Source organism: Deltaproteobacteria bacterium, from assembly GCA_029858205.1.
Taxonomy (GTDB): Bacteria; Desulfobacterota; GWC2-55-46; order GWC2-55-46; family DRQE01; genus JAOUFM01.
Map to the genome: position 1 here is coordinate 172,676 of JAOUFM010000001.1, position 56,730 is coordinate 229,405.

General features: G+C 51.7%; 62 protein-coding genes (2 of these 62 only partly in view). 35 read left to right on the plus strand and 27 right to left on the minus strand.

Annotated elements, in window-relative coordinates:
* Both OEV59_00860 and polA read right to left on the minus strand, forming a co-directional pair.
* On the minus strand, window positions 1-552 hold the 5' portion of the coding sequence (locus OEV59_00860) for a response regulator (GenBank protein MDH4226292.1). 45 nt of this gene lie to the left of the window's left edge; the window shows 552 of its 597 coding nt (coding positions 1-552); its start codon is at window positions 550-552; the stop codon falls past the left edge of the window.
* 186 nt (window positions 553-738) lie between these two features.
* On the minus strand, window positions 739-3,324 hold the full coding sequence (gene polA, locus OEV59_00865) for a DNA polymerase I (GenBank protein MDH4226293.1): 2,586 nt from the start codon (window positions 3,322-3,324) through the stop codon (window positions 739-741).
* A gap of 58 nt (window positions 3,325-3,382) precedes the next feature.
* Here polA and OEV59_00870 point away from each other — a divergent pair, with 58 nt between their 5' ends.
* Window positions 3,383-3,898, plus strand: coding sequence for a hypothetical protein (locus tag OEV59_00870; protein MDH4226294.1), 516 nt, complete (start codon window positions 3,383-3,385; stop codon window positions 3,896-3,898).
* A 9-nt stretch (window positions 3,899-3,907) separates the two neighbouring features.
* Here the strand turns inward: OEV59_00870 and OEV59_00875 are convergent, their stop codons facing one another.
* The 10 genes from OEV59_00875 to OEV59_00920 form a co-directional block, all read right to left on the minus strand.
* A complete protein-coding gene (locus OEV59_00875; protein ID MDH4226295.1) occupies window positions 3,908-5,935 on the minus strand; it encodes a tetratricopeptide repeat protein in 2,028 nt (675 codons plus the stop codon).
* A 34-nt stretch (window positions 5,936-5,969) separates the two neighbouring features.
* Entirely contained in the window at window positions 5,970-6,374 is a 405-nt protein-coding gene (locus OEV59_00880) for a YraN family protein (GenBank protein MDH4226296.1), read from the minus strand.
* Between the two features lie 10 nt (window positions 6,375-6,384).
* Window positions 6,385-7,008, minus strand: a complete 624-nt coding sequence (locus OEV59_00885; GenBank protein ID MDH4226297.1) for a ribonuclease HII — start codon at window positions 7,006-7,008, stop codon at window positions 6,385-6,387.
* 115 nt (window positions 7,009-7,123) lie between these two features.
* Window positions 7,124-7,471, minus strand: a complete 348-nt coding sequence (gene rplS, locus OEV59_00890; protein ID MDH4226298.1) for a 50S ribosomal protein L19 — start codon at window positions 7,469-7,471, stop codon at window positions 7,124-7,126.
* 55 nt (window positions 7,472-7,526) lie between these two features.
* Window positions 7,527-8,255 carry a tRNA (guanosine(37)-N1)-methyltransferase TrmD gene (gene trmD, locus OEV59_00895; GenBank protein MDH4226299.1) on the minus strand — a complete coding sequence of 243 codons (729 nt, stop codon included), beginning with the start codon at window positions 8,253-8,255 and terminating at the stop codon, window positions 7,527-7,529.
* Entirely contained in the window at window positions 8,252-8,830 is a 579-nt protein-coding gene (gene rimM / locus OEV59_00900) for a ribosome maturation factor RimM (protein MDH4226300.1), read from the minus strand. The genes trmD and rimM overlap by 4 nt, the downstream gene beginning before the upstream one ends.
* A complete protein-coding gene (locus OEV59_00905; protein ID MDH4226301.1) occupies window positions 8,823-9,053 on the minus strand; it encodes a KH domain-containing protein in 231 nt (76 codons plus the stop codon). Before OEV59_00905 ends, rimM begins: the two co-directional genes overlap by 8 nt.
* A 149-nt stretch (window positions 9,054-9,202) precedes the next feature.
* The gene (rpsP, locus tag OEV59_00910) at window positions 9,203-9,466 is read right to left on the minus strand and encodes a 30S ribosomal protein S16 (protein MDH4226302.1); all 264 of its coding nucleotides are present in this window, start codon (window positions 9,464-9,466) and stop codon (window positions 9,203-9,205) included.
* Window positions 9,467-9,516: 50 nt separating this feature from the next.
* Complete coding sequence (gene ffh / locus OEV59_00915; protein MDH4226303.1) at window positions 9,517-10,851, minus strand: signal recognition particle protein; 1,335 nt, start codon at window positions 10,849-10,851, stop codon at window positions 9,517-9,519.
* Between the two features lie 108 nt (window positions 10,852-10,959).
* Window positions 10,960-11,748 (minus strand): sugar phosphate isomerase/epimerase, encoded by a 789-nt coding sequence (locus OEV59_00920; GenBank protein ID MDH4226304.1) that lies wholly within the window; start codon window positions 11,746-11,748, stop codon window positions 10,960-10,962.
* A gap of 138 nt (window positions 11,749-11,886) precedes the next feature.
* Between OEV59_00920 and OEV59_00925 the strand changes: the two genes are divergently transcribed.
* The 23 genes from OEV59_00925 (at window position 11,887) to OEV59_01035 (ending at window position 32,260) form a co-directional block, all read left to right on the plus strand.
* Window positions 11,887-12,630: a GntR family transcriptional regulator gene (locus OEV59_00925; GenBank protein ID MDH4226305.1), complete on the plus strand. Its 744-nt coding sequence runs from the start codon at window positions 11,887-11,889 to the stop codon at window positions 12,628-12,630.
* The gene (locus tag OEV59_00930; protein MDH4226306.1) at window positions 12,572-12,838 is read left to right on the plus strand and encodes a hypothetical protein; all 267 of its coding nucleotides are present in this window, start codon (window positions 12,572-12,574) and stop codon (window positions 12,836-12,838) included. Before OEV59_00925 ends, OEV59_00930 begins: the two co-directional genes overlap by 59 nt.
* A gap of 54 nt (window positions 12,839-12,892) precedes the next feature.
* Complete coding sequence (locus OEV59_00935; protein MDH4226307.1) at window positions 12,893-13,846, plus strand: RluA family pseudouridine synthase; 954 nt, start codon at window positions 12,893-12,895, stop codon at window positions 13,844-13,846.
* A complete protein-coding gene (pgeF, locus tag OEV59_00940) occupies window positions 13,840-14,613 on the plus strand; it encodes a peptidoglycan editing factor PgeF (protein ID MDH4226308.1) in 774 nt (257 codons plus the stop codon). The genes OEV59_00935 and pgeF overlap by 7 nt, the downstream gene beginning before the upstream one ends.
* Before the next feature lie 4 nt (window positions 14,614-14,617).
* Entirely contained in the window at window positions 14,618-15,217 is a 600-nt protein-coding gene (gene coaE, locus OEV59_00945; protein ID MDH4226309.1) for a dephospho-CoA kinase, read from the plus strand.
* 355 nt (window positions 15,218-15,572) lie between these two features.
* Window positions 15,573-16,823 carry a transcription termination factor Rho gene (gene rho, locus OEV59_00950; protein ID MDH4226310.1) on the plus strand — a complete coding sequence of 417 codons (1,251 nt, stop codon included), beginning with the start codon at window positions 15,573-15,575 and terminating at the stop codon, window positions 16,821-16,823.
* Window positions 16,824-16,859: 36 nt separating this feature from the next.
* Window positions 16,860-17,486, plus strand: a complete 627-nt coding sequence (locus OEV59_00955) for a hypothetical protein (protein MDH4226311.1) — start codon at window positions 16,860-16,862, stop codon at window positions 17,484-17,486.
* Between the two features lie 93 nt (window positions 17,487-17,579).
* Entirely contained in the window at window positions 17,580-18,356 is a 777-nt protein-coding gene (locus tag OEV59_00960; protein ID MDH4226312.1) for a hypothetical protein, read from the plus strand.
* Between the two features lie 478 nt (window positions 18,357-18,834).
* Window positions 18,835-19,173 carry a pyrimidine dimer DNA glycosylase/endonuclease V gene (locus OEV59_00965; GenBank protein MDH4226313.1) on the plus strand — a complete coding sequence of 113 codons (339 nt, stop codon included), beginning with the start codon at window positions 18,835-18,837 and terminating at the stop codon, window positions 19,171-19,173.
* A 52-nt stretch (window positions 19,174-19,225) separates the two neighbouring features.
* On the plus strand, window positions 19,226-20,356 hold the full coding sequence (locus OEV59_00970) for a glycosyltransferase (protein ID MDH4226314.1): 1,131 nt from the start codon (window positions 19,226-19,228) through the stop codon (window positions 20,354-20,356).
* 153 nt (window positions 20,357-20,509) lie between these two features.
* Window positions 20,510-21,418, plus strand: coding sequence for a hypothetical protein (locus OEV59_00975; protein MDH4226315.1), 909 nt, complete (start codon window positions 20,510-20,512; stop codon window positions 21,416-21,418).
* 1,429 nt (window positions 21,419-22,847) lie between these two features.
* Window positions 22,848-23,054, plus strand: coding sequence for a 50S ribosomal protein L31 (gene rpmE, locus OEV59_00980; protein ID MDH4226316.1), 207 nt, complete (start codon window positions 22,848-22,850; stop codon window positions 23,052-23,054).
* 24 nt (window positions 23,055-23,078) lie between these two features.
* A complete protein-coding gene (gene thyX, locus OEV59_00985) occupies window positions 23,079-23,768 on the plus strand; it encodes an FAD-dependent thymidylate synthase (GenBank protein ID MDH4226317.1) in 690 nt (229 codons plus the stop codon).
* Window positions 23,769-23,799: 31 nt separating this feature from the next.
* Window positions 23,800-24,870 (plus strand): peptide chain release factor 1, encoded by a 1,071-nt coding sequence (gene prfA, locus OEV59_00990; GenBank protein ID MDH4226318.1) that lies wholly within the window; start codon window positions 23,800-23,802, stop codon window positions 24,868-24,870.
* 10 nt (window positions 24,871-24,880) lie between these two features.
* A complete protein-coding gene (gene murA / locus OEV59_00995) occupies window positions 24,881-26,137 on the plus strand; it encodes a UDP-N-acetylglucosamine 1-carboxyvinyltransferase (protein MDH4226319.1) in 1,257 nt (418 codons plus the stop codon).
* On the plus strand, window positions 26,130-26,789 hold the full coding sequence (gene hisG, locus OEV59_01000) for an ATP phosphoribosyltransferase (GenBank protein MDH4226320.1): 660 nt from the start codon (window positions 26,130-26,132) through the stop codon (window positions 26,787-26,789). Before murA ends, hisG begins: the two co-directional genes overlap by 8 nt.
* 4 nt (window positions 26,790-26,793) lie before the next feature.
* Window positions 26,794-28,098: a histidinol dehydrogenase gene (hisD, locus tag OEV59_01005; protein ID MDH4226321.1), complete on the plus strand. Its 1,305-nt coding sequence runs from the start codon at window positions 26,794-26,796 to the stop codon at window positions 28,096-28,098.
* Window positions 28,099-28,103: 5 nt separating this feature from the next.
* Window positions 28,104-28,736 carry an imidazoleglycerol-phosphate dehydratase HisB gene (gene hisB, locus OEV59_01010; GenBank protein MDH4226322.1) on the plus strand — a complete coding sequence of 211 codons (633 nt, stop codon included), beginning with the start codon at window positions 28,104-28,106 and terminating at the stop codon, window positions 28,734-28,736.
* Window positions 28,733-29,338 carry an imidazole glycerol phosphate synthase subunit HisH gene (gene hisH, locus OEV59_01015; protein ID MDH4226323.1) on the plus strand — a complete coding sequence of 202 codons (606 nt, stop codon included), beginning with the start codon at window positions 28,733-28,735 and terminating at the stop codon, window positions 29,336-29,338. Before hisB ends, hisH begins: the two co-directional genes overlap by 4 nt.
* A 40-nt stretch (window positions 29,339-29,378) precedes the next feature.
* The gene (gene hisA / locus OEV59_01020) at window positions 29,379-30,101 is read left to right on the plus strand and encodes a 1-(5-phosphoribosyl)-5-[(5-phosphoribosylamino)methylideneamino]imidazole-4-carboxamide isomerase (GenBank protein MDH4226324.1); all 723 of its coding nucleotides are present in this window, start codon (window positions 29,379-29,381) and stop codon (window positions 30,099-30,101) included.
* 2 nt (window positions 30,102-30,103) lie between these two features.
* Complete coding sequence (gene hisF, locus OEV59_01025) at window positions 30,104-30,877, plus strand: imidazole glycerol phosphate synthase subunit HisF (protein ID MDH4226325.1); 774 nt, start codon at window positions 30,104-30,106, stop codon at window positions 30,875-30,877.
* A gap of 1 nt (window position 30,878) precedes the next feature.
* Entirely contained in the window at window positions 30,879-31,616 is a 738-nt protein-coding gene (locus tag OEV59_01030; protein ID MDH4226326.1) for a DUF2127 domain-containing protein, read from the plus strand.
* A gap of 68 nt (window positions 31,617-31,684) precedes the next feature.
* The gene (locus tag OEV59_01035; GenBank protein MDH4226327.1) at window positions 31,685-32,260 is read left to right on the plus strand and encodes a Fe-Mn family superoxide dismutase; all 576 of its coding nucleotides are present in this window, start codon (window positions 31,685-31,687) and stop codon (window positions 32,258-32,260) included.
* Between the two features lie 69 nt (window positions 32,261-32,329).
* Here the strand turns inward: OEV59_01035 and OEV59_01040 are convergent, their stop codons facing one another.
* From OEV59_01040 to pdhA, 3 genes are read right to left on the minus strand one after another with little or no spacing between them, the layout of a single operon-like run.
* Window positions 32,330-33,481, minus strand: a complete 1,152-nt coding sequence (locus OEV59_01040; GenBank protein ID MDH4226328.1) for a 2-oxo acid dehydrogenase subunit E2 — start codon at window positions 33,479-33,481, stop codon at window positions 32,330-32,332.
* 12 nt (window positions 33,482-33,493) lie between these two features.
* Complete coding sequence (locus tag OEV59_01045; GenBank protein MDH4226329.1) at window positions 33,494-34,456, minus strand: alpha-ketoacid dehydrogenase subunit beta; 963 nt, start codon at window positions 34,454-34,456, stop codon at window positions 33,494-33,496.
* Window positions 34,444-35,511 (minus strand): pyruvate dehydrogenase (acetyl-transferring) E1 component subunit alpha, encoded by a 1,068-nt coding sequence (gene pdhA / locus OEV59_01050; GenBank protein MDH4226330.1) that lies wholly within the window; start codon window positions 35,509-35,511, stop codon window positions 34,444-34,446. The genes OEV59_01045 and pdhA overlap by 13 nt, the downstream gene beginning before the upstream one ends.
* A gap of 121 nt (window positions 35,512-35,632) precedes the next feature.
* Between pdhA and hisIE the strand changes: the two genes are divergently transcribed.
* The 3 genes from hisIE to OEV59_01065 all read left to right on the plus strand — a co-directional run bounded on the left by hisIE (window position 35,633) and on the right by OEV59_01065 (window position 36,948).
* A complete protein-coding gene (hisIE, locus tag OEV59_01055) occupies window positions 35,633-36,334 on the plus strand; it encodes a bifunctional phosphoribosyl-AMP cyclohydrolase/phosphoribosyl-ATP diphosphatase HisIE (GenBank protein MDH4226331.1) in 702 nt (233 codons plus the stop codon).
* A 26-nt stretch (window positions 36,335-36,360) separates the two neighbouring features.
* Window positions 36,361-36,696, plus strand: coding sequence for a histidine triad nucleotide-binding protein (locus OEV59_01060; GenBank protein ID MDH4226332.1), 336 nt, complete (start codon window positions 36,361-36,363; stop codon window positions 36,694-36,696).
* Between the two features lie 84 nt (window positions 36,697-36,780).
* A complete protein-coding gene (locus OEV59_01065) occupies window positions 36,781-36,948 on the plus strand; it encodes a hypothetical protein (protein MDH4226333.1) in 168 nt (55 codons plus the stop codon).
* 234 nt (window positions 36,949-37,182) lie between these two features.
* On the opposite strand, the gene ilvA is transcribed toward OEV59_01065, so the two are convergent.
* Window positions 37,183-38,166: a threonine ammonia-lyase gene (ilvA, locus tag OEV59_01070; GenBank protein MDH4226334.1), complete on the minus strand. Its 984-nt coding sequence runs from the start codon at window positions 38,164-38,166 to the stop codon at window positions 37,183-37,185.
* A gap of 305 nt (window positions 38,167-38,471) precedes the next feature.
* Complete coding sequence (gene rlmB, locus OEV59_01075) at window positions 38,472-39,209, minus strand: 23S rRNA (guanosine(2251)-2'-O)-methyltransferase RlmB (GenBank protein MDH4226335.1); 738 nt, start codon at window positions 39,207-39,209, stop codon at window positions 38,472-38,474.
* A gap of 134 nt (window positions 39,210-39,343) precedes the next feature.
* On the opposite strand from rlmB, the gene OEV59_01080 reads away from it, so the two are divergent.
* The 4 genes from OEV59_01080 (at window position 39,344) to thiD (ending at window position 41,310) form a co-directional block, all read left to right on the plus strand.
* Window positions 39,344-39,625, plus strand: coding sequence for a DUF507 family protein (locus OEV59_01080; GenBank protein ID MDH4226336.1), 282 nt, complete (start codon window positions 39,344-39,346; stop codon window positions 39,623-39,625).
* A complete protein-coding gene (locus OEV59_01085) occupies window positions 39,622-39,894 on the plus strand; it encodes a DUF507 family protein (protein MDH4226337.1) in 273 nt (90 codons plus the stop codon). The genes OEV59_01080 and OEV59_01085 overlap by 4 nt, the downstream gene beginning before the upstream one ends.
* 62 nt (window positions 39,895-39,956) lie before the next feature.
* Window positions 39,957-40,565, plus strand: coding sequence for a DUF445 family protein (locus OEV59_01090; GenBank protein ID MDH4226338.1), 609 nt, complete (start codon window positions 39,957-39,959; stop codon window positions 40,563-40,565).
* A 7-nt stretch (window positions 40,566-40,572) separates the two neighbouring features.
* On the plus strand, window positions 40,573-41,310 hold the full coding sequence (gene thiD / locus OEV59_01095) for a bifunctional hydroxymethylpyrimidine kinase/phosphomethylpyrimidine kinase (GenBank protein MDH4226339.1): 738 nt from the start codon (window positions 40,573-40,575) through the stop codon (window positions 41,308-41,310).
* A 3-nt stretch (window positions 41,311-41,313) separates the two neighbouring features.
* Here thiD and radC read toward each other — a convergent pair whose 3' ends face one another.
* The 4 genes from radC to OEV59_01115 form a co-directional block, all read right to left on the minus strand.
* Window positions 41,314-42,024: a DNA repair protein RadC gene (gene radC, locus OEV59_01100; GenBank protein ID MDH4226340.1), complete on the minus strand. Its 711-nt coding sequence runs from the start codon at window positions 42,022-42,024 to the stop codon at window positions 41,314-41,316.
* Between the two features lie 37 nt (window positions 42,025-42,061).
* Window positions 42,062-42,832 (minus strand): slipin family protein, encoded by a 771-nt coding sequence (locus tag OEV59_01105; protein ID MDH4226341.1) that lies wholly within the window; start codon window positions 42,830-42,832, stop codon window positions 42,062-42,064.
* Between the two features lie 38 nt (window positions 42,833-42,870).
* Complete coding sequence (locus OEV59_01110; protein MDH4226342.1) at window positions 42,871-44,235, minus strand: nodulation protein NfeD; 1,365 nt, start codon at window positions 44,233-44,235, stop codon at window positions 42,871-42,873.
* 63 nt (window positions 44,236-44,298) lie between these two features.
* A complete protein-coding gene (locus tag OEV59_01115) occupies window positions 44,299-45,036 on the minus strand; it encodes a hypothetical protein (GenBank protein MDH4226343.1) in 738 nt (245 codons plus the stop codon).
* Window positions 45,037-45,108: 72 nt separating this feature from the next.
* Here OEV59_01115 and OEV59_01120 point away from each other — a divergent pair, with 72 nt between their 5' ends.
* From OEV59_01120 to OEV59_01130, 3 genes are all read left to right on the plus strand, one after another.
* A complete protein-coding gene (locus OEV59_01120) occupies window positions 45,109-45,984 on the plus strand; it encodes a zinc dependent phospholipase C family protein (GenBank protein ID MDH4226344.1) in 876 nt (291 codons plus the stop codon).
* A gap of 240 nt (window positions 45,985-46,224) precedes the next feature.
* Entirely contained in the window at window positions 46,225-46,725 is a 501-nt protein-coding gene (locus OEV59_01125; protein MDH4226345.1) for a hypothetical protein, read from the plus strand.
* Between the two features lie 4 nt (window positions 46,726-46,729).
* Window positions 46,730-47,239, plus strand: coding sequence for a hypothetical protein (locus OEV59_01130; GenBank protein ID MDH4226346.1), 510 nt, complete (start codon window positions 46,730-46,732; stop codon window positions 47,237-47,239).
* A 49-nt stretch (window positions 47,240-47,288) separates the two neighbouring features.
* Here OEV59_01130 and OEV59_01135 read toward each other — a convergent pair whose 3' ends face one another.
* The 6 genes from OEV59_01135 to OEV59_01160 form a co-directional block, all read right to left on the minus strand.
* On the minus strand, window positions 47,289-48,683 hold the full coding sequence (locus OEV59_01135; protein ID MDH4226347.1) for a DnaJ domain-containing protein: 1,395 nt from the start codon (window positions 48,681-48,683) through the stop codon (window positions 47,289-47,291).
* 247 nt (window positions 48,684-48,930) lie between these two features.
* Window positions 48,931-50,121, minus strand: coding sequence for a bifunctional phosphopantothenoylcysteine decarboxylase/phosphopantothenate--cysteine ligase CoaBC (coaBC, locus tag OEV59_01140; GenBank protein MDH4226348.1), 1,191 nt, complete (start codon window positions 50,119-50,121; stop codon window positions 48,931-48,933).
* A 6-nt stretch (window positions 50,122-50,127) separates the two neighbouring features.
* Window positions 50,128-50,814: an MBL fold metallo-hydrolase gene (locus OEV59_01145; GenBank protein ID MDH4226349.1), complete on the minus strand. Its 687-nt coding sequence runs from the start codon at window positions 50,812-50,814 to the stop codon at window positions 50,128-50,130.
* A gap of 446 nt (window positions 50,815-51,260) precedes the next feature.
* Complete coding sequence (locus OEV59_01150; GenBank protein MDH4226350.1) at window positions 51,261-51,725, minus strand: hypothetical protein; 465 nt, start codon at window positions 51,723-51,725, stop codon at window positions 51,261-51,263.
* Between the two features lie 668 nt (window positions 51,726-52,393).
* Window positions 52,394-53,359 (minus strand): hypothetical protein, encoded by a 966-nt coding sequence (locus OEV59_01155; GenBank protein ID MDH4226351.1) that lies wholly within the window; start codon window positions 53,357-53,359, stop codon window positions 52,394-52,396.
* A 424-nt stretch (window positions 53,360-53,783) separates the two neighbouring features.
* Window positions 53,784-56,294: a mannose-1-phosphate guanyltransferase gene (locus tag OEV59_01160; protein MDH4226352.1), complete on the minus strand. Its 2,511-nt coding sequence runs from the start codon at window positions 56,292-56,294 to the stop codon at window positions 53,784-53,786.
* Window positions 56,295-56,522: 228 nt separating this feature from the next.
* On the opposite strand from OEV59_01160, the gene OEV59_01165 reads away from it, so the two are divergent.
* Window positions 56,523-56,730: the beginning of an ArsB/NhaD family transporter gene (locus tag OEV59_01165; GenBank protein ID MDH4226353.1), read on the plus strand. The gene runs 1,073 nt beyond the window's last position; only the first 208 of its 1,281 coding nucleotides appear in the window; it begins with the start codon at window positions 56,523-56,525; its stop codon lies beyond the right edge, outside the window.

The following is a 56,730-nucleotide window of genomic DNA, read 5'->3' on the forward strand; positions in this document are numbered from 1 at the left end:
GGAGTTGAACGCGTCTATTGTTAAGGGCTTCAAAAGGCACTCATCTGCCCCCGCCTCCTTTACCCTCTCGGCCTCGGCTGCGCCGAATGCCGTTACCGCAAGTATCTTGAGCATTCCCTTGGCAAGGCCGCCGCTTCTGATGCGCCTGCAGACCTCGATGCCGTCGATGCGCGGCATCCTTATGTCCAGCACAAGGAGCGTGGGCTTAAAAGACCCGAGCTTCACAAGGGCCTCGTACCCGTCGGAGGCTGTCTCTACCAGGCATGAAGAACCAAACCTGTGCTCGATTGCCTTAACAAAAAGCGTAAGTATCTCTGTGTCGTCATCGGCTATGAGAATGCGCGACTGCTCTGGAAAGAGAGACTCCTTTATCTGGAAGCGGTACTTATTTACGAACGTCTTGAAATCATCGCGCCTGATGCGATAGTGCCCGCCTGGCGTTCTAAAGGCATTAAGTTTGCCGGCGCTTATCCACTTCTTTACGGCATTTATGGTTACGCTGCTCATATCGGCAACTTCGCCTGTTGTATAAGGCCTATCGTCGTTATTCATATCTGGCTCCTTGGATTGTTGCGTCTTTTTGACATCCTTAGACAAATCATCCATCCTTAGGAAGCGTCTTTGAAATAGTCAAGCAAAACAGCTTGTTGAAGAACAATATAACTACTATATATAATATAACTATATTACTCATTGCCGTAAACTGTCAAGGACATTCTAATCTCAAAACATCGCTCTCTACCCTGCCTTTTGCCAACTTGCAGCGCTGCCTACATTGACCGTAAGCGGCACCTTGAGACTAATCACTCCCTCCATTTCCTTTCTTACCAATTTTACAATTTCATCAACCTCGTTATCCGCCGCCTCCACTATCAATTCATCATGTATCTGGAGTAAAAGCCGCGCCTTGGGAAAGTTTAGAGAAAGCCCGTCATGCACCTTCAGCATAGCTGCCTTTATTACATCTGCTGCAGAGCCCTGCACAGGCGTATTCACTGCCATCCTCTCGCCAAAGCGCCTCGTCTGCTCATTCGAGGAATTAAGCTCCGGGATATAGCGCACCCTTCCAAAAAGGGTCTTTGTAAAACCGCTCTCTGTGGCTTCCTTTATCGTCGAATCCATGAAGGCCTTCACTCCTTTATGGCGCTCAAAGTACATGTCTATGTACCCCTTTGCCTCGCCAACGGAGATGCCAAGCTCCACGGAAAGCCCGTGCGCCCCCATGCCGTATATGATGCCGAAGTTTATGGCCTTGGCCCTTCTCCTCATCTCCGAGGTCACAATTCCGGGCATTATGCCAAAGACCTCGCTCGCTGTCCGCGCGTGTATGTCTTCGCCCTTGTTGAATGCGTCTATCAGCACAGCGTCATCACTAAGATGCGCAACAAGCCTAAGCTCGATTTGCGAATAATCCGCGCACACGAGCTTAAAGCCCTTTTTCGCGACAAAGGCGCCGCGTATCTTTGCCGCGTACTCGCCCTTTACGGGAATGTTCTGCAGATTCGGGTTCGAGCTCGAGAGCCGCCCGGTTGCCGTAACGGTCTGGTTAAGGGTTGTGTGCACGCGCGAGGTCTTTTTATCGGCAAGCTCAACAAGGCTGTCCACGTACGTGCTCTTAAGCTTCGCTATCTGGCGAAACGCTATTATCCCTGCCGGCACCTTGTGAAGTGTTGAGAGGGCCGTGAGCACGGCCTCGTCGGTAGAGAACCCGGTCTTGGTCTTTTTAACGGGCTTTAGCCCGAGCTTGCCAAAAAGCACCTCGGAGAGCTGCTTTGGCGAGTTTACATTGAACTCGCACCCTGCCGCATCGTATATCTCCTTTTCAAGACGCTTTAGCTCGCTATCCATCTCCAAAGACAAAGCGCCAAGCGACTTAACGTCAACCTCTATGCCTGCTTCTTCCATATCGGCAAGCACGAATGAAAGCGGCAACTCTATGTCCACAAACAGAGCGTCCATGCCTGTTTCCCGAAGCTTCCCGGAAAGTATCGGCGTAAGCTTCGCTACTATTGACGCCCTTGCCGACGCTGCCCCGGGCTCAAGAAGACCGCCCTCGCCGGTAGCAGGTAATGTCTCGCCAAGGTATGCATACGACACGTCCTCTATGGAATGGGACTTTGCCGAAGAATTTAAAAGATACGATGCAACCGACGTATCCATGACAATGCCGGAAGGCTCGATACCCCGCCGCCTGCAAAACTTGTAAAGCGCCTTTGCATCGTCAGTGGACTTCTCTATGCCTTTGGCCTTTAATACATCTGCAAGAGCGGCAGCAACCGTATCAGCCCCACCGGCCTTTAGAGAGTCGATATAAAAGGCCTCGTTCGAAAATAACGCCACCCCGGCCTCGCCGTCATTTAGAAGAACCACGGACAATGTGGCAGAGCCTGCAAGCTTCTTAGATAACTCCTTTATCCCCTCTTCGCTGTCAACGGGCGTAAACCCTGTAACCACAGCCTCAGGGCGAGGTATGAGGTCCTTTACGAGCTTTGTAAACCCGAGTTCGTTTAAAAGATTCTCAAGTTCTTCGTAATCCGGCTCTGCCTGCTTAAAGCCCGAGACCTCTCCCTCTACAGGCACATCACGCCTTAGAGTAACAAGCTCGCGCGAGAGCCTGACAATGTCCTCGCCTTCTTTTAGTTTCTCTATCAGCTTTTCCGGCTTAACATTTGAAATATTTGAATAAATATCGTCAACGGAGCCGTATTCATTGACAAGCTTTGCAGCAGTCTTCGGGCCTATGCCCTTTATGCCTGGGACATTATCCGAGGTGTCTCCGGCAAAAGCCATAAGGTCAACCACGCGCAGAGGAGGAACCCCTAACTTTTCCATAACCCCTGCCTCGCCGTACTCCTTGTCCTTTGTATAGTCGTATATACAAACATCGTCATTAACAAGCTGCATCATGTCCTTATCCCCTGTGACTATGCAGACCTTTATACCACCCTCGGCAAGGGCCCTTGCGGTAAGGGTTGCTATAACATCGTCGGCCTCGAAACCCTGCATCTCGAGCACAGGCAGCCCCATGACCCTGGCAATCTTCTTTATATACGGTATCTGGGAGGAAAGGTCGTCTGGCATCGGAGGCCGCTCTATCTTGTACTTATCAAAGAGCTCGTGCCTAAATGACGGCCCCTTGACATCGAAGGTCACGGCAATAAGGTCCGGAGCCTTGTCCTTTATAATCTTACGAAGCGTCTGGGCAAAGCCGTATACAGCATTCGTGGGCTCGCCCTTTGCATTGGTAAGCCTCGGTATGGCGTGAAAGGCCCTGTACACGCACGAGGTACCGTCTATTATGAAGAAAGTCTTTTTATCTACCATTATCCCTCTTTACGCCAAAACATTTGACACGGCCTCGTCTTGAACGTATACTCAATTTATGGTCAAACTAAAGGCCCTGATACTCGCCCTGCTCGTAATGAGCCCTGCTCTCGCCTTTGCGGACATGTTAAACGACGCATCCGCATTTGTCGAGGACTTTTATAACGAGGAAACCTCCCTTATAAAAGGCCTGCCCGCAGAAAAGGACGCTCTTGAAAGAATACGACTAAAGAAGGAAGAAGCCGTAGCGGAGCTTAAAAAACTCAGACTAAGCGGCGTCACCGGGAAAAAGCTCTACAAAAAGGCCTCGGATACCGTGTCCGGGTACGCCGCCTCCGAGACCGAGCGCGTAAAGAAACTCCTAAGCGATGCAAAGACAGGACGCGGCGAAGAGGCTTCGAAAAAGCTCTTGGCGCTAAAGGACGAACTCATGGGCAAGCTCAAGAAATCCTACGAACAGGACGAGCAAAGCGCTGAAAAACGAAAGACCACCGAGCCTCCCCCCGTACCGTCTGTAGACACGTCACCTCACGAAAAGCGGCCCGGCACTCCACAAAATATCTGGACGAGATAAGGCGAAGCGTCAAAGCCCCTTTACCACGGCATCAAGCATGCGCCGTGCTCCGGTATCCGAAGGATCCAGCTTTAAAACCTTTTCAAACTCGGCCACGGCCTCCTTCTTCTTGCCCATACGCAGATACGCAACGCCTAGATTATAGTAAAGGTCAGGGGTTCTGTAGTCGAGTTTTTCTAGTTCAACGAACTGCTCCACGGCCAAGGAAAACTCTCCTGTGGCAAGGTATAAATTGGCAAGTGCGACCCTCGCGCTAAGATTGCCGGAATCAAGGCGTATGGCCGCCCTGAACTCCTTTGCGGCCTTATCCAAATATCCCTGCTCCATGTATACCTCGCCGAGGCCGTAAAACGCCTTCGCATGGTCTGGCTTTATCCTCAAAGCCTCCTTCAAGTACAGCTCAGCTTCGCCGTAGCGCCCGAGAGAACCATAGAGGCGTCCGAGGTTGGTATACGGCTCATAAAACCTGGTGCTGCGCCTTATGGACTCCTTATAATTAGCCTCGGCCTCATCGTAACGCTTTAAGGCTACATACGTAAGCCCTATATTATTATAAAGCTCGACTATCTCCGGATCCTTGGCAATGGCGCTTTTATATTGCACTAACGCATCCTCATAGCGCCCGGCCAGTTGATAAGCAACGGCAAGGTTATTATACCCCCTTGCCTTATCAGGGCTCTTTTTAACGACATCCTGCCAAAGCGTTATTTCGTCTTTCCATACGCCATTTCTTACATACGCGGCAGCAGCATACGGCAACACCGCTATAACGGACACGATAAACACCGTTCTTAACGGGCTAAGCCCGAGCACACGGCAAAACACGCGGTAAAATACCGCGCTCACTGCTATCGAGACGCCGGCAAGCGGCAGATACATACGGTGCTCGTAAATAACGTCGCGTATGGGTATAACGCTCGACTCAACGGAGAGAGTAACAAAAAACCACGCCGCGCCGAACCCGAGAAGCACTCCGGCATATCCGCCTCTACTTTTCGATTTGAAATAAGCGAATACTGCAGCCGCGGCAACGAACATAAGAAAGAGCAACGACAACACCACAGGCGCTGAGAAAAACCGCGTGGCAATCGGATAATCATAGTCGAGGTTCTGGTTTATCGGGAACACCAGCAGTCGCATGTACGTCACTACCACCCGAAATTGAGTAACGAGATAATCGTGGCGCGAGATGTCCTTTGTCTCCGCAGGTACGTTCGCGAGCCCGCCGATTATATCGCCGACAGTAGGAGCCGCGGCTCCGGGCAAAACAGAAATAGCATCGACGCTCCTTACGAACGAAAGCGGTATAAGCGCAGCCGCAAAAAAGAACGGCAAAAACGCAAGAAGCTTATTCGCTCTCAGCATCTCTCTTGCCGGAAAGAACGCAAGCTCCAGAAACACGAGCATGAACGGCAGGGTAAAGCTTACCTCCTTCACATTGACGGCAAGAATGGCAAAAATAACGGCAACGACATAATAGACGCGCCCGCTGCCAAAAGGCCCTATGGCAGCGCCTCGAGTAACGGCGTATTTAAGGTAACACACTGCAGCGCCGAGGTAAAAAAGCGTTGCGAGCGAGGCAAAGCGCTGCGCGATATAGGTAACGGCCTGGGTGTTAAGTGGCTGGACGGCAAAGAACAGCGCGGCCGTAAGGGCGATGCAATACTCCCTTGCCCTGCTCCTGTTTGGGGCTCCGGAGAGCGTGGGGGTATCGAACAGAAGCAGCGCTAACCGCCATACGAGAATGCCGTTTATAACGTGGATTAAAATATTTACGACGTGATAACCGAAGACATTATTGCCGCCAATAGCGTAGTTCATGGCAAAGCTAAGGTTGCCTATGTAGCGCAGCCCCGACGGAGGCCAGAAGTTATATAGAGAGCGGATTGTATTGTTTTCGTAAATGGTATGCTTATCATCGAAATGAAAGTCATACCCCAGGGTGCGCAGATAGACCAGCAGCACCGCCACCAAAACGGCAGCAGCCGCCACCAGAAAGCCATTTCTTCCTTCTATCCACTTACTGTCTTCGCCCATTTAACCTCCCATACCTGTCACTTTTTTCGCGCGCTTACTCGGAAACGTCGAAGGCGCCCTCTATATGCTCTATCGCCGTATCCTCGCCGCTCCTTACTATAGCCAGCACATCGAACCTAACGGTCCCGCCGTAGCCTGAACGCGCCATGTACTGTTTTGCGGCGGTCGTGAAACGCGATATCTTACCCCTGCCAACAGCATCCTTCGGAGAGCCGAACTTAAACGATTTTCTCGTCTTGACCTCGACGAACACGAGTACCGTGCCGTGCATACAAACTATGTCTATCTCGCCGTGTCTTGTCCTGAAGTTTCTCTCGAGTATCTTAAAGCCCTTTTTCGAAAGATACTCTACAGCCATGTCCTCGCCTGCCTGGCCAAGCGGTTTTACGCCGCCGTCCCCGCATTTTCCCAAAAGACCTTTGAGGATTTTTTTCAACATCAGGCCGCCCCTACGCCCGCCCGCTTCCAGGATAACCGAAACTTCTTCTGTGTATCGGAGAAGGGCCGAACTTCAAGAGCGCGTCAACGTGCTCGCGCGTGGGATACCCTTTGTGCGAGGCGAAGTTGTACTCCGGATACAGCCCGTCGTATGCAAGCATTATACTGTCGCGTGCGGTCTTGGCGATTATTGATGCCGCAGCTATGGAAACGCTAAGCGCGTCTCCGGAGACAACCGTCCTCTGCTTAAACGGCAAGTTCGCGATGCGCTTATTGCCGTCAACCAGCACCATAAAATCGTCCTTGGCGCAGCGCGCCGCATTAAAGGCCTCGCCAACGGCCCTCTCCATCGCCCTTAGCGACGCGTTCAAGATATTTATCTCGTCTATCTCCTCTGGCCAGGCTAGACCCAGCCCAAGGGCCAGGGCCCGTTCGTGTATCAGTGGAACAAGTGCGGTGCGCCGCTTCTCGGAAAGTTTTTTTGAATCCCTTATGCCTATGTCAAGAGGAAGGTGTGCGGAAAATATCACGGCAGCGGCCGTAACCGGCCCTGCAAGCGGGCCCCTGCCGGCCTCATCAACACCGCAAACGAGCCTGAAACCTGCCCCAAAGGCCTCTTTCTCGAACGCATCCATCGCAAGGACCACAGCGCGTATTATAACAACAAAAAACCCCGAAGCGCAAGCGGCTTGGAAGCCTGCCTTTGCAACGGGGTTCTCGAATATCTCGTATGTAACCTTGCGGCTAAGCTCAGCGCTCCGCTACCGCGACCTTGGCGGCCTTGCCCTGGAGCCCGCGCATGTAGTAGAGCCTTGCCCTTCTTGCCCTGCCCTTGGTCTTTAGCTTTATCGAATCGAGCGACGGAGAATGAAGCGGGAACACCCTCTCGACCCCTACGCCGTAGGATATCTTTCTGACGGTGAAGCTTGCTCCTACGCCGCCGCCTCTTTTCCTGATTACAACGCCCTCGAATGCCTGCACCCTCTCCTTCTCGCCCTCTTTTATCCTGACGTTGACGACAACGGTATCTCCGGGAGCGAACTCCGGAAGCCCTGTCTTTAGATATTCTCTTTCTATATTCGCTATTACCCCTGACATTTCAACTTCCTCCTCTTTGATTGTGTTTCACTGATAAACTTCTTTTCAAACCCGCCTACCCTACGTACCCAAGCGTTTTAAGAAACTCTATATCCTCTTTCCCTAGCGCCGCGTCCTTTAGAAGCTCCGGCCTTCGCTCAAACGTTGCCCGAAGGCTTTCCCTTCTTCTCCACTTCCCTATCTCTTTATGGTTGCCGGATATAAGCGCCTCCGGAACCTTTGCTCCCTCGAACTCTTCCGGCCTCGTGTAGTGCGGATGCTCGAGAAGCCCCTGCTCAAAGGATTCGCTCTCTGCGGATTCACCATTTCCAAGAACCCCGGGAACGAACCTCGATACAGCCTCTATTATAACGAGCGCGGCAGCCTCGCCGCCTGTTAAAACATAATCGCCTACCGAAAGTTCCGTATCAACGTAAGAGGAGACCCTTTCGTCAACGCCCTCGTATCTTCCGGCTATTATCACAAGCCCATTTTGGGCTGCCAACTCGCGCGCCGCTCTGCTATCCAACTTCTTGCCGCGCGCCGAGGTGAGTACTGCCTTCGCCCCGGGATTCGCCGCCCTCGCCGCCCTTATTGCCCTGATAAGCGGCTCCGGCTTCATCACCATCCCGCTGCCGCCGCCGTAAGGAGCGTCATCGGTCGTTTTATGCTTATCTTCGGCAAAGTCGCGGATGTTTACCACATCCACGGCTATTACGCCCTTTTCAACCGCCTTGCCGATTATGCTCTGCTCAAAAGGTGAAGTAAAAAACCCCGGCAAGATGGTCAGCACCGAGAACTTCATTTTACAGCCCCGGCTACGTCCTTTTTAACGCCGCCTTCTTCTTCAGCCTCATCTGCTATAAGGCCTTCGAGCAGGTGCACGGTAATCTTTTTCTCTTCCAGGTCTACATCCAGCACGACATTCTCGATTGCCGGAATGAGCACCTCTCCAAGCGGGCCCTTTACTTCGTAAACGTCGTTGGCTCCGGTCGAAAAGATATTACAGACCTTCCCGATATACCGTCCGTCATCGGCATAGACCGAAAGCCCGACGAGCTCGTACATATAAAACTCTCCGTCGTCAAGCTTTGGCAGAAGGTCCTCGCTTACGAGAACATCCTTACCGACAAACGTTTCTGCCTTGTTTCTATCGTCTACGCCCTTAAGTGTAGTAAGCAAAAACCCCTTATGCCCCCTGAGTCCGGTTACCTCGTACTCGACACCGTCAACGGTAACGCGGCCCCACTTGGAGGCAACAGAGGTTATGAAGTCCTTTGTTTCTTCTTCGCTTTCGGCGTAAACCCGTATCTTTAACTCCCCTTTTACGCCGTGTACCCCGGCAATCCTGCCGGCAGGTATAAGCGTAGCGCTACTCAACTATCTCGAGTACCGACCGCTTGTTCATCTTCGTCGATGCAGCGGTGAGGATCGTTCTAAGGGCCTTTGCCGTCCTGCCCTCTTTGCCTATTACCTTGCCAAGATCGTCCTTTGCAACCGAGAGCTCAACTACAGACGTCCTCTCGCCGTTTATCTCGGAAACCTTCACTTCATCCGGCTTATCCACCAATGCCTTTGCTATCTGTTCGATTAGCTCTTTCATTTTCAGTTCACCCCCTGCACGAGTTTGAGTATCAGCGCTTTCTTACTGCTGTTACTGCTACACACGGCCACGCGCCCCACTGCGCGCACCGCTTAAAAAACCTTGCCTGCATTTTTATCAGGCCCGTACTTCCCCTGACACGCGCCCCATTACGCGGCCTTTGAAGCCTTCAGGCTAACGCCTGCCTTCTTAAAGAGCGTTCTTATGGTATCTGTTGCGGTCGCGCCCTTATTTACCCACTGCTCTATCTTTTCCTTCTTAAGAACAAGCGGTGACTCTGCCTTGGACGGGTCGTAGGTGCCGACGATGTCCAGGAACTTACCGTCCCTCGGGCTCCTCGAGTCCGCTATCACTATCCTGTAGAAAGGCCTCTTTGTAGTGCCCTTTCTCGTAAGTCTTATCTTTACTCCCATTTTCTCCTTACCCCTTCCTTGGTTATTGGTTAACTGCCCTATATTCTACATTAATGCCGCATTCCAGACAAGAGATTTTTCATCGCGCCCATGCCGCCCTTTTTAACGCGCTTCATCATCTCCCGCATCTGCTCATACTGCTTCATAAGCCTGTTTACGTCCTGCACGGTAGTGCCGCTGCCCTTTGCTATCCTTATCCTCCGGCTCGCGTTAAGGAGCTTCGGATTATGCCGCTCTTTTCTCGTCATGGAGTTCACTATCGCCTCCACGCGCACTATGTTTTTCTCGTCTATCTGAACGCCCTTTGCCTTCTGCATCGCGCCAAAGCCCGGTATCATGGAAAGAAGGCTTTCTACGGAACCCATCTTTTTTATGCTCTGGAGCTGGTCCTTAAAGTCTTCGAGCGTAAAGGCGTCCTTCTTTATCTTTCTCTCGAGCTCTTTTGCCTTCTCTTCGTCTACCTCTGCCTGGGCCTTCTCGACAAGCGAGAGGATGTCTCCCATGTCGAGGATTCTTCCGGCCATCCTACCCGGATGAAAAACCTCAAGACCGTCTGTCTTCTCTCCAACACCTACGAACTTGACGGGCTTTCCTGTGACCATGCGCATGCTAAGCGCTGCGCCGCCTCTTGCATCGCCGTCGAGCTTGGTGAGCACTACTCCGGTAAGCCCTACAGCCTCGTCAAAGCCCTTTGCCGTGTTGACAGCGTCCTGGCCTGTCATGGCGTCTGCAACAAGCATTATCTCGGAAGGCTCGAGCATGGCCTTTATGGCCTTAAGCTCGTTCATCAGAGGCTCGTCTATATGGAGCCTTCCGGCGGTGTCGACGATCAGCGTATCGTAGTTCTTTGCCTTCGCGTACTCGAAGGCGTCCTTGCAAACGTTCTTTGCGTCCTTGTACGCTGCAGAATCAAAGCAATCGACCCCTACATCGGAGGCAAGTTTCTTTAACTGGTCAACTGCAGCCGGCCTGTATAAATCGGCCGGAACCACATACGGAGACCTGCCGGTCTTTTTTATGAGCCTCGCAAGCTTTGCCGTGCTTGTCGTTTTACCGGAGCCCTGAAGCCCCACAAGCATCACAACCGAGGGCCGGCCCTTGTAGTTTATGCCGCTTGCCTCGCCGCCAAGCATGGCGGTAAGCTCGTCGTAGACAATCTTCGTAAACTGCTCGGCAGGAGAGAGGCTTGAGAGCACCTCCTGGCCAAGGGCCTTTGACTTTACGGCCTCTACAAACTCCTTTACGACCTTGAAGTTGACATCCGCTTCCAACAGGGCCATGCGGACGTCCTTAAGGGCCGCTTCGACATTGGACTCGCTTATCCTGCCGTGGCCGCGAAGGTCTTTGAATACGCCACGAAGCTTATCTGTAAGTCCTTCAAACATCCTTCACCGTAAAAACGACTAAAACCAAGTGCGAATACCTTACAAAAATCAAGTTATTAATAATATCCTGCGTTATCCTAATTGTCAAGCAGTTTCAGGCAGTTGAAACTATTTGGCGCCGCTTCCTACAAACTGCCTTACTGCGGCAAGGGCCCGTTTTAATATTTCCTCGCCATGCGGCTCTATGGTATGCACGTAATCGATTGCGTGCTTTCTTAAATGCGAAAAAAAGAACTTAAAATCTATTACCCCTTCTCCTATTGGCAGATGCTCGTCAACTGAGCCGTGGTTGTCGTGCAGATGCACCTCCCTTACCCTGTTACCGACCTCGCTAAACCACGTTGAGGTAGAGGCCTCGGAGAATATATTCAAATGCCCTGCGTCTATGCAGACGCCGAAGTTTTCCGCGTCATCAGTAAATGCGTCCATAAGGGCCTTCATGGGCCCGGGCCCCTCCTCGAACACGTTCTCTAGCGCAATGACGGTATTTGCAGCCTTCGCAGCCTTTATGGCGCCAGGCCAGGTCTTTTTACTGCCTTCGAGCCAGAGCCCCACATCTCCGTCAAAACGCCTTGAATCATAGGCTGCATGAAGCACTATCCTTACCGGAGAAAGCGGGGCTGCCACCTCGATTGCCTGAAGGAACCTGTCTCGGCTTACATCCCTTACCTTCGGGTCCGGAGAGCCAGGAGATAGCTCCATGAACGGGCCGTGCACGGTGGTGCGAAGGCCGTTTTCCTTTAGCATTGCCGAAACGCGCTTGACGTCGTCCGACTTGGCCGAATCAAGGCTGTCGGCATCGAGATAGACCTCGGGGTTTAGCCCCATGAAAACAACATCGTCTATGCGCTCTACAAGCATGCGATACGGCACATGCGTAAAAAATATATCTTTCATATTTGCCATTTATATTAATTATAAAACATTATTGACCGGAAATCATCAAAAATACGCCTCCCAAACCTCTCAATAATCTTAAACAAAACGGGAAAATATGGGTTGACTTTTTCTTCTGGACACAGTATACATAAAGTCATGGACAAACTCCGGGTTTTCGACTCAGAGATAGAAAAGCCCCTTACCCTGAGGGAAAGAATCGTAGAGTTCGTAAAGGACTCTATCATAAAGGGTAAGCTCCACCCGGGAGAGAGAGTCCCGGAGCACTCGATATCGGAGAGTTTTGGCATCAGCAGAACTCCCATACGCGAGGCCTTCAGGCAACTCGAGAGCGAGGGCTTTATAACGGTAGTGCCGAGAAAAGGCGCTGTCGTAAGCTCGATATCTGCCTCGGATGTGAAGGACTTCTACGCCATAAAGAGCCTGCTCGAAGGCTATGCCGCAAAAAAAGCTTGCCTTAAGCTATCGGAAAAGGATATAAAGAAGTTACAGGATCTGAACCGCCAGATGGTTAAGTGCGCCGAGAAAAACGACGTCAAGGGGTTTTTCAGGCTCGATAACCAGTTTCATGAGATATTTTTAAGGCTCTGCGGAAATAACAAGCTCTGCGACATGTCGCACCAGGTGGTAAGGCAGTTCGAGAGGCTTCGGGTAATGGCGCTAAGCCTGCCCGGAAGAATGGAAGCATCCACAAAGCAGCACGACGCCATAATAGCGGCCTTCGAGAAAAAAGACGAGAACGAAGCGGAAAAGCTCGTCATGAAGAACGCCGAGTTCAGCGCAGAGATACTGGTAAGGGAACTCTCTAAGGAAAAGGACTCCGATGGCACTGGTAAACAACCCGGAAGCGGCCGCGAGGCTGGCAAGAACGATCGTATCTGACATAGTCCTTTACAACAAGGAAAAGATACAAAAGGGCATTCAGAACGACAACGTGTTCGAGGTTCTCGCAGACGAAATACGCGAGGGCGAGAAACTCTACAACACCAGGGTCGACCCCGAACTCATCAAGACGACCAATTTTTTCAACAAGGCGCTCGTAGACATCCTTATAAAGAGAAGCGGCAACATCGAGTCCGACATCTGGTAAGCCGAAGGCGCGCCGGCACACGCGCGCGCGGCATCTCAAGGCATATACCCAAAAATGACAACAACACATTCCCTGCGCGCAGACACATCAAACGCAGACCAGCGCATAGACGTATTCGTAGCGCAAAACATCCCTGACATCAGCCGTTCCTTCGTCAAAACACTCACTGAAAAAGGGCTCGTGCTCGTAAACGGCAACGTGGCAAAGGCAAGCAGGACGCTAAAGCCCGGCGACATGGTGGAGGTCACTATCCCCCAAGCCGCGCCGCTTGAGGCCGTTGCCGAGGACATCGCCCTCGACATACTCTACGAGGACAAGGACGTCGTTGTCGTCAACAAGCCGCGCGGCCTTACCACACACCCCGGAGCAGGAAGGCCCTCGGCAACACTTGTAAACGCCCTCATGCACCACACAAAAGGCAAACTATCGGGCATCGGCGCGCCACTTAGACCCGGTATCGTGCACAGGCTCGATAAGGACACCTCGGGCGCAATAGTCGCTGCAAAGAACGACAAGAGCCACACCTCGCTGGCCGCCCAGTTCAGAGAGCACTCGACATCGAGGACATACCACACGCTCGTATGGGGCAAGGTAAAGGCCGATTCAGGCACCATAACGCTCTCTATCGGCAGGGACATAAAGGACAGGACAAAGGTATCGCCAAGGAGCAGAAAGACAAGGCACGCCGAGACAGAGTACAAGGTGCTAAGGCGCTACAAGTGGTTCACGCTCCTGGAGATAACGCCAAAGACCGGTAGAACACACCAGATAAGGACGCATCTCTTACACATACACCACCCTGTTGTCGGAGACCCCGTGTACGGAAGAAGAACGCTTCCGGATAACCTTCCCGGGAACGTGAAAAAAGCGCTAAAGGCAATCAAAGGGCAGATGCTCCATGCCATGACGCTTGGCTTTACGCACCCGTCAACGAAAAAGAAAATCGCGTTCAAGGCGCCCTACCCTTTGGACATGGCAAACCTCTTAAAGACGATAGAAGAATGCTAAGTAAAGACGGCATAGGCTACGAAACCTCCCCCCTCCTTTCGAATGAAAAAGGCGTCATACACGCCTTTACAGGAAGAAAGGGCGGAGTAAGCAAGGCGCCGTATACGAGCCTGAACCTTGCCTTTCATGTAAACGACAGCTCGACCGACGTAGAGAAAAACCGCGGACTTGTAAAAAAGGCCTTCAGCCTCGAAAAAATATTTACGCTTGAACAGGTGCACGGCGACGAGGTGTACATGCTTAAGGCCGCCGCCCTGCCCTCTCACGCGCCGACTGCAGACGCTGTGATTACGGATATAAGAAACACCTCTATCGGCATACTTACGGCAGACTGTCTGCCGGTAATCTTCTACGACAAGAAGACCGCATCCATAGGCGCGTGCCACGCCGGATGGAGGGGCACACAAAAAAGCATATCGTCCAAGACGGTTGCTGCAATGGAACAGGCGTTTGGCGCAAAGCCCGAAAACATTATCGCATCGCTTGGCCCGTATATCGGCCCCTGCTGCTACGTGGTAGGCTTTGATGTATACGACGCATTTGCCGATAGAAGCAACAGAGACGAGTTCTTTGGCAAGGCACACGGCAGCTCGCGTTCTCTCGACATCGCCCTCGCAACGAAACTCGAACTCGCTCTGCACGGCCTTCGAGAAGAAAACATCTCTGTAAGCGCATCCTGCACGTCATGCAGGAATAACGATTTTTTTTCGTACAGAAAAGACAAGGCCGTCACCGGGCGGCAGCTGGCATTTATATCGCTAAGGTGATATGATGGCTATGATGATAGGGCTCACAGGAGGCATAGGAAGCGGCAAGAGCACGGTCGCGGCAGAGCTTAAGAAGCTTGGCTGTAGCGTCATAGACGCCGACACGGTTGCGCGCGACATGATGGCTCCCGGGCAGGCTGCGTACAAGGATGTTGTAAAGGAATTCGGCAAGGAAATCCTTGGCAAGGACAACGCCGTCAACAGGAAGGCCCTTGCCGCAGTAGTCTTTAGCGACGCAAGGAAACTCAAGCGGCTAAACGAGCTAACGCACCCCCATATAATGAAGGAAATAGAAAAGCGCGCCGAGGCCCTCAAAAAGCAATCGCCAAAGACGCCGATTGTCGTAAACGCCGCGCTCTTAATCGAAGTCGGGCACCACCGCATAATGAACAAGATAATCGTCGTGGTTGCAGACGAATACATACGCTTCGACCGCGTGATGAAGAGGGATAACCTGACGCTTACCGAGATAAAAGCCAGGGACTTATCCCAGATGCCGCTTGATAAAAAGAAAACCTACGCAGACTTCGTAATAGACAATAACGGGACCATGGAGGCAACACTTAAGCAGGTCAGGGAGGCGTACAGGAAGCTGACGGCGTAGCGGCCCTCCCGCCGCCTTTGGCCAGAAAAACAGTTGACACGGGAATCGCCGTGTGGTAGATTTGACTATCCCGTCACAAACGACTTCATATAGAGTTTTGCCGGAGCGCATTCCCTAAAAAACAACCAAATAACGCTTATAGAAAAGCAGAGTTTTATTTATAAATCCCTTTAAAAACATCCTCATACTAAAACATATACAATGACAGCACCAGGCGTATGAGTCCGCGCGCACCGAATGCGCCGCAAACTTTGCCGCACGGCAGGCATAAAGGCCAAAGCGCAAGGCAATTGCTAAATACAATAGACAATCCACCGAACCATCCGTAAACAAAAACCCCTAAGAAGAAGAGAGTATGAACCTAAAAGACCTGAAAGAAAAGAAAATCAACGACCTCACGGCAATGGCCAAGCAGTACAATATCGAGGGCGCAACGGGAATGCGTAAGCAGGACCTGATATTCGCGCTACTCCAGGCCCAGAGCGACCAGAACGGAGCCATCATGGGCGAAGGAGTTTTAGAGACCCTTCCCGACGGCTTCGGGTTCCTAAGGGCCCAGGATTATAACTACCTGCCGGGCCCGGACGACATATACGTCTCGCCCTCGCAGATAAGAAAGTTCGGCCTAAGAACAGGCGACATAGTGACAGGCCAGATAAGGCCTCCCAAGGAAGGCGAGAGATACTTCGCGCTTCTTAAAGTCCAGAGCATAAACCTCGAAGACCCGGAAGTTGCCAGAGAGAAAATACTTTTCGACAACCTTACGCCACTCTACCCGCAGGAAAGAATCAAGCTCGAGACAACGCCAAAGGGCGACACCTCGATGCGCATAATGGACATGTTCACGCCCGTTGGCAAAGGCCAGCGCGGACTCATCGTGTCCCCTCCTCGCGCCGGTAAAACGACCATCCTCCAGAAGATAGCTAACTCTATTACAAAGAACCACCCGGAAGTCGTGCTCATGGTGCTTCTCATAGACGAGAGGCCAGAAGAGGTCACTGACATGGAGCGCTCCGTAAAGGGCGAGGTCATAAGCTCGACCTTCGACGAGCCGGCGCAGCGCCACGTGCAGGTAGCGGAGATGGTGATTGAGAAGGCAAAGCGCCTTGTCGAGCACCAAAAGGACGTGGTAATACTGCTCGATTCTATAACAAGGCTCGCGAGGGCATACAATACGGTAGTGCCGCCAAGCGGAAAGGTGCTTTCCGGCGGTGTGGACTCTAACGCCCTTCACAAGCCAAAGAGGTTCTTTGGAGCAGCAAGGAACATCGAGAACGGCGGAAGCCTTACGATTATCGCAACCGCGCTTGTCGAGACCGGTAGCCGTATGGACGAGGTCATATTCGAAGAGTTCAAGGGTACCGGTAACATGGAAATCGTTCTCGACAGAAAGCTTGGCGAGAGAAGGCTCTTCCCTGCCATAGACTTAAATAAGTCCGGCACGCGTAAGGAAGAACTCCTTATTGCGAAGGAAGACCTAAACCGCATCTGGATACTTAGGAAGGTGCTCCAGCCGCTAAACCCGATAGAGAGCATGGAGTTCCTCTTGGACAAAATCCAGAACACCAAGAGCAACAAGGACTTCCTGGACGGCATGAGCAAGTAAGAAGCGCAGACAACCTCAGGGCAAAGGAACAACGGCATGCGTAAACCAACAGCGCTATCTACAGCAGTTTTCCTGTGCCTGCTTTTTCTTTCCTGCGCCGCAGATGCGGCCCAGCCAAAAAACAATCCTTTTAAGAAGCTCCTCGCAGACTCGGGCATGACATTTACCATGCCCGAAGGATTCAAAGAAGTCCCGGTCATAGAAAACGGCGACGTCATATACAACTATGCCATTGCTCATAAGGAAAAAAAGCTCGAGATACGCTACATGATAGAGCCGCTAAAGGACGCCCTAACGGACAAGAACTCCCCTGCCGCGTATGAAAATGCCGGTTACGATTCTACACTCATGACAATCTGTCTAAATATCACCGGCGGCCAGCTCTGCAACTTACAGCAATTCTACCACGATGACGTAATGGCTGAGTTCAACGGGGACGACGGATACACGACATTCGCGCCGCTTAACTCGGAGTTTGGCAAGGGGTTCGAAACCTCGAACTTCTTCGTCATCCACAAAAACAACACTGCAAACGCGTATATTTTCTTCATGCAAGACGACCCGAGACCTTTGCTTGACCTCATAACCCGCGACGACGTGTTCCACGCGCTAAAGTTCATCGAAACGCCAAAGCCTGACAGCACTCCAAAACCAAAGCGCTAAAAAAAACAGCTCCCCCCTCGCCCGTTTGGGTCGAGGGGGTTTTGTTTTTCTGCAGATGTGGTAGAATAATGCGTGCGAAAAAGGGGCGTGCAGATGAAGTATATAGCGCAGACAAACAGTGGCATCGTTAACGTCTTTTTCTCTATGGTTCTGTTGTTGCTGACCAGTCAAGCGGCCTTTGCCTACGAACCCGGTAGCAAAAGCGCGCAAATTAATTGTGTAGGTTCCGAAAAAGAAGTAGCATGCATTCTTATTGACCCTCAGCAGAGGAAGCTTGGGTATGACTTTGAAACAGATGAAGGGTTTGAGGAATGGAACGGAACTGCCAGTTATGCCGGCATCGGTTGCGATGACTGTGGGGATGAGTATGTTCCTGAGCCGGAAGCTTTCGAGATGCTGTTTGATTTTATTGTTGGAGAGTATACTATCAAAGTATCGACGGAAAAAGAGCCAACCCTGTTTTATCTGAGCGGGAGTTTTGTCGATGATGACGAGAGAAAAATTGGAGGGATAAAAGCTACTGGTTTCGTGGAAAGGGGCGCACCCGTATCTTTTAAAATCTATCTGGGGGATACCGGAAATGAAAAGAGCATAGTAAAGGTAGTCAGCTTTGCTGTTTTGAAGCAAGATATACGGCTGGCCAGGAAACTTGAGCGTATTCGTAACGACGGCATTATGACGAGCCTTCTTAAGAAGGCCGAAGCTGCCGAAGACGCGGCAAACAGAGGACAGTACAAGGCTGCCGTTAATCAGCTAAAGGCCCTTATGAGCGAGGTCAAGGCGCAGACCGGCAAGCACCTTGATGAGCGTGCCGCTACAATACTTACCGAAGACGCCGAGTACCTCATCAAGGAACTCGAGGCCAAGTAACTGCGCTTGGCGCGTTTCGGTGATGTTTTGTGTGTGCCAAGCACGTTTCGCCGACGCTGTGTGTGCTCCGTGCCGATGTTTCCTTTCTCCCCCGCTTCCCCCGCCACTCGCCCGTTTGGGTTGAGAGGGGATTGTATTTACGGCATTGTAATGAAAAGACCAGTTCGTTAGGCAGACCACACCCAGTGACAAAGACACTGGATTCCCGCCTGCGCGGGAATGACATAGGTATAAAGCATAACCAATTACCCAGCCCCTTACCCATCATAAACCCGCAAGTTTGGCGTGAGACGAGGCAGCAAGGCGTTTTTGTCCGCAGGCGTATCACGTCAGATACGTCGAGGATTGAAAATTCACGCACAACGAAGCATCACGGCCAAATCGCGGGTTTCCTCCGGCGCGAAAATCGCCGGTTTCATCCGCCACAAAAACCTACGACCACACCACGGGATAGCCGAAAGCAGGCTATAATTTCCATATGCGCATATGGGACATACATCCGCGCCGCCTCTGCAGGGCGCATCTTCTCGGCGAGCATGCCGAACTGCACGCCATATGGTCTGTGCTCGTTAACGGGAAAAAAGGGTATTCCCGCCACCCCGAGGTGCTTCGCTGGAAAGGCAAGCTCCTGGCGCTCTACAACGTGCACGAGCGCATCGTCACTGAGATGCTGCGGCGCGGGTTCAAACACGCCTCCCCGCTCGATAAACGTCTTGCGCGCGGCAGGGCCGTGCAAAAAGCGCGCGTGGATACGCTAAAGGCCCAATTGGAAAACCTCGCGAAAAAACGCTGCAAGTGCGGCAAGACCGGGAAATAAGACCTCCTTTGGGCGCGACACAGCCGGGCATGTTTTGTGGTATAATGCGCCGATGGAAACCCTACTCTGGGCCTCGGCAATCATCTGGTGCCTTCTTACCATAAACGGCACGCTAAACTACTTACTAAACGGCAAGCTCACGGATGCCGCGGATAAGGACCTCGCTACCTACCCCAAGGTCTCGATCATCGTGCCAGCAAGGAACGAAGAACAGGCAATAGAGAACTCGGTAACCAGCTTTTGCGAGCAGGAGTACCCGGCAGAGTACGAAGTAATAGTAGTCGACGACGAATCGACCGACTCGACCCCGGCTATTCTCGAAAAACTAAAGCGCAAGTACCCGCACCTGAAAGTCGTAAAAGGCAGCGGCCCAGCCAAGGGCTGGCTTGGAAAGCCCGCAGCGCTCGAGCGCGGCGTAAAAGAGGCTGCGGGAGACTGCTATCTTTTCGCTGACGCGGACATATGGTACTCGGAAGGCCTTCTAAAGCTCGCCGTTAACTACATGGCACACAAGAACGCGGATTTCATGACGCTTGGCCCGCGCGTCGTTACAAAAGGGGTCTTTGAGGCGGCCCTTATGTCGAACATATATTTTGTCGGCGGCTGTATCTTCCCAGGCTACCTTGTCGAGAGGACAAAGACCCCGCTCTTCTCTATCGGGGCCGGGGTCTTTAACCTCATCAAGAAAGAGCTCTTTATAAAAACAGGCGCCTTCGGCTCGATAAAAGACCGCGTTGTCGACGACGTGATGCTCGGCTACATGGCCAAGAAGGCAGGCGGCAAGGCAGTTGTAACGCAGGCAACGGAGCACGTGAGCGTCCGGATGTACGACGGCGCAATGGAAACAATCAAGGGGTTTCGTAAAAACATGTTCCCTGCGCTGAAAAAGGCGCCGTTCCTCATCCCGCTGCCATTTGTGCTAGGCTCTATCGTGAGCTTTGTCCCGTACATCGGGCTTATATATAACTACATGCACTCGGGCACGATAAGCACGCCCGCGGTAATATCGCTTGTCCTCATGCACTGGATATTTTTCAGCATGTTCCTTGTGTTTCGGCAGCCGTGGTACGTGACCTTCCTTAATCCTATAAGGGAACTCGGCTGGTGGGCCATCTTTGCCGCGTCGTTTATGGAATATTATCGAAGAGGCGGCGTGCACTGGCGTGGACGTACGTTTAAGTAAACAAGCCCCTCACCCGTTTGGGTTGAGGGGGTTTTGTTTTTAATAAATAATATGGTAGTATCGTATGGGGCTTAAAACACAGCCGTGCGCGACCAAGCTATCAAATTTAGTCTGGAACACAGTGTCAAACTCGCAAAAACGAGGCCACGAACGATGCACAAAATCTTTTATTCAATAACAGCTCTTGCGCTTTTCCTGCTGCTTTCTACCGCGCAGCCAGTCTGCAGCACAGACAAACAACAATCACCAAAAGTCGAATCCTCCGTCACAAAAAAAGTCGAGAACGGTGTTGCCATCAAGACCGTGGTCAACTCCAGTTCCTCGACAGAAAAATTCACAAACCCCGACGGAAGCATCATAACCATGCTGATAAAACAAACCGTAAAATCCATCTACCGCACGGACAGGGAAAGCTCAAACTCCAAGCTGAAGGCCACGGCATGGGTCACCGACAAAAAAGAGTACGACACAAAGTTATGGACCATAAAAGACTTGGCCGACAATGGAGGCAGGTGGGACGACTACTACCGAACTGTAATACACGGCTGCTGCGCCTCCGAAAAAACTTACAGAATGTTCGACTACAAAACAGGAAAATACATTTTTTCCTCAAGCGCCGAACCGGCATCCGTTGTCATTACAAACCCACCTATCAAAAGAACAATTTCATACATCTCCGTCAATTCCGGAGACTACTACATGCATGAAAAGCGAAAAACACACCGAGATGAAGTCGGCATACTAACCATGTCATCCACCGATTCCAATATTGACCGTATTATGATATACGCCGACAACGTGGATGACATGCAATGGAGCCCGAAACTTTCGCTCATTGACGAAAAACACCCGGCTGGAAGCGACAAACTTGAATTTGCAGGCTCGGCTGGAAGTGGCAGTGCCGCTACCGTCTCTGGATTTTCCGTAAAGCTGGTGTTCTTCGACAACAGCGGAACAGCTATTATCCCGATTATTAACGACAGGCTGCACATAGAAAACGCAATTTTATCAAAAGGCATCTCGCTAAAACGTATATTCCCGGCCGAAAACATGGCAAAATAAGCGCAACAGCGGTTGCAACATCTTTTGCAATAAACGACTTAACAATACCGAGGACACCTTGACCCAACAATATATAAAACCAGTTGAACGTCTATCCAGACTTGCCATTTTCACCTTCATTATACTTTCCTGTATATTCCCAACATTCATCGACTTGGGATTTGATGCTCTATCACCCAACGTAGTGATAGGCTACTTGCTTTTTACAGGCATAACCATAGCCATATGCATTACACTATGGTATATCATCATTAAGGTAGTTTTAACGAGAGACAACATCCGCGGATTCGTACTCACCTTGATTATTGTCTTAATATTTCTTTTTTGCATAGGGCTGCTTGCTGCCTTTCTCCCATGCTCCGGCGAAGGCTGTATGGGCAATATCCTATTTCTATTTCTAATCACCCTTCCATCCATATTTTTCATATTTCATGCTGCCATCGCATTAACCGTTACTTACCTTTATAAAAAAGGCATTTTGGACAGTATCGGCGGAATAATCGCTGTCATCTCTGCAATGTTACTACTTATTCTGCTTCCCCTCATTCAACTTTCTCACTAATAATCACAGTGATAGCTGCTTAGCGTCAAAAGTGCGGCATCGCAATGACCAAGCCGCTCCCTCGCCCTTTCCGGACGTAAAGCCTGCCCCGTAGGGGCAAAACTTCTAAAGACACTGGATTCCCGCCTGCGCGGGAATGACGTAGATTTTGTAATGCTGAATTAATTTCAGCATCTCGTTCTTTGTTTGTCATTCCTGCGGAAGCAGGAATCCATTTCTAAAATTGGATTCCCGCTCAAAACATCGCAGGAATGACAAAATATCGCCAATAGACAGGAGATTGCTTCGGCCTGCGGCCTCGCAATGACCGCCCCATCGCCCTTTCCGGACGTAAAGCCTGCCCCGTAGGGGCAAAACTTCTAAAGACACTGGATTCCCGCTCAAAACATCGCGGGAATGACAAAATATCGCCAATAGACAGGAGATTGCTTCGGCCTGCGGCCTCGCAATGACCGCCCCATCGCCCTTTCCGGACGTAAAGCCGCCCGCAGGGGCAAAACTTCTAAATACACTGGATTCCAGCCTGCGCGGGAATGACAATCTTTTATATTTGGGTGCAGGCGTCACGCCTGCCAAACCGGCAAGTTTCGTGCCGCGAGAGACTAAAAGTCCTTACCCATCATAAACCCGCAAGTTTGGCGAGAGACGAGGCAGCAAGGCGTTTTTGTCCGCAGGCGTATGTTGTCAATACGTCGAGGAACAAAAACGCCTTGATAACGAAGTATGACGCCAAAATCGCGGGTTTACCACCTACAAAAAACCCTTGCATTCCCCGAAAGACCTTGTTATTATTATGTATTCAAGAATACAACTCCAAGTCGTCTCCCCATAATACGGGAACGCACAGAAAGGCAAAGGTACACGCAAATGAAAGAAGGAATTCATCCAAACTACATCCCGGTGAAGATACACTGCGCCTGCGGCTTCGAGGTCGAGACCAGGTCCACGGCCAAGGACATCGGTGTGGAAATCTGCTCCCACTGCCATCCGTTCTACACCGGAAAGCAGAAGTTCCTTGACACGGCCGGAAGGGTCGAGAAGTTCCAGAAGAAGTACGGCAAGAAGAGCAGCTAAAAAATCTCCTTTTAAGGGTGCGCCGTGAAAGTAACCCTCCTAAGGTCCACCCCGGAGCCTGAAAAGACCGTTTCGCTCGCTGCAAAGCTCTGCTACTCGGACTCGGGCATAGACGACCTCGAGAAAAAGGTCGAAGGCTCCTCGCAGGAAAACTTCCTCGCAAAAATTCTAAAGCTCGGGCACCTGTCGGTGCTCGAGCACGCGAGCTTCACCTTCGGCATCGAGGGCGTATCGAGAGCACTTACGCACCAGCTCGTAAGGCACCGCATTGCCTCGTACTCGCAGCAGAGCCAGCGATACGTCAACGCCACCAAGGGCAAGGACTACGTCACCCCTCCCCTGATTGCGAAGGACGAAGCGGCGGCAAAGAAGTTTAGCGAGGCAATGGACAAGGCCTACGGCCTATACGACGAGCTTATAAAGGCAGGAATCGAGAAAGAAGACGCAAGATACGTTCTACCAAACGCCGCGTGCACGAAAATCATAGTGACGATGAACGCGCGGGAGCTGCTGCACTTTTTTAATTTAAGATGCTGCGAGCGGGCGCAGTGGGAAATCAGGGACATGGCAACAAGGATGCTTGCGCTTGTAAAGAAGGAGTCGCCCGTGATATTCGAGACATCGGGCCCCGCATGTGTAGCAGGCGCGTGCTCAGAGGGCGAGATGACCTGCGGCAAACCAAAAGAGATAAGGGAGAAGTTCAAGGCCCTGTAATTTAAACAAACGGCCAAGCGCACACACTACGATGCTTAACGAAAAACTTGCAGGCATAGAGAAAAGATATAACGAGATAATCGGCATACTCGGCACGGCAGGAGTTACCGACGACGCGGCGAAGTTTAGGAGTCTATCGCAGGAGCGCGCCGCGCTAGAAGAAATCGTCGAGAGCTACAGAGAGCTTAGAAAGACGGCTGAGGAAATCGTCCACGCCAGGGAGATGCTCGAAGGCAAGGACGAGGACATGAGAGAGCTTGCGAAGGAAGAGCTTCCGGGGCTGCAAAAAAAGTCCGAGGAGCTCACCGCGAGAATACGCGTGCTTCTTCTTCCAAAGGACCCGAACGACGATAAAAACATCATCATCGAGATACGCGCCGGAGCAGGCGGCGACGAGAGCGCGCTCTTTGCAGCAGAGCTATACAGAATGTACGTCAGGTACGCCGAGAGCCAGCGATGGAAAACCGAGCTCTTGAGCTCCAACCCGACCGGGCTAAACGGGTTTAAGGAAATAATAGCGATAATCGAGGGCAAAGGCGCGTACTCGCGCTTCAAGTACGAGAGCGGCGTTCACAGAGTGCAGCGCGTGCCTGAGACAGAGGCATCTGGCAGAAGGCACACGTCCACTGTCACGGTAATAGTTCTTCCGGAGGCCGAAGAGGTCGAGGTGGACGTAAACCCAAGCGACCTACGGGTCGATACATTCAGGGCCGGAGGCCACGGCGGCCAGAACGTAAACAAGGTAGAGACGGCTGTGCGCATAACGCACGTCCCGACCGGTGTCGTAGCCGTGTGCCAGGACGAAAAGAGCCAGCACAAGAACCGCCAGAAGGCCATGAAGATACTGCTTAGCCGCTTACTCGACATAAAAGTCAGGGAGCAGGAGGAAAAAGCGGCAAAGGAAAGAAAGGAAAAGGTCGGCACCGGGGACCGTTCGGAAAAGATACGCACGTATAATTTTCCGCAAAACCGTGTTACTGACCACAGAATCGGCGTAACGCTCCATAAGCTTAGCGACGTAATGGAAGGCGATTTAACTGAACTGACGGACCATCTCATAGCGCACTATCAGGGCGAGGCGCTAAAGAAGATGCAGACATAAGGAAATAAACATGGACAAACTCATAATCGAAGGCGGCAACAGACTGGTTGGCACAATCGAGGTAAGCGGCTCAAAGAACTCGGCCCTGCCCCTTATGGCAGCCGCGCTTTTGACAGGCGGCAAATATACGCTCACGAACCTTCCGAAGCTAAAGGACATCAGCACATTTAAAAAAGTCCTTAGCCACATGGGCTGCGTTGTCGAGAACACGGACGGCGGCGTTATCATAGACGCATCCAACGCGCGCATGGTAGAGGCCCCGTACGATCTTGTAAAAACAATGCGGGCCTCGGTGCTTGTGCTCGGGCCAATGGTCGCGCGCTTTAAGGAAGCACGGGTGAGCCTTCCCGGAGGATGCGCAATAGGGGCGCGCCCCATAAACCTGCATTTAATGGCGCTCGAAAAAATGGGCGCAGAGGTCGAGATACAGGGCGGGTACGTTATAGTAAAAGCAAAAAACTTAAAAGGCGCGAAAATCTGCTTTGACACTATCACTGTCACTGGCACGGAAAACATAATGCTTGCCGCAGTGCACGCCGACGGCGAGACTATAATCGAGAACGCGGCGCTCGAGCCGGAGGTAACGGAGCTCGGATACGCACTAAAGAAAATGGGCGCTGACATAGACGGCATAGGCACGGACAAAATCACGATACGCGGAGTAAAAGAACTAAGGCCAATCGAATACAAGGTCATGCCCGACAGGATAGAAGCCGGAACGTTCATGGTGGCCGCTGCCATGACGACCGGGAACGTGCTTATAAAGAACTGCCCTGCAGAGCACCTTGACGCGCTAACTGACAAGCTCAAGGCAGCAGGGGCTTCGGTAAAAACGGAAAACGGAGGAGTACGGGTGGTGGGCGATAAGCCCATACAAAGCGTTGACATAAAGACCTACCCCTACCCCGCCTTCCCTACCGACATGCAGGCGCAGATGATGGCCATGATGTCCATATCTAGCGGCTTAAGCGTAATAACGGAAACGATCTTCGAGAACCGTTTCATGCACGTTGCCGAGTTGCAGAGGATGGGCGCGAACATCACGGTAGACGGCAGGAACGCGGTGGTAAAGGGCGTAAGGTCGCTAAGCGGCGCGCCCCTTATGGCAACGGACCTTCGCGCAAGCGCTTCTCTCGTGCTCGCAGGGCTCGTTGCAAACGGCATCACCGAGGTATCGAGAATATACCATCTTGACCGCGGCTACGATGCAATAGAAAAAAAATTAAACGCCATTGGCGCTAACATCAAACGGGTGAAGGATGAATAAAGGAACCGGCAAGCTCACGATAGCGCTCCCAAAAGGCCGCATCATGGACGAGGCGTTAAACGTCTTCAAGGCTGCGGGAATAGATGCTGCATCTGCCCTTAAGGCAGACGACCGCCGCTTGATATTTGACGGCCCGGGAAACCTTCGCTTCATGGTAGTGCGGGGCCAGGACGTGCCCACGTACGTAGAGTACGGCGCGGCAGATCTCGGGATTGCCGGAAAGGACGTGCTGGTAGAGCAAAATAAAGACCTCTACGAGCCGCTTGACTTAAATATCGGCAAATGCCGCATGGTGGTTGCGGAGCCGGAAAAAGTGAAAAAGACCGACAACCCCTCGCACTGGACGCGCGTAAAGGTTGCAACAAAGTACCCGAACATAACGTCGGCGTATTTCCTAAGTAAAGGCATACAGGTGGAGATGATAAAGCTCTACGGCTCGATAGAGCTTGCGCCACTGCTTGGGCTCTCGGAGAGGATAGTAGACCTCGTGCAAAGCGGCAGGACGCTAAAGGAGAACGGCCTTGCCGAGGTCGAGACCATAATGGAAGTGTCTTCCAGACTGGTGGCAAACAGGGCAAGCCTTAAGACAAGGCCCGAAGAGATAAAGACTCTTATCGAACGACTATCGAAGGCAGTTAAAAAACTAAGGTAGTACAATGCGCATCATCGAGACAAAAAACCACGAGTACAAAGAAGTACTAAAAAGCGTGCTCGGGCGCGGAGAATCCGACTCCGCATCCGTTGAGGCGGTAGTGCGCGAAATTATAGCCAATGTAAAAAAGCGCGGGGACTCTGCCCTCTTCGAGTATACGAAACGCTTTGACAGGGCCGACATAGGCCCAAAGACAATAAAGGTTAGCGAAAAAGAAATAAACGCCGCAATAAGGAAAATCCCAAAAAAAGACCTTGCCATAATCGAGCTCTCGGCAAGCCGCATATCTTCATTTCACAAGCGCCAAATCGAGTTCTCGTGGTTCTATAACGAGGACGAAATACTGCTTGGCCAGAAGATATCGGCAATAGAAAAGGCCGGCATCTACGTGCCCGGGGGCAAGGCAGCCTACCCGTCTACAGTATTAATGAACGCGATACCTGCAAAGGTGGCCGGCGTAAAAAAGGTAGTGATGGTAACGCCGCCCGGGCCAACAGGCGAAATCAACCCGTACGTGCTCGCTGCGGCAAAGGTAGCCAAAGTGGACGCAATATTTAAGATCGGCGGTGCGCAGGCTGTTGCCGCCCTCGCCTACGGCACAAAGTCGGTCCCAAAGGTCGATAAAATAGTTGGCCCGGGCAATATCTACGTCGCAACGGCCAAGCGGCTCGTATTCGGCACCGTCGACATAGACATGGTAGCCGGGCCAAGCGAGATACTCGTAATAAACGACGGCACCGGGAGCGCGGACGTTATCGCAGCAGACCTTCTCTCCCAGGCAGAGCACGACGAGCTTGCGTCCTCGATACTGATAACGACCTCGAAGGCAATGGCAAAGAAGGTGGCGCTAAGAGTTGGCGCAAGAATAAAGAAACTAAAACGGCGCGCAATAGCTGAGAAATCCATTGCAAGCTACGGCGTGATATTCGTTACCGGGAACTTAAACGAGGCATTCTCCATATCGAATAGCATTGCGCCGGAGCATCTCGAGCTCTTCATGCAGGACGCTGAAAAATATCTAAAGAAGGTCGAGAACGCCGGGGCCGTGTTCCTCGGCCCTGATACAGCAGAGGCATGCGGCGACTATATCGCAGGGCCAAACCACACGCTCCCGACCGGAGGCACGGCAAGGTTCTCCTCGCCTCTTGGAGTATATGATTTCCAGAAACGGACAAGCGTGATATCATTCTCAGAGAGGGCGGCAAGGCAGTTTGGAAAGGCCGTCTCGCGCTTTGCAAGAATAGAAGGATTAGAGGCGCACGCGCTTAGCGCAGAGGCAAGGCTTGGCGGAAAAAAACGCGGGAGATGACACATATGCCTAAAAAAGCACGGACAGCGAAAGTAAAAAGAAAAACAACGGAAACGGACATAAAGCTCGAGCTAAACCTCGACGGCAAAGGCTCTGCCGAAGTATCTACAGGCATAGCCTTCTTCGACCACATGCTAACGCTCCTTGCCAAGCACGCCCTGTTTGGCCTTACGATAAAGGCCAAGGGCGATATAGATGTCGACTACCACCACACGGTCGAAGATGTCGGGCTCTGCCTCGGGGAAGCGCTTAAAAAAGCCCTTGGAGATAAAAAGGGCCTTGTGCGCTACGGCACCGCCGAGGTTCCGATGATGGATTCGCTCTCGAAGGTAACGCTCGACCTTAGCGGCAGGCCCTACTTCAAGATAACGCCCAATAAGGACTCCATGAGCGAGCTCTACAGAGTGCACAAACTCTACGAATCGGACAGATTCCACTTCGACCTCGGGTTTATGGAAGAGTTCATGCAGGCGCTCGCGAACTCGGCCGGCATGGATCTGCACATAACGCTCTACTACGGCAAGGATTTGCATCATGCGATAGAGTCCATATTCAAGGCGCTTGCGAAGGCCTTAAAGAACGCGGTCGAGATAGACCCGCGCATAGAAGGAGTAATGTCGACAAAAGGCACGCTATGATAGCTATCGTCGATTACGGCATGGGCAATTTGAGAAGCGTCGAAAAGGCCTTTAAGAAAGTAGGCCTCGACGCTTCTGTCACGTCCGATGCCGCGAAAATCGCATCTGCCTCAAAGGTCGTTCTTCCGGGGGTAGGCGCATTCGAAGAATGCATGAAGAACCTCTCGAAAGACGGCCTTGACGAAGCGGTCGTAAAGGCGGTAAAATCCGGTAAACCGTTTCTTGGGATATGCCTCGGGCTGCAACTCCTGTTCGATGAATCGGAGGAAGAAGGCACGCACAAGGGGCTTGGCCTGGTCGGCGGAAAGATAAAGAAGTTCGGCCCGGGCTTAAAGGTGCCGCATATGGGCTGGAACACCGTTAAAAAGAACAAGCCCGCCTCCCCCATGCTTAGCGGCATAAACGAAAACGAGTACTTTTACTTCGTGCACTCGTACTACCCGGTGCCCGATGATAAGACAATAGCGCTTACCATGACCGAGTACGGCAGCGAGTTCGTAAGCTCTATAGAAACCGATAACATCCGGGCATTCCAATTTCACCCGGAAAAGAGCCAGAGAGCCGGGCTAAAGCTGATAGAGAACTTCGCAAAAACGCGCTGAGTGCGGCACGGCGCGACAAACAGCCAATAAAGAGGCCCCTATGATAATCATCCCTGCAATAGACATAAAAGGCGGCAAGTGCGTGCGCCTCGAACAGGGCAAAATGGACGCAGAGACCGTGTACTCGACAAACCCTGTCGAGGTGGCTCTTAAGTGGGAGGCTGCCGGGGCGCGCATAATACACCTTGTGGACCTGGACGCTGCAATCGAAGGCAGGCCCGTTAACTTTAATATCATCAAAAATATCGTCGACAAGCTAAAGACCGCCGTGCAAATCGGCGGCGGCATACGCTCGATGGAAACAGCCGAAGCGTACCTCAACATCCCTGGGGTCGAGCGTATAATCATCGGCACCGCGGCTGCAAAGGACGAGGCCTTCATAAAAAGCCTCGCGCAAAAGCACCCCGGTAAGATTACAGTCGGCATAGACGCGAAGGACGGCAAGGTCGCTGTCAAAGGCTGGGTCGAGGTTACCGACATAGACGCATTCACTCTGGCGAAAAAGCTCAAGGCCCTCGGTGTCGCGGCCCTCGTCTACACCGACATATCGAGAGACGGCATGCTAAGCGGCCCGAACCTCGCGGCAAACACGAAGATGGCCAAAGAGGCAGGCATACCGGTCATAGCCTCCGGCGGCGTATCGGGAATAGAGGACATAAAGCGGCTGAAGGCCACGGGCGTATACGGCGCAATCATAGGCAAGGCGCTCTATTCCGGAGACATAGACCTTAAAGAAGCCATACAAACGGCGAACAAGGCATAACAGTGCTGACCAAGCGTATCATCCCCTGCCTGGACGTAAAGGACGGCCGCGTTGTAAAAGGCGTAAGCTTCGTGGAGCTAAGGGACGCCGGCGACCCGGTAGAATGCGCCGTTGCCTACGACGCTCAGGGCGCCGACGAGCTCGTGTTCCTAGACATCACGGCCTCGCACGAGGAAAGAAAGACCATACTCGATATAGCCGAGAGAACGGCAGCCGACGTGTTCATGCCGGTAACAATAGGCGGCGGCATAAAAACATTAGACGACATAAAAGAGCTGCTTCGCGCAGGCGCGGACAAGGTATCCATAAACACAACGGCCGTTAACGACCCGATGTTCTTAAGAAAGACCGCGGACAAATTCGGCACGCAGTGCATAGTCGTTGCAATAGACGCAAAGATGAACGCCGACGGAAAATCCTGGGGCGTATTCACGCACGGCGGCAGAAAGCCCGCAGGGCTGGACGCTGTAGAATGGGCGAAAAAGGTCGTATCTCTTGGCGCAGGAGAGATACTTCTTACCAGCATGGACCAGGACGGGCGTAAAAACGGCTACGACCTGGCACTAACAAGCGCCGTTGCCGATGCCGTGACCGTGCCGGTAATCGCATCGGGCGGAGCGGGAACGCTCGAGCACATCTACGAGGCATTTACAAAAGGCAAGGCGGACGCAGCGCTTGCGGCAAGTATTTTTCACTTCGGGGAGTTCACGGTGCCGGAAACTAAAAAATTCCTTATGGCCAAGGGCGTAAACATGCGGCCGCCGCAAGGGACCTGACATGCAGGAGAGAAAAGCCCGATTTCTAAAGTTCATCATCGCTTATAAAACAATAATGGGCTCTCTCGAGCTCATTATTTTTTTTGGTCTCCTGAAGCTCGTTGACAAAGACCTCAAAATTGCCGCAACCACATTCGCAAAGTACCTGAACCTCGACATAGAAAACCAATACATCAGGCTTCTCATAGAAAATATCGCGCAAGTCGAACATAACACGATGATAGGTCTTTCGATAAGCGTGTTCCTTTTCTCTGCCTTCAACCTTGTTGAGGCCTGGGGGCTGCATCTTAGGCGTAAGTGGGCCGAATGGCTCACCGTTGCCTCCACGGGCGCGATGATACCATTTGAGATATACACCATTTACGACAAGGTCACTGTGGTACGCATAATAGTACTTGCGCTAAACTGCGCCATAGTCTACTACCTCGCCACGCGTAAAGACCTCTTCCACAGCAAGAGAGAAATGGAAGAGTTGAAAAAACGCGAACAGGAAGAACTTGGCAAACACAAGACAAGGCTCGAAGAAATCGTTCAAAAAGAGCACGAACTCGAGGAAATAATAACCAACGAACTGGAGCTCGAGCGGCTTCTAGAGAAGAAAATCGCCATCGAAGAACACTTCCTCACGGAACGAGACGCAGACGCAAAGGCAAGGCTTAATAACGAGCTCCGGCTCCTCACGGAACGCGAAAACGAGCTTATAGAGCTTATAAGAGACGAAAAACGGACGCTCCACTAACGACTGTTGACAAAGCCGCAATTTAGACTATCCTTAGCATATAGAAAAAACAAAAAGGAGGGCTGCATATGCCGTATGAACCAAGGAAGTTCGATTTAAAGGGACTGGACGGGCTATCCGACAACCAGATTTCGCAGCACAGAGATACGCTCTACGTGGGATACGTAAACAAACTTAACGAAATTCAGGAAAAGCTCAAGACAGCTGACAGAGGCAAGGCAAACCAGATATACAGCGAGCTTCGGGCTTTAAAGGCCGATGAGACATTCGCCCTAAACGGTGTCGTGCTCCACGAGCTCTACTTCGAGAACCTCGGAGGCAAGGGAGGAGCCCCCTCTGGCGGCCTGCTGAAAGCAATAGAGGCTGACTTCGGGTCTTTTGATAAGTGGGTGGAAGACTTCAAGGCCTCTGGCATGGCAGCAAGAGGCTGGGTAATGCTTGGTAAATGCGGGTATGACGGAAAGCTACACAACTGGGGGCTTGATTCGCACAATAACAACTTCCCTGCCCTCGCCACCCCCGTTCTTATCATGGACGTGTATGAGCACGCCTATGCAATAGACTACGGCGTAAAGAGACCGCCCTATATTGAAGCATTCATGAAGAACATAGACTGGAAGGCAGCGGAGAAGAGGTTTAAGTAAGCGCCTGTTCAGTTTAAGACACGCTGGGGGTGCCGTCCTTTGGACGGCACCCCCAGCGTCATTTCATCTTTACCTGCTATCCACAAACAGCGCGCACGGGTCTTCTAAAAACAAAATCACCTTATTAAGAAAATTCGCGGCCTCTCTACCGTCCGTAACCCTGTGGTCGAATGTAAGGGAGAGCGGCAAAATCTTTCTTATCTCGATTTTTCCGTCCACCACCCACGGCCTCTCCCTCACCTTGCCTGTGCCAAGTATGGCAACGTCAGGGTAGTTTATAACAGGAGTAGCGTACGTGCCGCCGAATGTGCCGTAATTGGTGATTGTAAAGGACGAGCCCTTAAGCTCATCAAGAGTAAGTTTTCTCTCCCTCGCCTTTTCGCCAAGCTCGTGTATCTCGCCTGCTATCTCGAGGATGGTCTTCTTATCGACATCTCGCACAACACTCACCATAAGCCCGTCGTCGGTATCTATGGCAACGCCGATGTTATAGTATTTCTTGAGCACAACCTCCTCTCTCTCATCGTCCATGCTGGCATTAAGAGAAGGGAAATCCTTCAAAGCATGCTGCGCTGCCTTTATAAAGAACGGCATAAAGGTAAGGTGCACGCCCTTTTTCTTTGCCTTGGCATTTTCTTTTTCACGAAGTTCATAGAGAGCGGTGACATCTGCATCGTCCATCCCGGTCACGAACACAGTAGACTTTTGCGAGAGAACCAGGTTCTTAGCAATGGCCTTTCTAACGCCCTTCAAGGCAACGCGCTCAACAGGGCCGTACTTGTCCGCAGCCTCTTTCTTAACTGTCTCGCCAGTACCCTTTACATCGGCCTCCGTGATTCTGCCTCCCTGGCCCGTGCCCTTTACCTTTGTTAAATCCACCCCAAGCTTCTTTGCAAGGCTTCTCACGAACGGCGGGGCAAGGACCTCCTCCTTGTCCGGCAGCTTGCCGACAATGGACACGGACTCTCTTTTCTCCTCGCCTGCCTCGAGCCGTATCGTGAAAATAACCTCACCTACCGAGGCAACCTCGCCCTCGGGCTTTAGTATCTTTTCTATGACGCCTTTTTTGGGGCTTGGCACCTCTACGATTGCCTTATCGGTCTCTACCTCCACAACCACCTGATGCTCAAGGACGCTATCGCCTTCCTTAACGCGCCACTTTACAATTTCGCCCTCGACAATACCCTCGCCAAGGTCAGGCAGCTTGAATTCGTAAGCCATGTCTTTATTCTCCTAATATGATAGAACTTCGTCGTACGCCTTTTTGATAAGCTCAACCGACGGCATGTAATGGTCTTCGAGAAGGGCCATGGGCGTTACCGCATCCGGCGCAGTTACCCTCTTTACAGGCGCCTTAAGGTGCATGAGCGCCTTATCTGCCGCGAGCGCTGCGATTTCCGCTGCCACGCCGCAAAACCCTGTTGCCTCGTGCACAATGACAAGACGGCCTGTTTTCTTTACCGAGCTTAATATCAAATCCTCATCAAGCGGCTTTATGGTCTGAAGGTCTATGATTTCAGCATTAAGCCCCTCGGCAGCCTCCGAAGCTCTGTGCAGCATCGCGCCCCAGGAAACGATCGTCAGATCAGAACCTTCCTGAAAAACATCTGCCCTGCCAAGTTCGATTGTGTAGCCCTCTTCCGGCACCTCGGCCTTTATTGAACGGTAGAGGCGCGAAGGCTCTAAAAAGAGCACAGGGTCAGGGTCGCGTATAGCAGATATCAAAAGCCCCTTTGCATTGTACGGGTTCGACGGAATAACGACCTTCACCCCGGGCATATGGCAAAATATCGCTTCCGGAGAATCCGAGTGCAGCTCCGGGCCTTTTATGCCCACCCCGTACGGAGCCCGTATCACAAGAGGGCAAGTAAAGCGCCCCCTTGACCTCGCCCGCATTCTTGCTGCATGCGAATAGACCTGCTCTATTGCCTCGTAGATAAAAGCCATGAACTGTATCTCTGCAACAGGCTTAAGTCCGTAGAGCGACATGCCGATTGCAGTGCCGACAATGCCAAGCTCCGCAAGCGGAGTGTCTATTACGCGCTCTTTGCCAAATTTTTCAAGAAGCCCGGCGCTCACGCGGAACACGCCGCCGTCGGTGCCGACGTCTTCGCCAAGGATTACGACGTTATCGTCTCGCTCCATCTCGAGAGTAAGGGCCGAGTTAACGGCCTCGACCATGTTCATTTTAGCCATCCGCGCTCCTTAAGCTCACGAAGCTGTCTCTGGCTCGCCTCGGCGTTCGTGTAGCGTATGATGTCGTCTGGCTCTGAGGAAGGATACGACTCTTCCTCTAAAATTGCGGCGTCCAGCTTCTCAAAGCATTTTCCCTCGACGTCCTTTTCATAGGTCTCGCTCCAGAGGCCTTTTTTCTGCATAAACAAGCGCAGCCGTATAAGCGGCTCCTTCTTTGCCCATGCCTCGACATCCGCGCTATTTCTGTAACGCGTTGCATCGTCGGCTGTAGTATGGTGGTCGAGCCTGTAGGTAAGGTTCTCTATCAGTGTCGGCCCTCCGCCGCTTCTTGCTTTTTCCAGGGCCTCGTTTGCGGCCTTATACACTGCGAACACGTCGTTACCGTCCGTCTGAATGCCGCCAAAGCCGTAGCCAAACGCCCTCTGCGCAATAGTCTCGGAGGCAGTCTGGGTCTTTAGCGGTACGGATATTGCCCACTGGTTATTCTGGCAGACGAATACAACCGGCAGCTTGAATACGCCTGCAAAGTTAAGGGCCTCGTGAAAGTCGCCTCTGGAAGATGCTCCGTCGCCAAAAAAGCATATGACAGCGTCGTTCTTCTTCCTGTACTTCATGGCGTAGGCAACGCCAACTGCATGCGTAAGGTGCGAGCCGACGGGAACGCTCATGGGAAGGATGTTTAAATCAGGCGGCGTCTTTGCGCCCCTTTCATCGCCCTTCCAGTACCTGTATAACATCCATGCCGGGTACCCAAGGGCCAGGAACACGCCGTTTTCCCTGAATGTCGGCGCAACCCAGTCGGACTTTCTTATGGCAAGGGCAGTAGCTGCCTGCGTTGCCTCAAGGCCGTATATGGACGGATACGTGCCTATGCGGCCTTCCCTCTGTAGGCTAAGGGCGCGGCTATTAAAGGCCCTCATATAGATAATACTCTCAAAAAGGGCCTTTATGGCGTCATCCGAGAGCCCGGGCATGAGCGAGGCATCGGCCTCTCCTGCCTCGTTTAAAACGCCCAGATGCTTTATCTCGAATGTCCCAACTATCTTCTCTGTCATTATAAATAGAGTCTACCAAGAGGTTAAGGCCCCGTCAAGGCCGTATACCGAAGATTCGGCGGCATTGACACGGCGAATATGTTATTATATGCTTTCTAAAACCACTTTGGAGAAACATAACTTGGAAAAACCGGATATAAAATACGACGCAAACGGCCTCATCCCTGCGGTTGCGCAGGACTCGGATACCGGAGAAGTCTTGATGCTAGCCTTCATGAACAAGGAAGCTCTCGAGAAAACCCTCGATACAGGGCTCGCGCACTACTATAGCAGGTCGCGCCAAAAGCTCTGGATGAAGGGCGAGACCTCGGGCAACACGCAGAAGGTCGAGGGCGTTTTCTACGACTGCGACTCCGACTCCGTGCTCCTTAGGATAAAGCAAAAAGGGGTTGCCTGTCACACGGGCGAACGTTCGTGCTTTTTCCGCCGCCTTGACCAGGGCGGCAAAGAGTTCGGCGTACAGAAGGGCAGCGCAGCACCGGCAAGCGGCAGCGAGGCAGTAATCAGCGGCCTTTACAAGGTTCTGCTCGATAGAAAGAACTCCTCGCCAGATGAGTCCTACGTAGCCTCGCTATACTCAAAGGGCTTTAACAAAATCGCTGCAAAGATACACGAAGAATCTGCCGAGCTCGTGCATGCCGGGAAAAAGGGCGGAAAAGACGAAATCGTGCACGAAATATCCGACCTCTGGTTCCACACCATGGTGCTCCTTGGGTATAAAGACATTGCCATAGAGGACGTGTTTACGGAGCTTAAGCGCCGCTTTGGAACTTCAGGGCACGATGAAAAAGCCTCGAGGCCGATAAAAAAGGACGAAGACTGACGCAGACATAAAAGGAGCCTTTGATTATGGAATGCATATTCTGCAAGATTGCGGCAAAGAAAATCCCCTCTACAATCGTAAAGGAAACCGACAGGCTCGTTGTCATAAAGGACATCAGCCCGCAAAGCCCCACTCACCTGCTCGTGATTCCCAAAGCCCACTTCGCAACCATCCTTGACTGCGATGACAGAAACATCATGGGCGAGATGCTCTCAGTTGCCAAGGAAGCGGCAAAAGAGGCAGGAGTTGATAAAAAGGGCTTTCGCCTGGTCATCAACACGAACGAGGAAGGCGGGCAGACGGTTTTCCATCTGCACATGCATTTGATGGCAGGACGGCACCTAGACGGCAAGATGGGATAGAAACGAAGCCCGCGATTTTTGCGGCACCAGCACGATATAGGTAGCAACAACCCCCAAACACGCGCATATAGCGCCAAACACTACATGCTTTACGGCAGATTCATAGAATTACTGCTAAATCTTTTTATCGACAGCGACCACCAGAGAAGCGAAAAGGCATTCGACTATCTAATGACCGGAATAATAATAGTTGCCATTATACTTTGCATCGGTTTTATACTATTAGGGCTTTTCATACTCTTAACAGCATAATCGGCAATTTCTCTCGCCCCAAACCAGCAAGCATGTCATAGACTCGATTCGTGATCCAGTATGACCGATAAGACTCTGGATTCCCGCCTTCGCGGGAATGACAACGTGAGATTGCTTCGCCGCTTCGCGTCATCCGACGCTTCGCGCCTCGCAATGACTGCGTTTACATTTGGGTGCAGGCGTCACGCCTGCCGGCCAAATCGCGGGTTTGCCAAAAAGCAAATTACAGCCTGGTTATATTCCCCTACCCTCCTTAACAAGTCCGAGCCTGATTATCCGATCCAGTACGGTTACGTCAATATTTCCGCCGCTCACTACGAGGACGACCTTATTCCCAGGCTTTGGGATTTTATTCTCAATAAGTGCCGCAAGCGGCACAGCCCCTGCCCCCTCGACAACGAGCTTCTTACGCTCCATGAACTTTAATACCGCCTCTGCTATCGAGTCCTCTGCGACTATTACGACGTCCTCCACCTTTTCGCGTATGATATTAAAGGTCCTCTCAGAGACTTTTTTAACGGCAATGCCGTCTGCTATTGTCGGTCTGTTTTCAGCAGGAACAGCATGGCCTTCTCGAAGCGAATCAACGCACGAGGTTGCGGCGTCCGCCTCGACTCCGTAAACGCGTATGTTCGGATTTGCGTGCTTTAAGGCTGTTGCAATGCCGGATATGAGCCCGCCGCCTCCAACAGGCACGATGACAGTATCTACATCAGAAAGGTCTTCTAGTATCTCGATACCGATGGTGCCCTGGCCTGCGATTACGAGGTCGTCGTCGTAAGGTGGTATAAAGGTGATCCCCTCTGCCGCTGCCATCTTAAGCGCCTCGTCATAGGCCTCACCGAAGTTCTTGCCTTTAAGCGTAAGGTTTGCGCCGTAGCCACTCGCTGCCGTCTGCTTGACTTGCTGCGAGGTCTCGGGCATCACGACACAGCACTTTACTTTAAGGAGCGCCGAGGCCCAGGCAACCCCCTGCGCGTGGTTGCCGCTCGATGCTGTGATAACGCCGCGGTCTTTTTCTTCGGATGACAACGAGCTTATTTTATTGTACGCGCCGCGAACCTTAAAGGAGCCTGTCTTCTGGAGGTTTTCGAGCTTAAGATAAACAGATGCCCCGAACATCCTTGAGAACGACGTCGAATACACAAGCGGCGTCCTCTCGACAATGCCTCTGAGCTTTTTGGAGGCTTCTTTTATAAGAAATGGAATATCGGCCATATAATATCCAAAACCGTTCCAATCATCTATCTTTGAAATAATTTACGCAGTCACATACGAATCATCGTATCTTTACCCCTTCCACCGGGCATGGGGCTAAGCAAGGACTTAAGCGGGCCGCACAGGAGGCGGGCATCAAGCCGGGGGCGCATGAGCGAAGCGATTTTAGGCGGGGCTTGATGCGAGGCGGCTGTGCGGCGGGGTGGCAGTCCTTGCACGCCCCATGCCCAAAAGCCGCCCCGCAGGAGCAAAGCTCTTGTAACCTCAAAATCACATTCAGCGCACGTACTGCAGAACTTAGCGAGTTATGCGCCCCGCTGCCTGCGTATCTCATACATCACCACCACCCCGGCCTGCGCGGCGTTAAGGGAGTTCACCCTGCCCGACATCGGGATTGAGAGCGCAAAGTCGCATTCTTCCTTAACGAGCTTTCTTATGCCCGAGCCCTCGCTGCCAATAACTACCGCGATATCTATGTTCAGGTCCTCGGAAGAAACAAGCTTACCCTCGCCTGCCTCTATTGCCGCGACCCAGACGTTTTCCTCTTTTAGCCGCCTGATGGCAGCAGCAAGGTTAACGACCATCGCAATCATTACGTGCTCGGTTGCGCCTGCCGATGCCTTTGTGACAGCCGGTGTCACAGGGGCGCACCTGTCTTTCGTAATCACGACCGCATGCGCGCCGAACACATCCGCGCCTCTTATGATGGAGCCCATGTTTTGCGGGTCCTGCACGGAATCGAGCAGAACAAAGAACGCCTTTTTGCCAGAGGCCTTCCACTTATTTATCGCGTCCTCGATGTCGACGTACTCGAACTCTCCGGTGGCTACCCCTACGACCCCCTGGTGCGCCGCGCCCTTTGTCATCACGTCAAGGGACTTGGGGCTGTCGTACTCAACGGCCACGCCGCGTTTATGCGCCTCGCGCTCGACTGGATAGGTTGCCTTACCCTTCTTGTCGGACACTATAACCTTTGATAGGCGCGTTACCCCGGATTTGAGCGCCTCCATCACCGGGTTTATGCCGTATATCAATCTGCTCATCAGTTATCCTCTTAGGCGTGGTTACGCCAGGTTCTAATAGACCACAAAAGCAGTTACGTGTCAACACGGCGAAGGCCGCCTTGCCCGAAAGCTCTTGCAGTGACGCCGTATATGTGTTAAGTTTTGGGTATATGATGAGGCTTACGAAAGAGCAGGTCGAGAAACTGACGCTTAAAGTCCTCGAAGGACTGAAGAAAAAAGAGCTCCTCACCTTCAAGGCAGACGAGCACGCAGTGCTAAAAAAGATGAACGACGTGTTCATGGCCGACCTTAAGGCCGAGGACGACCTCGATAAAGAGGTAGAGAAGATGCTCGAATCGCACTCGGGCGAAATAGGCACGCAGCGCCTGGATTACAGGAAGATGTTCACGATGGTGAAGCATAAGCTCGCCAAGGAAAGGGGCATCGTGCTTTGAGGCTCACAGAGGATAGGATTTCCCACATAGCGCACCTCATAAGCGACGGCATCTGGAAGGATGACCTCGTTGACTTCGAGGACGACGACAAGGTGCTCTCCGAGATAAAGAAAATCCTTACCGAATACCTCTCGACAGAAGATAAGGCAGACGAGGCCGCGAGGGACAAGATACGCACCCTCTCAAGAGGCGTGCCAGAGGGCAGCAGAGAGTGGGAAATACTTTACAAGAAGTACTTCGAGGAAGAACTGGCAAAGAAGCATTTTTAGAGGCGCTACTGCGCATATAAAACAACTTCTCTACGGCGCATGCAATGCGCCGTTCTCTCAAAATGACAGAATACTACCCATACATCCTGCCGCCGATCGTCGGCGCGTTCATAGGGTGGCTCACTAACTTCATCGCCATAAAACTGCTTTTCAGGCCGCTAATCCCGCTAAACATCTTTGGCTACGAGCTCCAGGGGCTAATCCCCAAGCGCAGAAAGGACATTGCGCGCGGCATCGCAAAGGCCATAGAGAACGAACTCCTCTCCTCGAAAGACCTTGCAGCTGCGCTTAACTCAATTGACTGGAAAGAGGACATCGAGAAGGCGGTAGAGGAAGTGGTCGAGCACCGCCTGTCTTCATCGAAGGTGAAAAGCATCCCTGTCATAGGGCTCGTTGCCGAGAACCTCTCCTACCACGTAAAGTATCTCATCGCCAAGGACATACTTGCGAAGATGGAGGAGAAAAAAGGCGACCTCGCACGGAAGGTGGCAGGTAACATTGACGTAAAGGGCATGCTCGCGACAAAGATAGACGCCCTTGATTTAACGCGCTTCGAGGGCCTCTTAACCGAGTTCATAGCCCGGGAGCTCAGGCACATAGAGTGGCTTGGCGGAGTAATGGGCTTTTTAATCGGCGTTTTCCAGGCCGTTATATTCTACCTCACAAGATAACACGCGAATGAAAAAAGCCCTCTCCATAGCAGGCTTCGACCCCACAGGCGGCGCAGGCGTTATGCGGGATTCTCTCGTGTTCGCGGCATTTGGCGTAACCCCGCTCTCGCTTATAACCGCGCTCACGGCGCAAGACGGCAAAATCTTTACAGCATTCGAGGCAACGGACGCTGCCCTTCTAAAAAAACAGGCAGATGCGCTTTTAAAAAAACATAAAATCGCTGCGCTTAAGACCGGCATGCTCGCAAACGAAGCTATTACAAAGACCGTCTGCGACGTAATAAAAAGATACAAGATAAAGAACGTTGTCGTTGACCCTGTGCTCGCATCGAGTTCGGGCTTCCCGCTTTACGGAAAAAAGCTTACAAACCTTAAGAAGCTCATTTCTATTGCAACACTTGTCACGCCCAATATACCTGAAGCTGAAAAGCTCACTGGCGTAAAGATAAAGACTACGGAAGACATAAAGGCAGCAGCGCTGCTCATAAAAAAACTCGGGGTAAAATACGTGCTAATAAAAGGCGGCCATCTTAAAGGCGACGCAATCGATACGCTCTTTGACGGAAGGAAGTTTTATTACTTTAAAGGCAAGAGAATCAAGGGCTCGATGCACGGCACGGGCTGCGCGTTATCAAGCGCAATTGCGGCGAACATAGCAAACGGCAAATCAATTGAATCAGCGATAAAAACGGCAAAGAAGTACGTTACAAAACTAATCAAGGAAGCCGCTCAAAAAAGCCAATAGCCCCTACTTTCCCCGCATCCAGCCGAGCTCTCTGCCGCTTACAAAGCCCTTTTTGCCGATTATGATATGGTCGTGGACGATTATGTCGACCGACTCTGCAGCGCTAAGGAGGTTTTTCGTCAGGTCTTTATCGCGCACCGAGGGCGTTGGGTCGCCGCTTGGGTGGTTGTGCACAAATATCACCGACCGGGCGTTGTGGCGAAATGCCCCTTCTATGGCCTTTCTCGGATAAACTACGGTCTGGTCTATTGTGCCTTCGTGCAGGGTCTCGACAGCCAGTATTTCGTTCTTTGAATTAAGGTAAACAGCCAGGAACTTCTCTACCCTCTCGCCCGATAACACGGAGTCGAGGTATTTGACGAGGTCGGCAGCGCTCCTTACTACATCTACCGACTTTGCGCGCTCGAGGAGATAAACGCCTATTGTATCCTTGATAAGCTTAAAAAGCACAGCGGCGTTCTCGCCCACCCCCTTGACGGCCTTAAGCTCGTCTATGGAGGCGTCGAAAACGCCGCGTATGCCCTTGAATGTGCGTATAAGCTCCTTTGAAGCAGGCTTTACGTCCCGCCTGGGTATTGCGTAGGTAAGAAGGAGCTCGATCAACTCATAGTCATGAAAGGCCTCTGCCCCGGCCTTTACAAACTTCTCCTTTAGCCGCTGCCTGTGCCCTGCTGCCGGGTGCTCCTCCTTCTTTCCTGAAACGCCGTTTCCCATTGGCTGTCTTTCTCAAAAAGTGCGCAGACTCTACGCCTTACTGCCCGGTCTTCTTGTTATAAGCCTCCAAAAACGGCCTTATAAGGTCTATGGGCAGCGGGAATATTGTCGTAGAGTTCTTCTCTGCCGCGATTTCGGTAAGGGTCTGTAAGTACCTAAGCTGCAGCGACATGGGGTTCTGGCTTAAAAGATTACTGGCCTCGAGAATCTTCTGCGCCGCATTGAACTCTCCGTCCGCGTGTATGAACTTCGCCCTCTTTTCTCTCTCTGCCTCTGCCTGCTTTGCCATTGCCCTCTTCATCTCTTCAGGAAGGTCTATTGCCTTGATTTCTACAAGCGCCACCTTCACGCCCCACGGATCTGTCTGGCGGTCGAGTATCTGCTGTATCTGCTGATTAAGCCTGTCTCTTTCGGAAAGCAACTCATCCAATTCAGCCTGTCCGCAGACGCTTCTAAGAGTAGTCTGCGCGAGCTGGCTTGTTGCATAGAGGTAGTTCTCAACGGATATAACGGCCCTGTCCGCGGCCATTACGCGAAAATAGATTACAGCGTTCACCCTTACAGAGACGTTATCTCTCGTGATGACCTCCTGAGGAGGCACGTCCATTGTTACGGTTCTAAGGCTCACCCTTACAAGCTTCTGAATGAGCGGGATGATGATTATGAGCCCCGGGCCCTTTACCTCCTGATACCGTCCAAGCCAGAACACCACGCCCCTCTCGTACTCCGGAAGGACCTTGAATATCGCTGAAAGAACAATTATACCGAATATTACAGCCAATACCGCCAGCACGATAAACTCACCCATAACAATTGCCTCCTCTTGCTTCGTTTTTTTATTTCAAACTAAACCTTCTCAACCTTCAACTCAAGGCCGTTTATGGAAACAACCCTGACCTTCGCTCCCTTTGGTATGGGATTTAAGCTTACGGCCTTCCAGTACTCGCCCGATACAAAGACGTTTTCCGAATTGCTATCTGCCTCTATATCGGCAATTGCCTCGCCAATCTGCCCGACCATGCCTTCATTGCCGCTAACAGGCCTTGTCTTATATATCTTGACCGCATAATACAGAAGCGCTATTATAACGCCGCTTACGACACCTACCGTCGGTATAACGACCCAGAGAGAGACACGGAGAAACTCGAGGTCAGAGGTAAAGAGCATCATAGAGCCTAGAAATAGCGACACCACCCCTGCAACCGACAAAAGCCCGTAACTCGTCACCTTGATCTCCGCAATAAAAAACACCACTGCCAAAACAATGAGCGCAAGCCCGGCGTAATTCACAGGAAGCGTCTGGAAAGAATAGAAGGCAAGAATAAGACATATCGCTCCGACTACTCCCGGAAGTATCGTGCCCGGGTTCGAGAGCTCGAAGTAAATGCCGACAAGCCCTATCATCATGAGAATGTAGGCGACATTCGGGTTGCTGATTGCATCCAGAAGCTTTGCCCGAAACCCCATCTCCACGTCCACCTTGGCGGCGTTCTTTGTCGTAAGCACGAGTTTCTTATTTACGGTCTCGACCTCACGGCCGTCTATCTTGGCGAGAAGCTCGTCCCTTGATGCAGCGATAAGGTCTATGACGTTTAACTTCAGGGCCTCCTCTGCCGTGATGTTTACGCTCTCCTTCACGGCCTTCTCGGCCCATTCAACATTTCTTTTTCTCTTTGCGGCTATTCCCTTGATATACGCAACCGCGTCGTTAACGACCTTTTTCTCCATGGTCTCATCCATCTTATCGCCGCCCATTGCCACCGGGTGCGCGGAGCCGAGGTTTGTTCCAGGAGTCATGGCGGCAACGTGCGAGGCGTAAGTAATGAATACGCCGGCACTTGCGGCCCTTGCCCCTGACGGAGAAACGTAGACAACAACCGGCACTTCGCTCGCCATGATATCCTTTATGATGTCGCGCATTGCAAGGTCGAGCCCTCCGGGCGTATCGAGTTCTATCACAACAGCCCCTGCCCCTGCATTCGCGGCCTTTTCTATGCCGCCCTTTATAAACTCTGCCATCACGGGGTTAACGATGCCCTCGACCTTCAGAAAATAAATGGGCTTTACGGCGTCTTCTTTCTTGGCAGCTTTGTCGGCCGCCGCCTTCTCAGCCTTGCCTGCCTTTTCCACCTTATCGGCATTCACAAACGGCAAAGCGACAAAGAGCAGGAACCCTACGGCAAATACTATGTATGCGAGTGTTTTTCTCATGACCTCAGAGTTTAGCAGAAATTAAGAGAACTTTCCATATAAACGCAGCCAACGGACTTAACGCTATTTTTTCTCTCTCGGTATTCCCAGGTAATCCATTGCTTTCTGCAAATCCTCCCATGCCTCGGCCTTTGAATTCTTGTTGGAAGCAAACTCCGAGGGATGGCGCGTTGCAAAGACCTTTACACCGTGGAATTCGAAGGGCTCGGCCCTTAATAGAGCTACCCCTTTATCCAACCCGCTTACTGCATTGGCAGCCTTGTCCCCGAATATGATAATCGCACGCGGCTTTAACGCCTTAGCCTCGCGCTTCAGGAATCCCATGCACTGATCTACCTCGTCCTTTGCAACATCCCTATCCTTTGGAAGCGGGCACCTAAGCACACTCTTAAAGATCACCTTTGTCTCGTCAAGGCGCATGGCCTCTATCATTTTTCTAAAAGTCGCAAGCTCTGCTCCATCGGTCACATGCCACTTTATGGCCCCTGCCTCAGTAGGTGCAAAGGTAACGAACCATACGGCTCCCTCTACGGACTTTCCTGCAAAGGGCTGGTAGAGACGCCTCCTTAATGCGCACGCGCTGCATGCCGCTATCTCGGCCCCGATGCCGGAGGAAGGCGCTGCCTTTGCCGCAGCCTTTGGGGCTTCGGACGCGGCCTTTGGCGCTTCTTTCACAGGCGCAGCCGCCTCTTTTGGAGCCGCGGCAAAGGGGATATGCGTAACCCCCTGCTCCCTTAGAAGCCTCAAGCGTCCGCGTATGCCCTCGCGTAAAGTCTCTATGTCGTCGTTTGTTTCTGTCACGTAAATTCTCCGCTCCATGCGTTTTACATATTCACCGGGCGCGCTGTTTATGATACAATTATATCAATACTCATGGCAACGGCAATAATAATCGTAACCATAATAGCTCTCGCGATGCTATTTCCGTCCGAGGCCCTTGCCTGGGGCCCGGCAACGCATCTTGAGCTTGGCACGTCCGTTCTAAGAAGCGCCGCGGAGCTGCCGCCCGGCGTCTACGCCCTCATACAGAACTACAGCCACGACTTTCTCTACGGCAACGTAAGCGCCGATATCGTAGTGGGAAAGAACTTTACCGAGGAACTAAAGCACTGCCACAACTGGCGGTTCGGCTTCAAGCTCCTTAAAAAGGCGAAGACCGACTCGCAGCGCTCTTTCGCATACGGCTACATAGCGCACCTCGCGGCAGATACGGTGGCGCACAATAACTTCATCCCCGAGATGCTAATCCGCACCTTCTCAACGCGTATCCACCGCCACGTGTACTGGGAGATGCGCTTCGACGCCCTTGTAAACAAAGCAGTGTGGAAGATACCTGCGGAGATGGAGAGGAAAATCCACACAGACAATGACGCTCTCCTTGCATCGACACTCGAGGGCACGCCGCTTTCCTTCGGCACCAATAAGACGATATTCTCGGGCATAATGAACCTGCACAGGATAAAACGCTGGCACGCGATGATAGGGCTCATGTCTAAGATTTCGGTCTGGGACCTTGACACGGATATGAAGGAGCGCTACTTTAACGCGGCATTCGAGCGCATAATGGACGTGCTAAATAACGGCGAGGACGCGGCATCGCTAAAACACGACCCAACGGGCAAGGCAAGCCTCAAGGCTGCCAAGACCGCACGAAGCAGGTTAAAGAGGCTTAAAAACGGCGGCAGAGATTGGGAGAAACACCTTCAAACGGCGATAAACGGAACGCGGATAAACACCCGGCAAAGATAAGACGCGCAGAACAATACGCAAATAAAATGCTGAATGCCAGCTTCGGCTCAGACATTACATAACCGCTTCATAAATATCCTTCCAGACATGTCTCTACGCAAAACATGCCGGAACACCTATCGAAATTGTTGACTTCTCCAGCAGTCTGGTATAAATTGTTAATGATTATTGTCACACATACACAACGAAGTTTTGATAAAATAGGGGAACAGACCTAACTACGACAGAGGAGAACCCTCCATGAGCCGCAAACTTATTACCCTTGCCATCATGCTAACAACAGTATGCATATTTTCCGGATGCGCGCCGCAAACAAAAGAAGAATTCATAAAAGCGGCAAAATCCCCTTCAGCCGTGATATACAAAGCCAAAGAACTGACCATCGACAGGCCGGCTAGCGCCGTCGTAGCCGACCTTAAAAATCACCTTGACGCGTGCTTCAAGAATGTGCGCGCTGTTCATGTATCCACCGATCCGCGCACTCGCGGCACCTCAGTTACGGACTATCACCTGAAGACCGAGACGGCAAAGGACGGAACCTTCAGCTTCTCGCTGCAGGAAGACCGTGCCGCTAACGCCGGTGCTGCGCCAGGCGGCTTTTTTTCCATAGTAGGCGAAATAAAAGCCGCCGACAAAAATAAAACAAATTTAAACCTATACAGCCTAAGGTTGCAAGGGGACAACGTAGAGTCCATCGAAAATGCGGCAAAAGGCAAGGGCTCAATCTGTCCAAAGCTATGAGAAAATGAAAACTTTTACGACAAAAACAGCCGGACAAACAACACTTCTCGCAATACTGCTAGCCCTGCTGACGGCCGGCTGCGGCGTGCCGTACAGCAAAGCCAACAGCCGCGACGAATTCATTGCCGAGATGAGCTCCGGCAAGTGGCACAAGCGCGCCGAAACCCTAACAATAGAACGTCCTTACAAAGAAGTACTGGCTGACGTAGCGACGTACTCAGATAACTGCCTTGACATAAAAATAGCCCTAGGAGACGGTATAGTCAAGGTACACAAGACTAGCATCGAGGCCGGCAATAATGCAGCAACCATTGTAATGCAAGTAAGTTGGCCAAAATCAAAAACAAAGACCCCGCCGGGCGGCCGATTCGTATTCATTGCAAAAATCCGTTCCACAGGCACCAAGACCACGGAGGCGACAATCTACTATGACCCGAGAATGAATTTTATAATAGACCCGACAAAAGAAACCATGAACGGCAAACAACCGGCCTCCTGCCCGATGTTCATGTAAGCAATTACCAATTACATGGCACGTAGCGGCGCCCGGGGCAGAGCCGCTGCTACTTGAAAAGCTTCCCGAAGAGCCCCTTCTTCGACTCCTCCATCTTACGCGATATGAACCTTATCTCGCTTTGGGCCTCGGTAAGGTTCGAATCGAACTTAAGGGCCTTCTGTTGGAGGCTAAGAGCACCTTCCAGGTCTCCATCGACACGCAGCATCACGCCCTGAAAATGCATGGCAACGGCCATCTTCGGGTTCATGGAAAGGGCCTTTAAAACGCTCTTTTTTGCCAGAGCCGCGTCAGCAGGCGTTCTCCCTGGCTTATTAAAAAGCGTCCAACCGAGATACGCATGGCTCTCGGCGTCGTCGGCGTAGTACTCAACGGCCTTCTTGAAGCAGTCGTATGCGGCCGCGTAGTTCTTGAACCTCAAAAGGCTCTGGCCCTTCTGGAACTCCCCTTCGGCCTTTAGCACAAGCTCGGCATCGATGTGCACGAGCCCGGAATCTAGCACCACCTCGTAGTCGGCCTTTTTATCCTTATCGGAGAGGATGCCGTAGGCCTCGACGATTAGCGGAAATATCTCTCTGGCAAGCTCTATGACGTTCTCGTCGGAATGGCGCGTGAAAAAGTCGGGATGATACATCTTTGCGAGCCTTCTATACGAACTCTTTATATCGTCTATCGTTGCCTTTCTGCCGACACCGAGTATATCGAAGTAGTTCTTGTTCTTTATGCTCGAGTGAAACTTCTTAAGCCTTTCCAAGTCGCTCGACTGCCCGGCAAGCCCGAGCGCTCCGGCAAGTAGAAATGCGTACCCGTAGGAAACCCCGTCAACGCCAAAGCCGGTTATAACGTCCTCGACCTTTTTCCCCGGGAGTATGAACGGCACGTTTGGAAGCCCGAGGCTCGCGAGCACGCCGTCGTAACGCTCGGTCTTCTCGAAGAACATGTCCTTAAAGCGGCCAAGCTCCTTTCTAACCTCTTCTTGATGTTTTCTAAGCCCGTCCAACACGAGCCTGCTAACCGACTCCTCTATGGAAGTAAACCTCTGCACATCGCCTTTATTGAAAACGAACTTCGCGCCGTTCCAGTCAAAGAGGTTAAGAATTCTCGTCTTGAGCTGGAATTTTAGCGCCTCGGCAAGCTCCTCCTCGCGAAGAAGTCCCATCCTCACGAGCACCTCGCCCTGAAGCTTTTTATCCTTTTTCATTACGTTGAGGGATTCGTTGCAGGCTTGCGCTGAAAGCTTGCCGCTCGCTACGAGCACGCGGCCAAGGCACTCGCCAACGGCATTGGAGCGCGAGCCAACCGGTATGCCGTTCTCGAAGTATATGCGCTTTTGTTCCTTGCCGTTCTCAACGTGCATGCTGCCCGTAAAGGACTGCCTGCAGACCTCGAGAAGGTAGTACGGGGTAACGTCCCTGTTTATTTCGGCTATGACAGGCTTACTCATTTCTCAATCCTTACCACCATAAAACACCCTATGCCGCACATAACGGTATACACCCGTCTAAACGCCAGCGACAAAGATAGCTGCCCTGGAAAACATTCCCAAAAATCGATTATACGGATAAGTAATATGATAGACTAAAATAGAACAATGTGTCAATGGCAGAATAAAAGAGCCGCACCACCTGTTTGACAGGGATGCGGCAAATTATACAACAAAAACATGCGGTTACAACAAAACCAGCAACCCCCTACCCCTTTATCCTTGCAACGCGGTCCAGTATCCTGTCCGCGATTTCGTACTTGTACATGCTTTCCAGCTCTTCGACCTTTCCGGAAACACTTATGATGGAAACCTGGTTGACCTCGCTATTTAACCCCTTGGGGCCGTTTGCAACAACAAGGTCCAGGTTCTTTTCGCGAAGTTTCTTTGTGGCGTTCTCTATCATATCGTCTGTTTCAAGGGCAAAACCAACGAGCACCTGCCCCTTTTTTCTGCTGCCGAGTTCCTTTAGAATGTCGGGCGTTCTCTCGAAGTCAAGCGTAAGAGCGGCTGCCTCCTTCTTCATCTTCTTTGAATGCGATACGGCAGGCTTAAAGTCCGACACAGCGGCTGCCATAATCACGACAGTTGATTGCGGGTAGTGGCTTATTACAGCGTCCTTCATCTGCTCGGTGCTCTCAACACCGACATAGTCTATGCCCTTTGGCTGCGACAGGTAAGAGGGCCCTGACACAAGCACCACCTCTGCGCCGCGCCTCTTTGCCGCCCTTGCGATTGCGTACCCCATCCTTCCGGAGGAAGCATTGGAGACAAAACGCACCGGGTCTATTGGCTCCCTTGTAGCACCTGCGGTTATGAGCACCTTTTCTCCTGCAAAGTCCTTTATGCTAAGCGCGTCCCTGACAGCCTCCATTATATCCTCTACTGACGACAGGCGACCCTTACCCTCCCAGCCGCAGGCAAGCTCGCCCTCGTCCGGGCCGACAAAGTAATAGCCGTGGCGCTTAAGCTTGGCTATGTTCTCCTGCACAATGGGGTTTGAGTACATCAAATGGTTCATGGACGGCGCAATGAGCTTCTTTGCAGCACAGGCAAGCGTTACGGTAGTTAGCATGTTGTCGCAAACACCTGCCGCGATCTTGCCGATAGTGTTGGCAGTGGCAGGAGCGACAATTAAAAGGTCTGCCTTTGAGGCTATGTCAACGTGGTCTATGGACGGGCCCTTTGCCCCGCCTTCCTCATCCTCGAACATCTCGGCAAGCACGGGGTTACAGGCAAGAGTAGAGAGGCTAAGCGGGGTGATGAACTCTCTTGCGCATTCGCTCATCACAGGGAACACGTTTGCCTCTTCCTTTCTTAGCGCCCTTGTAAGCTCAAGGGCTTTATACGCCGCAATGCCGCCAGTTACGCCAAGTATTATGTTTTTGCCCCTTATTATCATAAGTTACTCCCCTTGCACGAACGGATTGGAGCTTTTCTCATCGCCTATGGTCGAGTTCGGGCCGTGCCCCGGAAGAACGATTACGCTCTCCGGCAGTGTAAAAAGCCTACCTTTTATAGAGGTAACTATCTCCTCCATCGAGCCTCCGGGAAAATCGGTTCTTCCAATTCCTCCTGCAAAGAGCGTATCGCCCGTAAAAATAAGCCCGTCCTTTTCCGAATAATACGACACCCCGCCCTTCGTGTGCCCGGGCGTGTGGATTACTTTAAGCTCAAGAGAGCCTGCCTTTAAAACATCGCCGTTAGCGACCATCATCTCGGCCTTTGGCGCTTCTTTGACCTTGCAGCCGTACATGGCTGCCATGTCAACGGCTGATTCGAGAAGCGCGGTATCTGCCTTATGGAGCACGACCTTTGCATTGAGGCTTTTCGTAAGCTCGCTGTTCGCCCCCACGTGGTCGAAATGGCCGTGCGTGTTTAGAAGATACTTTATCTTCAAGCCTCTGGTCTTTACCTCTGCTTCGATTTCATCGGAATTGCCGCCCGGGTCTATGATAAACCCTTCGAGAGTAGCCTTATCCCACACGATGTAGCAGTTTACGTCAAGCGGGCCGACACTTAGCCCGGTAAGCGCGGCCACGTCGAACTCGTATGCGTTGTCTTCGGTCTCTTTCAAAATAGTCTCTTTCATAATAACCTCGGCAAAATAACCTCGGCAAAACAGCGCCGGCCTTTTCCCTGCGTAACAATCTCTGTGCGCGTAGATGATATTCAAATTAACCTAAAATGGTGGGGAAAACAAGTGTTTTCAAGGAAGGCATGCGCAATCTTTGGCCAAATACTGCGTCAAAGGCGTCCGTCCAAATACTCACATACCGTAAAAGTATGCTCCGTTTTGTCCGTCCGCCTTTTCCTTGTCTTTGGCTCAAACCTTGCGCTTGAATCAGCAGACGGTGGTTGACGGCAGTCATTGCGAGCCGCAACGCGGCGAAGCAATCTTATCCTTGCTGTCATCCCGAACTTGTTTCGGGATCTCGTTTTTATATACCGCGAGATGCTGAAATGAATTCAGCATGACAAGATTTTTCGTCATTCCCACAAAACTTACCGGTTTAACAGGCCGCAAGCAGCCCGGGGTTAGAGGAACATACCAGGCGATGCTACCTTACGAGCTCTTGCAAATTTACCATCTAAAAAATAAATTATAAGTCCCATGACGATTCCATAAACCCAGCCAAGCGACATAAAAGGATAAAATACTGTCACCGCGAAAAAACTACCAATACCCAGAGATAGTGAACTGGCAATTCTTTCCATACCATTCGAGTAATATAATATGGGCGACAAGAAATTAGACAGAAAGCCAGCTGCATATCCCAAACCAAAACCGAGCAAGACCAGATTGGCAAATCTCAATTTAACAATTTCTTTTTTTGCGCCATACCAGACCCAAAAGCACCAAAGAACCACCATATGAATTGCTTGATAATAAAAATAATCCGGACTTTTTCTAAAAGCTTTTATAACGCTATTTATCGGCAAAACGCTGGCAACAAGAAAAGTGCACAACAAACTTATCGAACACAGCAGGATAACTAGCATAATTCGCCTATACCTATACAGAAGTGACATTTACTTTATCCGTCCCCTGGTTTTACTTACCAAATCATTTGCTACTATACTGTCCGTAAAGTGAGCACTACCCATCACTTCTCAACCTGCCCCCATTCTACCACAAAGGCCGCAAAAATAAATCCCCAACCATAGGCCGCCAAGAAAGTCTTTACCCCATCATAAACCGTCAAGTTTGTAGGTTGGGTTAGCGAAGCGTAACCCAACCTACAAGGCTTACTCAACGTATCTTACGTGATACGCCTCCGTCGTCAAAACCGCCCCTTCCTCGTCTGACAGAAAACTTACCGGTTTGACATGCCGCAAGCGAACGGGGGATAAAAAAGGAATGGTGGGCGGTGCCCACCCTACCCGGCTCATACGCCCCCGGCAATACGTCCGCCCCTTATGCGGCCCGCTTAAGCCTTGCGTGACCTCATGGCCGGAGTTTTGAAAAGACAAAGCTTCGTGTCCCTCACCTTAATCCTCTCCCCCAATGCAATTGGGGAGAGGATATTTTTAACGGGAACAATTCGCCGTAGTCGTCAAAACCGCCCCTTCCTCGTCTGACAGAAAACTTACCGGTTTAACAGGCCGCAAGCGGACGGAGGCTAAAAAAATGGTGGGCGATGCCCACCTACCCGGCTCCGTACCTCAAATTAATCCGGACAACCTAAGGCGCCGTACCTGGTTCTGTCCTTATCCTCCTTTTGCAGCTCCGCATAAAAATCTTTCGCCCACCCAGCCGGCTTCGGGACCTTCTCGATATACAACGCCAAAAACTTTTTGGATTTTTCCATTGCGTCCTTCAATTGCGATTCCAGGGAGGCCTCGTCTTTTCCTTCAACATAAACATCAAGAAACTCAAACCCTTCGACACTCAAGCCCTTCGAAAGAGTATCCTTTCCATAGTACAAAAAGTTATGGAGCGAAAAATAAAACCCGCCGAGCAACCCGTAGACCTCGCCAGCAAACGGCCCTTCCGGGAACTCCTTTAGATAATTATAGGCCGCCGCCAGATACGCCGGATTTTCCACCCAGCAATTTCCGTCACTGTTTATTTCCGAAAAAAGCGTATACTTCCTGTACCTCGACTTCGGATTTATCTCATGGGCAAGCCTTAAAAACTTACCGTCATACTCGTATCTATCGCTGAAATAACCGATTTTAAGACCAAGCAATTTATCCTTATCCTCCCACAACACAGTATCAGCCTCGCCGCTGTAATTCATATTTCCATCGCCGGTCGTTACCGTCCTGGAGTCCCTTACTCTTATAAACTCGCGAAGCTTTCCATCGAGTTCCACGAGCCCTTTTATTCTGAACTCGCTTTTTTCAACCTTCTCGACCATGACATGTTTTTCATGCAACCCTTCCACTATTTTTCTAAGCTCAACATACTCTGACTTTTTCTTTAACTCTTGCCTATCTTGTTTATGCTTCTCGTCCAGTCTCCTATGTTTCTCGGATAATGCCTTTTCCTCAGCAGCCGCTACTGCCTTTTTCTCCTCTTCGGCCCTGACTCTCTCGCGCTCTTTTACCTCTGTAACATAATTATAACCGAGCGCTCCGACGAGAATTACCGCCAGCATGACCACTATAATTTTACCGACTTTCTTGCTCATAATATTTACAGGTCGTTACCCACTTAAACCGTCAAGTTTCGTGCCAGACGCGGCAGAGGCCGTTTTTTCGCGCAGGCGTATCCGTAGGATACGTCGAGCAAGGAAAAACGGCCTCAACAAAGTATGGCGCGAAAATCGACGGTTTACTACGTCTTCGCCTGCCATTCCTACGCTGGTTCAGGTTTGCAACCTGAACCACAAAATTTTGGTTCAAGTTATAAACTTGAACCAGCAAACGATGTCTGAGATTGCTTCGCCGCTTCGCGGCTCGCAATGACCGCCCACACCCCACCCTTCCATAGGCCGCCAAGTTTCGCGTCAGACGAGGAAACGGCGGTTTTGACGACGCAGGTGTATCCGTAGGATACATTGAGTAAGTCAAAACCGCCGCTGACGAAGTATCACGCGAAAGGTGGCGGACTCGTCAGGTCTTCGCCTGCCATTCTTTGATTTTGCGCGAGTATAAGGAGACCATCTCCCGTGCCTTATCCTCTGTCGAGGCCTCGGCCTCCACGTGGAAGTACGAGTTCGTCTGGCTCGGGTACGCGATTATCCAATCGTCTCCGAAGTCTATCCTGATGCCGTCGATAAGGGTAGTGGCCGCGCCCCTCGACTCCTCTGCAAGACGCCGCATGACAGTGCCCTTATGCTCCCACGGGCACGGCACCTTTTCCTTCACCATCTTGCTTGGCGGTATTTCGCGAAGAAGCGAATGGAACTTTCTGCCGTACTTGGCAAGCATCTCGAGTATTTTTGCCACGGCGAACATGCCGTCGAACCCGGGCTGGAAGGACGGGAATATAAAGCCTCCGGTCGTTTCACCGACGAACTTGACGTTATCCTTTGTCGCGGCCTCCATGATGCCTCTTGGAGTGGTCTTGGTCTTTATTACATCCACGCCGTAAGAAGCGGCCATCTGCTCAACTGCCCTCGAGGCCGTAACCGGCACTGCGAAGGACGAGCCCTTTATGCCCTGCGAGGTCTTCAGGCTAAGAAGCGTTATAACGCTTAGCGCGGTCTCGCCGTCTATGATCTCCCCTGTGTCGTCTACGAGGAATATCTTTTCCCCGCCTGCGTCGAGAAGGACTCCGATATCGGCCTTCAAAGAGCGCACTATGGTAGAGAGCTGAATAAGGGCGCGGTTAAACTCATCTGCGTTCCTTGTGGTCTTATCGGCGTCCAGGTTGGCGCTAAGCGCAACGACATCGCACTTAAGCTTTCCGAGTATGGACGGAAATATGCGCGAAGAGCTTCCGTACGAATAATCGAGCACGACCTTGAAGTTCGCCTTCTCTATCGCGGCCCTGTCTATGGCAGAGAGAAAGCCGTTCAAATACGTTTCGTACCCGTGCACGGGAAATACCATCTCTCCGGTGTCGTCGATTGAAACTCTTCTAAAGTCTTCTCTGAAAAACAGCCTTTCAATGGACTTCTCGGAGTTCGGGTGCAGGTCAAGGCCCGAGGAGTCGAAGAACTTTAAATCTATGAGCTTTGTATCGAACGGAGAGCGCCGTGTGTGTATGCCGCCGACCTCGTTACCGGTTCTCGCAAGGTATCTGACAACCGATATGGGAGTAACGCCGTAGTCATGGACATTCACGCCGGTTGAGAGAAGCCCTGTCATGATGGCCCTGTTTATCATGCGCGATGTCTTATGCGAGTCTCTGCTTGTTGAAACGAAAGACCCTTTACCAAGGCTTGCGCCGTAGGCCGCTCCAAGTTTTGCCGCGAACTCGGGGCTTAGCTCCACGTTTGCGAGCCCTGTTACGCCGTACATGGAGAAGATGTTTCTCCCCCACTTCTGCCCCCAGATAAGGCTAGAAGCAAGGGTTGCGCCGTCCTCGACCTCCTTATGCGGCCATACTTTTACGTTTGCCTTTACCGAGCTTCCCCTGCCCACGCGGCATGAGTCGCTAACGATTGCGCCTTCGCCAAGGTGCGCGCCCTCGCAAAGCACGGTGTTTGCGCCGACGACGTTTTCCTGAAGCTTCGCGCTCCTGCCAACACGTACGCCGTGCCAGAGTACGGAATTCATTATTTCCGCGCCGTCCTCTATGACACAGTTATCGCCGATTACGCTGTTGGTGATGCCAGCACCGCCGCGCACAGAGCAATTTTTACCGATGATAACAGTGCCCTCGGCCTTTAGCGATATATCGACCTTGGAAGACTCTCCGACCCAGAGCCCTTTTCTTCCGGTTTCCTTGCCGTCTATGTTGACCTTCACAGCGCCGTTTAGAATATCCATGTTGGCAAGGAGGTACTCATCGAGGCTGCCAACGTCCTTCCAGTAGCCCTCTGCTATGTAGCCGTAAATGGCCTTTTTGTCACGAAGTAGCGCGGGAAAGAGGTCTTTACTGAAATCGAACTCAGAGCCCTCGGGGATATAGTCGTAGACCTCTTTTTCGAGTATGTAGATGCCGGTGTTGATGGTATCGCTAAACACCTCGCCCCATGACGGCTTCTCGAGGAATCTCTCGATTCTGCCGTCGTCTCCGGTTATGACTATGCCGAAGGAGAGCGGGTCTTTTACGCGCGTAAGAACGATTGTTGCTGCGGCCTTGTTTTTCCTGTGGAACTCGATTGCCTTTGTCAGGTCTATGTCGGTCAGCACGTCGCCGCTTATGACGAGTGTGGTTCCGGCGTCCTTACTCCTCATTGCATTGGCAACACTTCCGGCAGTGCCAAAGTCCGCTGCGGCAGAGACGTAGTCGATTTTAACGCCCATGTGCGAGCCGTCTTTTAAGTGGTCTACTATTGCCTCCGGCTGGAAGTAAAGAAGGGCGGTAAGGTCCTTGATGCCGTGGCCTTTTAGCAACTCGACGATATGGTCTATCATCGGCCTGCCGGCCATCGGAACCATTGGTTTTGGAAGATTGTTGGTAAGGGGCCTAAGCCTCGTGCCAAAACCGCCTGCCATGATAACGCACCTCATGCGTTAACCCTCCCCTGTATTTAGTTTTTTCAGCTGAAATACGAAAAGGCGCGAAACAAAGCAACTCCTTATAATTTAACACAAAATACGCAGTAGTCAAGCCGTGGCAGCGCAAAAACGCGTAAAAATCGCGCAATTTAAAACCTGCTTACCCGAATTTACTTGACTTTTTTACTCAAATAAATATACTACTGCCATATAAAGCTGGTATCTTCGATACTATAGCGCATGGAAAAGCAGACAATAATTGCCGTAGCAGTGTTCCTCGTTGTCTACGGCCTACTTATCTGGGATAAGATAGAGCGCGCCATAGTATCGCTTCTTGGCGCATCCATCATCATCCTGCTAGGCGTCCTTGACCAGGACACCGCCGTAGCGGGCGTGGACTTCAACACCATAGGCCTTCTCATCGGCATGATGATAACGGTGAACATCT

Coding starts and splice junctions, on each gene's coding strand:
- OEV59_01145 (MDH4226349.1), bottom strand. CDS start 50,814: ATGAAAGAGACTATTTTGAAAGAGACCGAAGACAACGCATACGAGTTC.
- OEV59_01065 (MDH4226333.1), top strand. CDS start 36,781: ATGCTTTACGGCAGATTCATAGAATTACTGCTAAATCTTTTTATCGAC.
- OEV59_01035 (MDH4226327.1), top strand. CDS start 31,685: ATGCCGTATGAACCAAGGAAGTTCGATTTAAAGGGACTGGACGGGCTA.
- OEV59_00870 (MDH4226294.1), top strand. CDS start 3,383: ATGGTCAAACTAAAGGCCCTGATACTCGCCCTGCTCGTAATGAGCCCT.
- OEV59_00905 (MDH4226301.1), bottom strand. CDS start 9,053: ATGAAAGAGCTAATCGAACAGATAGCAAAGGCATTGGTGGATAAGCCG.
- rpmE (MDH4226316.1), top strand. CDS start 22,848: ATGAAAGAAGGAATTCATCCAAACTACATCCCGGTGAAGATACACTGC.
- OEV59_01150 (MDH4226350.1), bottom strand. CDS start 51,725: ATGCTAGTTATCCTGCTGTGTTCGATAAGTTTGTTGTGCACTTTTCTT.
- OEV59_00970 (MDH4226314.1), top strand. CDS start 19,226: ATGGAAACCCTACTCTGGGCCTCGGCAATCATCTGGTGCCTTCTTACC.
- OEV59_01135 (MDH4226347.1), bottom strand. CDS start 48,683: ATGAGTAAGCCTGTCATAGCCGAAATAAACAGGGACGTTACCCCGTAC.
- OEV59_01155 (MDH4226351.1), bottom strand. CDS start 53,359: ATGAGCAAGAAAGTCGGTAAAATTATAGTGGTCATGCTGGCGGTAATT.
- OEV59_00885 (MDH4226297.1), bottom strand. CDS start 7,008: ATGGATGCGTTCGAGAAAGAGGCCTTTGGGGCAGGTTTCAGGCTCGTT.
- pdhA (MDH4226330.1), bottom strand. CDS start 35,511: ATGACAGAGAAGATAGTTGGGACATTCGAGATAAAGCATCTGGGCGTT.
- OEV59_00960 (MDH4226312.1), top strand. CDS start 17,580: ATGAAGTATATAGCGCAGACAAACAGTGGCATCGTTAACGTCTTTTTC.
- rlmB (MDH4226335.1), bottom strand. CDS start 39,209: ATGAGCAGATTGATATACGGCATAAACCCGGTGATGGAGGCGCTCAAA.
- OEV59_01090 (MDH4226338.1), top strand. CDS start 39,957: ATGACAGAATACTACCCATACATCCTGCCGCCGATCGTCGGCGCGTTC.
- trmD (MDH4226299.1), bottom strand. CDS start 8,255: ATGAAGTTCTCGGTGCTGACCATCTTGCCGGGGTTTTTTACTTCACCT.
- OEV59_01060 (MDH4226332.1), top strand. CDS start 36,361: ATGGAATGCATATTCTGCAAGATTGCGGCAAAGAAAATCCCCTCTACA.
- OEV59_00975 (MDH4226315.1), top strand. CDS start 20,510: ATGCACAAAATCTTTTATTCAATAACAGCTCTTGCGCTTTTCCTGCTG.
- OEV59_00965 (MDH4226313.1), top strand. CDS start 18,835: ATGCGCATATGGGACATACATCCGCGCCGCCTCTGCAGGGCGCATCTT.
- OEV59_00875 (MDH4226295.1), bottom strand. CDS start 5,935: ATGGGCGAAGACAGTAAGTGGATAGAAGGAAGAAATGGCTTTCTGGTG.
- polA (MDH4226293.1), bottom strand. CDS start 3,324: ATGGTAGATAAAAAGACTTTCTTCATAATAGACGGTACCTCGTGCGTG.
- OEV59_00925 (MDH4226305.1), top strand. CDS start 11,887: ATGGACAAACTCCGGGTTTTCGACTCAGAGATAGAAAAGCCCCTTACC.
- hisD (MDH4226321.1), top strand. CDS start 26,794: ATGCGCATCATCGAGACAAAAAACCACGAGTACAAAGAAGTACTAAAA.
- OEV59_01120 (MDH4226344.1), top strand. CDS start 45,109: ATGGCAACGGCAATAATAATCGTAACCATAATAGCTCTCGCGATGCTA.
- hisA (MDH4226324.1), top strand. CDS start 29,379: ATGATAATCATCCCTGCAATAGACATAAAAGGCGGCAAGTGCGTGCGC.
- OEV59_00930 (MDH4226306.1), top strand. CDS start 12,572: ATGGCACTGGTAAACAACCCGGAAGCGGCCGCGAGGCTGGCAAGAACG.
- OEV59_01030 (MDH4226326.1), top strand. CDS start 30,879: ATGCAGGAGAGAAAAGCCCGATTTCTAAAGTTCATCATCGCTTATAAA.
- OEV59_00920 (MDH4226304.1), bottom strand. CDS start 11,748: ATGAAAGATATATTTTTTACGCATGTGCCGTATCGCATGCTTGTAGAG.
- rpsP (MDH4226302.1), bottom strand. CDS start 9,466: ATGGGAGTAAAGATAAGACTTACGAGAAAGGGCACTACAAAGAGGCCT.
- OEV59_00880 (MDH4226296.1), bottom strand. CDS start 6,374: ATGTTGAAAAAAATCCTCAAAGGTCTTTTGGGAAAATGCGGGGACGGC.
- hisH (MDH4226323.1), top strand. CDS start 28,733: ATGATAGCTATCGTCGATTACGGCATGGGCAATTTGAGAAGCGTCGAA.
- OEV59_01045 (MDH4226329.1), bottom strand. CDS start 34,456: ATGGCTAAAATGAACATGGTCGAGGCCGTTAACTCGGCCCTTACTCTC.
- hisG (MDH4226320.1), top strand. CDS start 26,130: ATGAATAAAGGAACCGGCAAGCTCACGATAGCGCTCCCAAAAGGCCGC.
- thiD (MDH4226339.1), top strand. CDS start 40,573: ATGAAAAAAGCCCTCTCCATAGCAGGCTTCGACCCCACAGGCGGCGCA.
- prfA (MDH4226318.1), top strand. CDS start 23,800: ATGCTTAACGAAAAACTTGCAGGCATAGAGAAAAGATATAACGAGATA.
- ilvA (MDH4226334.1), bottom strand. CDS start 38,166: ATGGCCGATATTCCATTTCTTATAAAAGAAGCCTCCAAAAAGCTCAGA.
- radC (MDH4226340.1), bottom strand. CDS start 42,024: ATGGGAAACGGCGTTTCAGGAAAGAAGGAGGAGCACCCGGCAGCAGGG.
- OEV59_00955 (MDH4226311.1), top strand. CDS start 16,860: ATGCGTAAACCAACAGCGCTATCTACAGCAGTTTTCCTGTGCCTGCTT.
- OEV59_00935 (MDH4226307.1), top strand. CDS start 12,893: ATGACAACAACACATTCCCTGCGCGCAGACACATCAAACGCAGACCAG.
- murA (MDH4226319.1), top strand. CDS start 24,881: ATGGACAAACTCATAATCGAAGGCGGCAACAGACTGGTTGGCACAATC.
- coaE (MDH4226309.1), top strand. CDS start 14,618: ATGGCTATGATGATAGGGCTCACAGGAGGCATAGGAAGCGGCAAGAGC.
- OEV59_01040 (MDH4226328.1), bottom strand. CDS start 33,481: ATGGCTTACGAATTCAAGCTGCCTGACCTTGGCGAGGGTATTGTCGAG.
- hisB (MDH4226322.1), top strand. CDS start 28,104: ATGCCTAAAAAAGCACGGACAGCGAAAGTAAAAAGAAAAACAACGGAA.
- OEV59_01125 (MDH4226345.1), top strand. CDS start 46,225: ATGAGCCGCAAACTTATTACCCTTGCCATCATGCTAACAACAGTATGC.
- OEV59_01110 (MDH4226342.1), bottom strand. CDS start 44,235: ATGAGAAAAACACTCGCATACATAGTATTTGCCGTAGGGTTCCTGCTC.
- OEV59_01160 (MDH4226352.1), bottom strand. CDS start 56,294: ATGAGGTGCGTTATCATGGCAGGCGGTTTTGGCACGAGGCTTAGGCCC.
- pgeF (MDH4226308.1), top strand. CDS start 13,840: ATGCTAAGTAAAGACGGCATAGGCTACGAAACCTCCCCCCTCCTTTCG.
- OEV59_01130 (MDH4226346.1), top strand. CDS start 46,730: ATGAAAACTTTTACGACAAAAACAGCCGGACAAACAACACTTCTCGCA.
- rho (MDH4226310.1), top strand. CDS start 15,573: ATGAACCTAAAAGACCTGAAAGAAAAGAAAATCAACGACCTCACGGCA.
- OEV59_01105 (MDH4226341.1), bottom strand. CDS start 42,832: ATGGGTGAGTTTATCGTGCTGGCGGTATTGGCTGTAATATTCGGTATA.
- ffh (MDH4226303.1), bottom strand. CDS start 10,851: ATGTTTGAAGGACTTACAGATAAGCTTCGTGGCGTATTCAAAGACCTT.
- OEV59_01080 (MDH4226336.1), top strand. CDS start 39,344: ATGAGGCTTACGAAAGAGCAGGTCGAGAAACTGACGCTTAAAGTCCTC.
- rplS (MDH4226298.1), bottom strand. CDS start 7,471: ATGTCAGGGGTAATAGCGAATATAGAAAGAGAATATCTAAAGACAGGG.